The sequence below is a fragment of the Streptomyces sp. NBC_01012 genome (assembly GCF_045162755.1).
In the GTDB taxonomy this organism is placed as follows: Bacteria; Actinomycetota; Actinomycetes; order Streptomycetales; family Streptomycetaceae; genus Streptomyces.
Window position 1 is genome coordinate 974,129 of record NZ_CP108688.1, and the last position, 57,671, is coordinate 1,031,799.

The 57,671-nt window shown below is 73.7% G+C and carries 17 protein-coding genes and 1 pseudogene (2 of these 18 running past the window's edge); 6 read left to right on the forward strand and 12 right to left on the reverse strand.

The window, feature by feature from the left end:
• A protein-coding gene (locus tag OG623_RS04335) for a LacI family DNA-binding transcriptional regulator (protein ID WP_406144426.1) crosses the window boundary here: on the forward strand, positions 1-421 show its final stretch. 635 nt of this gene lie to the left of the window's left edge; only the last 421 of its 1,056 coding nucleotides appear in the window; the start codon falls outside the window, past its left edge; it ends in the stop codon at positions 419-421.
• Between the two features lie 11 nt (positions 422-432).
• Here the strand turns inward: OG623_RS04335 and OG623_RS04340 are convergent, their stop codons facing one another.
• The gene (locus tag OG623_RS04340; RefSeq protein ID WP_406144428.1) at positions 433-2,751 is read right to left on the reverse strand and encodes an alkaline phosphatase family protein; all 2,319 of its coding nucleotides are present in this window, start codon (positions 2,749-2,751) and stop codon (positions 433-435) included.
• 239 nt (positions 2,752-2,990) lie between these two features.
• On the opposite strand from OG623_RS04340, the gene OG623_RS04345 reads away from it, so the two are divergent.
• Both OG623_RS04345 and OG623_RS04350 read left to right on the forward strand, forming a co-directional pair.
• Entirely contained in the window at positions 2,991-3,767 is a 777-nt protein-coding gene (locus tag OG623_RS04345; protein WP_406144429.1) for an MBL fold metallo-hydrolase, read from the forward strand.
• Positions 3,764-4,384, forward strand: a complete 621-nt coding sequence (locus OG623_RS04350; RefSeq protein ID WP_406144431.1) for a DedA family protein — start codon at positions 3,764-3,766, stop codon at positions 4,382-4,384. Before OG623_RS04345 ends, OG623_RS04350 begins: the two co-directional genes overlap by 4 nt.
• 35 nt (positions 4,385-4,419) lie before the next feature.
• Here the strand turns inward: OG623_RS04350 and OG623_RS04355 are convergent, their stop codons facing one another.
• The 4 genes from OG623_RS04355 to OG623_RS04370 all read right to left on the reverse strand — a co-directional run bounded on the left by OG623_RS04355 (position 4,420) and on the right by OG623_RS04370 (position 8,491).
• On the reverse strand, positions 4,420-5,445 hold the full coding sequence (locus tag OG623_RS04355) for an MBL fold metallo-hydrolase (protein WP_406144432.1): 1,026 nt from the start codon (positions 5,443-5,445) through the stop codon (positions 4,420-4,422).
• 39 nt (positions 5,446-5,484) lie between these two features.
• Positions 5,485-6,723 carry an aminotransferase class I/II-fold pyridoxal phosphate-dependent enzyme gene (locus OG623_RS04360; RefSeq protein WP_406144434.1) on the reverse strand — a complete coding sequence of 413 codons (1,239 nt, stop codon included), beginning with the start codon at positions 6,721-6,723 and terminating at the stop codon, positions 5,485-5,487.
• 149 nt (positions 6,724-6,872) lie between these two features.
• The gene (locus OG623_RS04365; protein WP_406144436.1) at positions 6,873-7,721 is read right to left on the reverse strand and encodes an SMP-30/gluconolactonase/LRE family protein; all 849 of its coding nucleotides are present in this window, start codon (positions 7,719-7,721) and stop codon (positions 6,873-6,875) included.
• On the reverse strand, positions 7,718-8,491 hold the full coding sequence (locus OG623_RS04370; protein ID WP_406144438.1) for an IclR family transcriptional regulator: 774 nt from the start codon (positions 8,489-8,491) through the stop codon (positions 7,718-7,720). Before OG623_RS04370 ends, OG623_RS04365 begins: the two co-directional genes overlap by 4 nt.
• 224 nt (positions 8,492-8,715) lie before the next feature.
• Here OG623_RS04370 and OG623_RS04375 point away from each other — a divergent pair, with 224 nt between their 5' ends.
• From OG623_RS04375 to OG623_RS04385, 3 genes are all read left to right on the forward strand, one after another.
• Complete coding sequence (locus OG623_RS04375) at positions 8,716-10,212, forward strand: bifunctional phosphatase PAP2/diacylglycerol kinase family protein (protein WP_406144439.1); 1,497 nt, start codon at positions 8,716-8,718, stop codon at positions 10,210-10,212.
• A gap of 99 nt (positions 10,213-10,311) precedes the next feature.
• Positions 10,312-11,121 carry a class I SAM-dependent methyltransferase gene (locus tag OG623_RS04380; protein WP_406144441.1) on the forward strand — a complete coding sequence of 270 codons (810 nt, stop codon included), beginning with the start codon at positions 10,312-10,314 and terminating at the stop codon, positions 11,119-11,121.
• A 76-nt stretch (positions 11,122-11,197) separates the two neighbouring features.
• On the forward strand, positions 11,198-11,551 hold the full coding sequence (locus tag OG623_RS04385; RefSeq protein WP_406144443.1) for a VOC family protein: 354 nt from the start codon (positions 11,198-11,200) through the stop codon (positions 11,549-11,551).
• Positions 11,552-11,563: 12 nt separating this feature from the next.
• Here OG623_RS04385 and OG623_RS04390 read toward each other — a convergent pair whose 3' ends face one another.
• The 7 genes and pseudogenes from OG623_RS04390 to OG623_RS04420 all read right to left on the reverse strand — a co-directional run.
• On the reverse strand, positions 11,564-12,454 hold the full coding sequence (locus tag OG623_RS04390) for an arginase family protein (RefSeq protein ID WP_406144444.1): 891 nt from the start codon (positions 12,452-12,454) through the stop codon (positions 11,564-11,566).
• A 124-nt stretch (positions 12,455-12,578) separates the two neighbouring features.
• Positions 12,579-13,667, reverse strand: a complete 1,089-nt coding sequence (locus OG623_RS04395) for an arylcarboxylate reductase (protein ID WP_406144445.1) — start codon at positions 13,665-13,667, stop codon at positions 12,579-12,581.
• A complete protein-coding gene (locus OG623_RS04400) occupies positions 13,661-14,623 on the reverse strand; it encodes an ACP S-malonyltransferase (RefSeq protein WP_406144446.1) in 963 nt (320 codons plus the stop codon). The genes OG623_RS04395 and OG623_RS04400 overlap by 7 nt, the downstream gene beginning before the upstream one ends.
• A 137-nt stretch (positions 14,624-14,760) precedes the next feature.
• Positions 14,761-20,625 (reverse strand): annotated as a pseudogene (locus OG623_RS04405) (type I polyketide synthase); the annotation flags it as partial.
• 132 nt (positions 20,626-20,757) lie between these two features.
• Positions 20,758-41,391, reverse strand: a complete 20,634-nt coding sequence (locus OG623_RS04410) for an SDR family NAD(P)-dependent oxidoreductase (protein ID WP_406144447.1) — start codon at positions 41,389-41,391, stop codon at positions 20,758-20,760.
• 26 nt (positions 41,392-41,417) lie between these two features.
• Positions 41,418-55,694 (reverse strand): type I polyketide synthase, encoded by a 14,277-nt coding sequence (locus OG623_RS04415; RefSeq protein WP_406144448.1) that lies wholly within the window; start codon positions 55,692-55,694, stop codon positions 41,418-41,420.
• Positions 55,695-55,710: 16 nt separating this feature from the next.
• On the reverse strand, positions 55,711-57,671 hold the 3' portion of the coding sequence (locus tag OG623_RS04420) for an SDR family NAD(P)-dependent oxidoreductase (protein ID WP_406144450.1). It continues 14,173 nt past the right edge of the window; only the last 1,961 of its 16,134 coding nucleotides appear in the window; the start codon falls outside the window, past its right edge; it ends in the stop codon at positions 55,711-55,713.

Sequence of the window (57,671 nt, forward strand, 5' to 3'; positions counted from 1 at the left end):
GGCGGGCCAGGTGCGTCTGACCGGTTTCCTGGACGCGCTGGAACAGCACGGCGTCAGGGACGTGGTGACCGCAGAGGCGGACTTCACCCAGTCCGGCGGTGCCTCGGCGATGCGGCAGCTGCTGCGGGAACGGCCGGATCTGGACGCCGTGTTCTTCGCATCCGACCTGATGGCGCTGGGCGCCCTGCCGGTGCTGCTGCGGGCGGGCAAGGACGTGCCGGGGGACGTGGCGGTGGTGGGTTTCGACGACAGCCACGCGGCGGTGGCCTGCGATCCGCCGCTGACGACCGTACGCCAGCCGGTGGAGGAGATGGCCTCCGAGATGGCCAGGCTCGTCCTGAAGCAGATCAGCACACCGGGCGCAGGCCCCGCACCTTCGGTGGTCTTCCATCCGACGCTGATACGACGCGAGTCCGCCTGACGCCGGAGGCTTCAGCCGCGCGGGCCGGACACCGCGTCGCCGGAGTCCTGGGCGTCGGCGCGGCGGACGGGGGCCTCTGTGTCGGCGCGGCGAACAGGGACCTCGGCGTCGGCCCGGCGAGCGGGAGCCTCGGCCCGGCCGACGGGGACACCGGTATCGGCCGGTCCGCCGGGGAAGGGTACGTCCGCCCGCATCGCCCCGGTGAAGCCCTCCTGCCGCAGCGGCACCTGCGGCCCGGACAGCTCCCGCAGCCAGCGGGCCAGCACCCCGTGCACGGCCTCCGCACCCACAAGACCCGGCGGTCGGATGCCGGCCGGCGCCTCGCGCGGGGTCTCCGCCGCCAGAGCGTCCAGGGGGTCCGTGAGCGTACGGGGCCACAGCAGGAACGGCCGCGACTGTTCGCCGCCGAGGCCACCGTGCGATCCGATCTGCTCCTCGAAGGCGTGTACGCCGCCGGTCCCGGGGTCGTACATCGAATTGACCATGACGTCCGCGACGTGCGGGAAGCCGTCGGTCCGTCGCACGGCGTCCGCCGCGCCGGGCCCGAAGACCGCCAGCGGTCCTTCCCCGTCCGTCAGCTCCGCCACCGGGATCTCCGCGCCGCCCCGATCGAGTACCACCGACCCGTGCCGCCGGCTCCGCACGAGCAGGAAGCCGATCCCCGGGTGGGCGGCGAGCGTACCGAGCAGCGCGGGGTAACGGTGGTCGATCTGTTCGCGCGTCGCCCGTCCCTCGATGTCGGGGAAGGACAGCAGGCCGAGGTTCCCGGAGGCGAGCACCACCGGATCGGACGGCTCGGCCTCCGGGTGCTCGGCCTCCTGCTCCCCGGCGACGGGCCGGTGCAGTGCGATGCGCACGGCGTCGCGGGCCTCCGACGCGCTGCGGGTGCGCTGCGCACGACGGGGCACGGGCAGCCCGCAGCCGGCCCGTACGAGGTCCTTGAGGGTGAGGCCGTACTGCCCGGCGAAGGTCTCCCCCGGGCTCTGGCCGTGGTCGGACAGCAGGACGATCCGGTAGTCGCGGGGTGTGTGGTCGGCGATCTTCAGGATGAGGCCGAGCGAGCGGTCGAGCCGTGTCAGGACCTTCTCCGCGTCCCTGCTGTGCGGCCCCGAGTGGTGGGCGACCTCGTCGTAGGCGACGAGGTCGGCGTAGACCGCGGTGCGTCCCGCGAACATGTCGCCGATCACCGCGGCGACCACCACATCGCGTTCGACGACGGTCGCGAAGGCCCTGATGAAGGGGTAGAGCCCACCGCGCTTGACCCGGGGCGACTCCTTGCGCACCCGTGCCCGGACGGACTGGCAGATCTCGCGGCCGACCTCGGCGACGAAGGAGAGGGCGGTGCGGACCGCGTTGGCCGGGTCGGAGAAGTAGGCGAAGTAGCCGGCGCGTGAGCGGCGTCCCTTGCCGCGCCTCGCGGCCATCGACAGGACCAGGGCGAGCTGGTCGGCGCCGCCGCTGAAGAGGTTGCCGCGGCTCGCTCCGTCGACGGTGAGCAGGCCGCCGTCATGGGTGCGGGCGATGGCCCTGCGTTGCAGTTCGAGGGCGCTCGCCGGTCTGCTGGAGACCATGACGGTGCCGGTCTCCTTCTCGAACCAGCGGAAGGCCGGCACGTCGAAGTTGCTGCCGTGCAGGATGCCGAGCTGGCTGGCGCCGGTCTGGCTCGACCAGTCCGTGGTCCACGGGGTGAGCCGGTGGCCGGCGCCGTCGGCGAGCAGGCCGGCGACGGTCGGCATGAGGCCGTCGGCCGCCGCCTGTTCCAGTACGTCGTGGCCCACACCGTCGAGCTGGACGAACACGATTCCGGGCGGTCCGCCACGGCCGCCGTCCGCGCTCCGCGGCGTGCCGCTGCGCCTGCGGCGACGGTCGGCGAGGCGGGAGAGTCTTCGCCGGTAGGCGTCGTCGTCACGGACGGCGAGGGCGGTGGAGGCCGCGGAGGCGACGGCCGACATGACGGCCGCGACGACGACGGCGGTCTCCGGGTTGGCGTCCCCGCGTCCGTCGGGGATGAGCCGCAGGGCGATCAGCAGCAGTGAGCCGTTGAGGAAGAAGACGAGGGCGCCCAGCACCAGGGCGGGCACGATGAGCAGTGCTCTGACGAGCACGGGCCACACCAGGGCGGACAGCAGACCGAAGGCGCCCGCGCCCCAGGCCGCGGTGAAGGCGGTCCTCGTGATGGTGTCGCCGTCCTCGGCCTGGAGCCTGAAGTCGGGCAGGATCCCCGCCAGCGCCAGCATGGTGAGCGTGGAGACGGCCCATACCGCGATCACGCGTAGGACGGCTCCTCCCGCTCTACGCCACCGCTCGTCATTCACGCCGTTCCACCTCATGTCCGGACCCGCCGTTCGTCATGGGCCCGCGTCAAGCCTGTCACAGCCCTCTCGGCCTCGGATGCCGACCACACCCCTGAGGGCTGTCCCACGGTAGCCATCCGTAACCGCGCACGGCCACGCGCACGGACGTGTGAAGGAGCACTCCGGCGTGGGAGGGGCGCGGACCGCATACCCTCGTACGAGTACGGGCGCGGGTGCGGCTGCGGGTTCGGATACGGGCAGGAGGAGGCAGGTCGGTGGAGGTCACCTGGTGGGGTCATGCCACCTGCACGATCGAGGACTCCGGCGTCCGGGTACTGACCGATCCACTGTTCGCACGGCGCTTCGCGCATCTGCGCCGGCGCCGGGGCGAGGTACCGCCGCCGGAGGCCGCGGTCGCCGACGCCGTCCTCATCTCCCACCTGCACTCCGACCATCTGCATCTCCCCTCCCTGACCCGTCTCGCCCCCGGCAGCCTGCTGATCGTGCCCCGCGGCGCCGTCGGGGCCGTGCCCGGCCTCAGGCTGCTGCGCCGGGTGCGCGGGCTGCGGATCTCCGAGGTCGCCCCCGGGGACGTGGTGCGGGTGGGCGAGGTCCTGGTCCGCGCGGTTCCGGCGCTGCACGACGGGCGCAGGCTGCCGGTCGGCCCGCGCCGGGTGCCCGCTCTCGGATACGTCGTCGAGGGCGAGGCCCGTACGTATTTCGCCGGGGACACCGGGCTCTTCGACGGCATGGCCGGTGCCGTGGGGCCGGTGGACGTGGCGCTGCTGCCGGTCGGCGGCTGGGGGCCCAATCTGGGCGACCACCATCTGGACGCGGCCCGCGCAGCACGGGCGCTGACCCTGCTGGAGCCGAGGTCCGCGGTGCCGGTGCACTACGGCACGTACTGGCCGATCGGGATGGACGGGGTCAAGCCGCACGAGTTCCACGCGCCGGGCGACGAATTCGTGCGGGAGGCGGCGCGGGTGGCACCGGAAGTGACGGTGCACCGGCTCGGGCACGGCGAGCATGTGAGGCCGGAGGCCCGTAGGTGATAGAGGAAGTGCTGGGGCAGCTGCCGACGGAGTCGACGCAGCAGGCCGTCGGCTATCCGTCGTTGTTCCTGCTCGTGGCGCTTGGGTCGTTGGTGCCTGTGGTGCCGACGGGGGCGCTGGTGAGTACGGCGGCCGTGGTGACGTTGCACCAGACGTCACCGTTCGCCCTGCTCTTCGTGTTCGCCGTGGCGTCGGGCGCGGCGTTCCTGGGAGACATATGCCTGTACTGGCTGGGGCAGCGGGGGGTGCGGTCCCGCAACGGTTCGAAGTGGCTGGAGGCCATCACCAGCAGGGCCGCTCCGGAGCGGCTCGCGCAGGCGCAGCAGAAGCTGGACGACCACGGCACCGTGGTGCTGGTCCTGTCCCGGCTGGTGCCGGCCGGGCGGATACCGGTGATGCTGGCCTGTCTGCTCGGCCGGCTGCCGCTGCGGCAGTTCGCCCGGGGCGATGTGCCCGCGTGTCTGGCCTGGGCGGCGACGTACCAGCTGATCGGGATCCTGGGCGGTTCGCTGTTCGACGAGCCGTGGGAGGGCGTGCTCGCCGCGGTGGTGCTGACGCTGCTGATCAGCGGGACGCCGGCGCTGTGGCGGCGGCTGCGGGCCCGTATGGCCGACTGAGGAGCCCGGAAGGCGGGTGCGGCGGCCGGACACGGTCAGGCTTCCAGTACGTGTGAGGCGCCGACCGGCAGATCCCAGAGGTCGGCGCGCGGGTGTCCGGCGCGCTGCCAGGCCGTACGGAGCCGGGTCAGCGGTTCGAGGACGGGTTCGGCGGAGAGCAGGAATGTCGCCCAGTGCATGGGGGCCATCGCGCGGGCCCCGAGGTCCTCGTACGCCTGCACGGCCTCTTCGGGGTCGGTGTGCACGTCCGAGAGCCACCAGCGCGGTTCGTACGCCCCGATCGGCAGCATCGCGAGGTCCAGGCCCGGATAGCGGCGGCCGATCTCCCCGAACCAGTGGCCGTAACCGGTGTCCCCCGCGAAGTAGAGCCGTCGGCCCTGTGTGTCGCCGAGCACCCAGCCGCCCCACAGTGACCGGCAGGTGTCCAGGAGGGTGCGCTTGGACCAGTGGTGGGAGGGCACGAAGTCGAAGCGGACGCCGCCCAGTTCCACCGCCTCCCACCAGTCGAGCTCGGTGACATGGGTGAAGCGGCGGCGCCTGAACCAGCGGCCGAGACCGGCGGGGACGAGGAAGGGGGTGTTCCTCGGGAGCCTGCGGAGGGTGGGGGCGTCCAGGTGGTCGTAGTGGTTGTGGCTGATCAGGACGGCGTCGACGGGCGGCAGCGCCTCCCAGGGGACTCCGACGGGGGTGATCCGCGCGGGGGTGCCCAGGATGCGCCGGGACCAGACGGGGTCGGTGAGGACGGTGAGTCCGCCGATGCTGATGATCCAACTGGCGTGCCCGGCCCAGGTCACGGCCACCGTGTCCCGGCCCGTGACGGGCAGCGGCTGGGGGGCGTACGGCAGCCGGTGCACGCCCCGGAGTCCCTCGGCGTTGGGCCGCATGGCGCGCTCTCTGGCCAGGCGGGTCATGCCCCTGACACCCGGAAGCGGCGCGGTGAGCCGGTCGGCGAAACTGCGGGGCCAGGTCCGCAGCTCGCCGAGGCGGCGCGGAGCTGCGACGGCAGGGCCTGCCGGCGCGTGGCCGGCTCCGGCGGACGGACGCTCGGTCTGTTCCGTCATCGAGAGGCTCCTGTCATCGGAGTTCGTCGTCGGAGTTCGTCATCGGAGTTCATCGAGGGCTGCTGCGAAAATGCTCAGGGCTCGGGCGACATGCGGCAATTTCAAGGGCTCCACCGCAGTGAGGGACTCCGTCTGCTCCTCCGGGGTTGAGCCGAGCAGCGGTCCGGTGCTCAGGCGCACCCGTAGCGCCCCGAGCTCGTCCCCGAACCGGTGCCCGCCGGGGGCGGGGGCGCCGAGACGTCGTGTCAGGTATTCCTCCAGCTCCATGGAGTCCGTGACGCCGCGGGCCGCGAGCCGGGCCCGCAGCGGTCCGAGATCCGCGTAGAGATGGCGGCCCGCCTGGGGCGGCCTGGCCAGCGCGCCGACGGTGAGCACGGCACGGTGGGCGGCGGAGGCGACATGGCCCTGGAGGTGCGCCGCCTGCCGGATCCTGGCCGTGACGGCTTCGGGCTCGCCCAGTGCGTGGGCGGCCGCCCTGGCGACCGGCTCGGCGACGAGGGCGCCCAGCGCGGTGAGGATGTCGAGGACACGGGCGCGGCGCGCGCCGGCGCGCGCGGTGGCGGGGAAGCGTGCGACGGCGACCGGCCAGGCGGACGGGGTGAGGGCGCCGGCCAGGTCGGACAGGACGGTGACATCGTCGGGACACATCTCGGCCGGGCTGAGCAGAACGGTGTCCTGGGGGCGGTGCAGGGTGTCGCGCCAGGTCTCGTCGCTGACGATGTGCAGCCCTTCGGAGACCGCCGCCTCGCAGGCCTCACGGACGAGCTCGGGCGGGGCGAGGGTCGCGGTGGGGTCGTCGGCCACGGAGATCAGGAGCAGCCGGGGCCTGCCGCCCTCGGTGCGGACCCTGCGCACGGTCTCCAGCAGGGCGTACGGGTCGGGGATGCCGCCGCACTCGGCGGGCGTCGGTACGTGGTAGGCGGGCCGGCCCAGCAGTCGCGCCTGCGGCATCCAGGTGGCGGGGCAGGGCCGGGGCATGAGCACATCGCCGCCGTACGCGGCGATCAGTGCGAGCAGGAGGGGCTGCACGCCGGGGGCCGCCGCGATGCCCTCGGGCCCGCCGTGCAGGCCGCGCCGCTCCCAGTAGGCGGCGGCCGCCTCGCGGAGGATCGTTCCGCCACCGGGCGGTTCCGGTCGGGTCCGCGCTGCCGACGCGGCCAGTACGCCGGCCAGCTCGGGCAGCACGGGAAGGCCCGGGTCGGGTGCCGGCGGCCCGTAACGGACCTGGCCGTGGTCCTCCCCGGGAGTGCGGGGCCGCTCCCGCTCGCTCCACTGCATCCCGGGGCCTCCCTCCTGCGTCGCACCCGGGCCCCTTCATACGTTTATACGGAGGTTCCCCGGGCTCCGCCCGCGCACCGCATCCGGAAGGTGCCGGGGACACTCCCCCCGGCACCCGCGCCACACGCCCCCGCCCGCGCCCCGCCCGTTCAGCCGGCGAACGGTGTCCCGGGAAGGCCCTGTCCCGCGTCCGGCAGCACGAGCAGGGAGCCCGACAGCGGATGCGGGGAGTCCAGGCCCGTCCGGGCTGTGGACACGTACAGGTCGCGGAGGCCGGGACCACCGAACGCGCAGGCGGTGGGACGCCGCACCGGCAGGTCCACGACCCGGTCCACCCGGCCGTCGGGGGTGTGGCGCCGGATCGCCGCGCCGTCCCAGAAGGCGACCCACACACAGCCGTCGGCGTCGACCGTCAGCCCGTCGGGCCACCCTGCCCCCTCCTCGACGGCTGCGAAGGGGCGCCGGTTCAGGACCCGCTCGCCCTCCACGTCGAAGACGTCGATCCGCCGCGTGGGGGTGTCGATGTAGTACATGAGCCGGCCGTCCGGGCTCCATCCGGTGCCGTTGCTGACCGTCACCGCGTCCAGGACCGGGCTCACCGTGCCGTCCGGGGCGACCCTGGACAGGGTGCCGCCCCCGGTCGCCTCGTCGTAGCGCATGGTGCCCGCCCAGAGAGCGCCGTCCGGTGCCACCGCCGCGTCGTTGCCCCGGCGTCCGGTCACGGGGTCGTGGACCAGCCAGGAGAAGGCGCCTTCGGCGTCGTACAGCCCCACTCCGTCCCGCAGGACGGTCACGAGGCCGCCGCCTGCCCGGGGCTTCGCCGCACCGACGTGCTGGCCGGTGGCCATGACCGTACGGCGGCCGGTCGACGGGTCGTAGGTGTGGACGCGGGCCGAGAGGATGTCGACCCAGATGAGCCGCCCCGTAGCCGGGTCCCAGGTGGGGCCCTCACCCAGCTCGGCCCGCTCACGCACCGCCACTTCGGGAGTGCGCCTCATATCTGGGGCCTGTGGTGTCCGAGACGGCCGGACAGCGCATCGGCGCCGCCCGCCGCGAGCTGCGCGAGTTCCGCCTCGCGCTCCTCGCTCCAGCGGATCATCGGCGCCGAGATGGAGAGCGCGGCGACGACTCGTCCCGACCGGTCCCTGACAGGCGCGGCGACACAGCTCACATCCGGGTTCGACTCGCGGTGCTCCACCGCGATGCCCCGCTTGCGGACGACGGCGAGCGCCTCGCGCAGCTCCGTGGCGTCGGTGAGGCTGTTGTCGGTCATGGCAACGAGCTCGCGTCCGTCGAGCCTGGCGTCGAGCTCCGCCTCCGGGAGCGCGGCCAGCAGCAGCTTGCCCACGGAGGTGCAGTGGGCGGGCAGCTTGCGGCCGGCGGCGGAGACCATGCGGACGGCATGGGTGGAGTCCACCTTGGCGATGTAGATGACCTCGGCGCCCTCCAGGATCGCCACATGGACCGTCTCACCGCAGTTCTCGGCCACCTCGCGGGCGACCTGCTGGCCCTCGGCCGCGAGGTCCAGCTGCTCGGCGTAGCGGCTGCCGAGCTGGTAGGTGCGTACGCCGAGCCGGTAGCGGCCGGGCTGTTCCGGGACCGTGACCAGGTAGGACCGTGCGGCGAGCGTGGTGAGCAGTTCGTGCACCGTGGTCCGCGGCAGTTGGAGCTTGCGGGTGATCTCGGGGGCGGAGAGGGTCCCCTCGCCCTGGAGGAAGAGTTCGAGAACATCCAGCGCCCTGGTCACCGCAGGGACGAGTCGTCCCATGATCGTCCGCCAATCCCGTTCGACACTCCGGTCAATGACCGGAATCACGAACGCAGGCTAGCGGCCCGGAACTTGTCGGGGCAACGCCTTCGGCTTGACGGAGTGGGCAGGAGCAGGCGAATTCCCCGCATACCACCCGATTCATCAAGGGCCGCCGGGGTTGGACGGGTCTCACCGTGCGCGCCTCCTGGTTCACGGCCCGGTCGCAGGGTATTCGCTGTCCCATGTCGACAACGAGCAGTACTCCCTCTCCCGGCCGCTGGCGGGCCTGGCTCCACCAGCGCGACCTTGCCGCGTTCCAGCGCGTGGCCGAAAGACACTGGCCCGGCGCCGAGCCCGTACTGCCACGGCTGAGCCGCAGCGCCAACCACGGACTGCTGTGGTTCGGGGCCGCGGCGGGCATGGCGGCGCTGGGCTCCAGCGCCCGCTCCCGCAGAGCGGCGCTGCGCGGGATCGCCTCGCTGGCGGTCGCCTCGGCCGCGATCAACACCGTGGGCAAGGGCGCGGTGCGCAGGGAGCGCCCGATAGTGGATCTGGTGCCGGTCATACGGAGGCTGAAGCGGCAGCCCTTCACCACCTCCTTCCCCTCCGGACACGCGGCGTCCGCGGCGGCCTTCGCGACCGGCGTCGCCCTGGAGTCCAAGGGCTGGGGTGCGGTCGTCGCCCCGGTGGCGCTGGCGGTGGCCGCGTCCCGTGTCTACACCGGGGTCCACTATCCGAGCGATGTGGCGGCCGGTGCGGTGCTCGGCGTCGGGGCGGCGTTCGCGCTGCGCGGCGTCGTACCCACCCGTGGGCAGCTGCCCGCCCCTGGACGGCCGCCGGCCGATGCTCCCGCACTGCCCGCGGGCAAGGATCTGGTGGTGGTCGTCAACCGGGAGTCCGGCTCGGCGACCGCGACCGCGGGCGTGATCCGCGAGGCCCTGCCGCTCGCCGAGACCGTGGAGTGCGCGCCCGCCGATCTTCAGGGATGCCTGGAGAAGGCGGCACAGCAGGGCAAGGCACTGGGCGTCTGCGGGGGCGACGGCACGGTCAACATGGCGGCGGCCGTCGCAGCGGTCCACAGCCTGCCGCTCGCCGTGTTCCCCGGCGGCACCCTCAACCACTTCGCGTACGACCTCGGCATCGAGACCGTGCAGGACACGGCTGCGGCTCTCACCGCCGGCGACGCGGTCCGGGTCGACCTGGGGCGCTTCCGTCCTGGGCCGCAGGGGCCGGACGGGGCCCACGGCTACTTCCTCAACGCCTTCAGCCTGGGCGTGTATCCGGAGCTCGTACAGACCAGGGAACGCTGGGCGCCCCGGATCGGCGGCTGGCCCGCCGGGGTGCTCGCGGCCTTCGAGGCGCTGCGCGGATCCCGCCCCCTGACGGCCGAACTCCAGGGGAAGCGGCGGCCGTTGTGGCTGCTCTTCGTGGGCAACGGACTGTTCCAGCGGGTGGGCCCGACTCCGGGCCGCCGCCACAATCTCGCGGACGGACTGCTGGACGTACGTGTGGTGCACGGTGGCCGCACGCCGGGGCTCCGGCTGCTCGCCGCCGCGGTCGCCGGACCGCTGAGCCGGTCACCCGTCCATGCGGCGGTACGCCGCCGCAGGGTGCGGATCGCCGGGCTCACCCCGGGGACGCCGTACGCCTTCGACGGCGAAGTGGCCCACTCGGGGACGGAGTTGACGATCGACAAGCTGCCCGAAGCGCTGACGGCGTACTGCCCGATGCCGGTATGAGGTAAGACCGCATGGTGAGACACCTATCTCAGGATCCGACATTGCGGCGTACCGTCGTTCCATCGCCTGCGACTGAGGTCCGAGAGAGGACGTACGGCCATGCCGAAGGAATCCGCTGTCTACACCCACGGCCACCACGAGTCGGTGCTGCGCTCGCACCAGTGGCGGACGGCCGCCAATTCCGCGGCCTATCTGATCAGTGAACTCCGCCCCGGCCAGGCGGTCCTGGACGTGGGCTGCGGGCCGGGCACCATCACCGCGGACCTCGCCGCGCTGGTGGCGCCCGGCCGGGTGACCGCGGTCGACTCGAGCAGCGGCATCCTGGAGCGTGCGGCCCGAAACGCCGCCGAACGCGGCGTGGACAACGTGGAGTTCGCCACCGCGGATGTCCACTCCCTGGACTTCCCCGACGACTCCTTCGACGTGGTCCACGCCCATCAGGTGCTCCAGCACGTCAGCGATCCGGTGCAGGCCCTGCGCGAGATGCGGCGGGTCTGCCGGCCGGGCGGCATCGTCGCGGCCCGTGACAGCGACTACGGGGCGATGGCCTGGTATCCGGAGGTGCCCGGGCTGCCGGAGTGGCTGGAGCTGTACCACCGGGTGGCCCGAGCGAACGGCGGCGAACCCGACGCCGGGCGCAGGCTGCTGTCCTGGGCGCGGCAGGCGGGCTTCAGCGACATCACCCCGACCGCGGCGGCCTGGTGCTTCGCCACCCCGGAGAACCGCGCCTGGTGGAGCGGCCTGTGGGCGGAGCGTACGACCGCCTCGGTGTACGCGGAGCTGGCGGTGGACGGCGGGCACGCGAGCGCGGGGCAGCTGACGGCGGTCGCGGACGCCTGGCGGGCGTGGGGCGAGGAGCCCGACGCATGGTTCATGGTCCCGCACGGCGAGGTGCTCTGCCGGGCGTGATCCGGCAGTTTGACGACAGACCCCGGGGCGGGGGAACCGATCACATCCGGCGGAGTCGGCAACTACCCTCGTGGGCATGGAGATCCTGGGAACCACGCTGCGTATCTGTGTCGACGACCTGGAGGCCGCGGTGGCCTTCTACGAGGGCCTGACCGGCACTCCGGCGCAGCGCTTCGAGCGCGGCGGGGTCTCGGTCGCGGCGATCGGCTGCTTTCTGCTGATGAGCGGTCCCGAGTCGCAGCTCGAGGTGTTGCGCAAGGTGTCGGCGACCATAGCGGTCAAGGACGTCGACGAGGCATACACGGCGCTGACACGGGTGGGCGCGAGGGTCATCGCGGGCCCGGTGCCCTCCCCGGCCGGCCGCAATCTGATCGCGCTCCACCCGGACGGCTCGGTCTTCGAATATGTGGACCGGAACGTGTCCTCCTGATCCGGGCACCCCTCAGGCGAAGGCGCCGACGACCAGGTCGGTGAGCAGTGCGCCGGCCGTGCCGTCGGGGTCGAGGTCCGGGTCGTAGATCGTCACGTTGAGCCCCACGCAGCCGCGTGAGCCGATGAGCAGGCGCAGCAGCGTGGCGAGTTCGTCGGGGAAGAGTCCGCCGTCGTCGGGGCTGTCGACGGCGGGCATCACGCTCGGGTCGAGCACGTCGGCGTCGAGGTGGACCCAGAAGCCGTCGAGCACGGGGACCTCCAGGGACTGCACCACGGCGCGGGCGACGTCGTCCGGCCCACGGTCCCTGATCTCCCCCACCGTCGCGTGGGAGATCTTCAGCGCGGTCATCTCGGCGCGGTCCGTGTCGTCGTCCCGCATGCCGAAGAGCCGGATGTCCTCGTCCCTGAGATACGGTCCGAGCCCTTCCAGGTCGGTGAGACCGGACTGTCCGCGCCCGGTGGAGAGCGCCAGTTCCTCGCCGCCGGCGGCGCCGATCCGGTCGCTGTTGCCGGGGTGGCGGAAGTCCGCCGATCCGTCGAGCGCGGCGAGACCGTACCGGCCGATGCGGCGCAGGGCGAGGGTGGCTCCGAGCTGGATGGAGCAGTCGCCGCCGAGGACTACAGGGAATTCGCCCGCCCTGACGTGCCCCTCGATACGGTCGGCGAGCGTGCGGGTGTAGCGGGCGATGGCGTCGGCGTTGAAGACCCCGTCGCCCTCCTGCCAGTCGCCGAGGTCGTAGCGCGGCGGGACCACGACGCCGCCCTCGAACGCCCCGAGCCGCTGGACGATGCGGTGCTCGCGCAGTGCGCCGGCCAGCTTGTAGCAGCCGGGTACGGTGCCGGGCGCGGGAGGGCGCAGCCCGAGGTTCGAAGGGGCGTCGAGGACCACTCGTGTGCGCATACGGCCCATCCTGGCCGCCCGGGCGGGCCCGCGTCCACGCCCTTTGAGTACACGCTCGGGCCAGGCCCTGCCGGTGGATGCGGCATGCTGTCGCCCGCATGGGTACGTAACGGGCGACAGCGGTTCAGTACAGTCCCTCGATCGCGGTGCTGGCCGTCTCCAGCGGACGCACGTTGGCAACGCCGTCGGTGGGGAAGCCGTCGCCGGTGTCGTACCGCACCGCCTCGTCCCGCTCCAGCACGTTGGGCAGGAACAGGTCGTCGTGGAGCACGGTCAGCCGGACGCGTCCCACCGAGTCGTAAGGCACGGTGGTCATCGGGTCCGTCTTGTCGACGACCGCCATCGTCACCTGCGGGAAGTTGGGCAGGTACGGCATGAGTTCGCCGTCCTGCTCCACCGGCAGTCCGGCCGCGTTGCCGAAGGTGTTGCCGTAGCTCAGGCCGCAGATGCCGCCGTCCAGCGCCTTGACGATCTGCCGGTGGACCGAGGGCACCAGGTGGGTGCCGCTCAGCCGGACGCCGCGCAACTTCGCGACCTGCTCGGGGGCCCGCCGGATCAGTGCCACCATCAGCGCCGGAGTGGTGTTGACGTAGTCCACCTCCCGGGTCTCCAGCACATCGAGCATCTGGTCGAGCAGGTGCTCGGTGTAATCCCGCGCGACGGGCATGCGCGTGGTGCGCAGCAGCCGCTTCACCCAGCGCGGGTCCATGTCGATGGCGTAGACGACCCCCTGGTGCAGGTCGCCCGCCTCCCAGACCCCGTTGCCGATCAGGTGGGGTCCGGTGGGCGTGGCCTGGAGCCAGGTGCGGTGCGGCTCGAAGCCCTCGGTCGTGAACGACCAGCGGCGCCACACGCCCCGCTGGACGATCATCTCCGGGGTGTAGAAGACGCGGCACGGCTTGCCCGTGGTGCCGCCCGAGTCCCACACCCGTCCGGTGAGCGGCCGGTCCACGGCCAGCGGGACGAAGTCACGCGGGTCTCGCGTGCGCAGCAGGTCCAGGTCGAACGGGCCGAACTCGGTCAGCTCCGCGTGGCGCGTGATGTCGCGCGGGTCGAAGGACAGCTCCTTCGCCCGCTCCAGCCAGTACGGGCTGCCGGTCTCGGGGTCGAAATGGCGCCGGACCACCCGTCGGGTCCACTCGTCCGGGTCGGTGCTCAGCCAGCCGTCGACGAGCTTGTCGCAGTCGGCCGGGGACAGGCCCGTGCTCAGCACGGCGCGAGTCCCGTCTCGGGGTACTCGATACCCAGCTCGAAGACGCTGGTGACGACCTTCTCGATGTGCTCCGGCTGCTCGACATGGACCACGGGGAAGGGAATGCGCAGCAGTCCGGCCGGGATCGCCGGGCCGACCACCACACCGAGCTGGACATCGAGTTCGTGCATGCCCTCGTAGACGTACGGCAGGCTGATCGGGGTGGTGGGATTGCGCTTGAACATGTCCCGCACGTCGTCGCCCGAGGCCAGCTGCTTGCGGTCCAGGCAGGACAGCACCGGCAGTTGGGGCGTGCCGAACGGGATGGCGTCGATGTACGGCTCGACGAACGTCCGGTACGAGGCGCGCAGCGGGGTGTGCTGGGCTATGCCCCGGCCCGGCATCAGGGTGACCAGGCCCTCGGGCAGCGAGCCGGCCAGCGCGGCCATGGGCTCCCGCAGGCCGCTCAGCATGTAGATGCGCAGGGCGCCGTCAGCGGTGTCGCCCATGTCGCCGGCGACGTGCACGTTCTCGAAGCCGCCGACGAACGTCTCGACGCTCTGCCCGGCCGGGACGGCCGCGATGGCGAGGGCGTGCGCCGGGTCCGAGGGGTCGGGGTCGGGACAGAGGCGCGTGCTGCGCAGCAGCCCGAACAGCTCCTGGCGGGTGAGGGCGCCGGCCAGGCAGCTGCTGGTCATGGAGCCCAGGCTCAGACCGCCGAGGACGGAGGGGTGCACATCCTGCTCGGCGAGGATGTCGTGCACGGACAAGGCGAGCGCGGTCTCCCGGATGGAGCCGACGCTCTGCCGCTCCTCCTGGGCCTCCGGCAGGTCCTCCTCCAGGATCTGGCCGACGGTCAGGCCGGTCCAGTCGGCTATCTGCTCGTACAGCCGCTGCATCACGGGGTACGCGCGGTGCAGCTCGATACCGTGCGGCTCGGTGCCGACGCCTCCGCCGAGCAAGTAACCAAGCGCCATGGGAACCTCCATATGTGATAGGCCGGACATGGCAGTCCGACCATGCGAAATCAGGGGCAACGAAGCCTCGGCGCCACGGCGGCGCCGAGGGTGGAGCGTGGTGAGCGGGGGTCCGGCCGGCCGGACCCCCACGGATGTCAGAGGGTTGCCAGCCAGTCCTTGATGACCTGCGTGGTCGTCTCCAGGTGGTCCTCCATGACGGTGAAGTGGTCACCGGGCACGTCCAGCACCTTGGTGGCGGGCCACACGGCGCGCCACTCCTCGCTCGCCGGATCGTCCGTCATGCCCTCCAGGGGGACGGTGGCCCGCAGCAGCAGCGTGGGCGTGTCCACCGCCTGCGGCTCCCAGAACTCGTACATCCCGCAGTACCAGCCCATCGCGGTGAGGCGGGTGCCGTCCAGGCTGACGAAGCGCTCCTCGCGCTCGAACATGCCCTTGAGCAGCTGGTCCTGGACCCGGTTGATGTGCGGGCTGGTCATCGGATAGCCGTCGATGACCACCACACCGGCCGGGGCGACACCGCGCCGGCTCATCCGCTCGCCGGTCGCGTGCGCGAGCACGCCTCCGGAGGAGGAGCCCAGCAGGACGAACGGGTCGTCACCGACCAGTTCACTGATCATGTCACAGTACACATCGGCCAGTTCATCCGCGTCCGCGGCCAGCGGCTCGTCGTTCTGGAAGCCGGGCACGTCGAGCGCCGCGACGTCGTACTCCTCGCCGAAGAACGAGGCGAACCTGACGAACTGATGGGCACCGCCCAGGGCGACGAAGGCGGAGAGGCAGATGATCCTCGGCCGCTTGCTGCCGGTGGTCAGCCGCAGCGGGCGGGGTATGCCCTCGCGGCCCTCATCCGCCGTGAACATGGTCCGCAACTGGGCGGCCTGGTGCAGCATCTTCACACCGGTCTTGAGCTGGCCCCGCTCCGCGGCGTACCGGAACAGCTCGCCGGCGGCGTCCAACGGGCCGGCGCGGCGGGCGGAGACCGGCGGTGCCGAGGGCTCGGCCGCGGGCGCGGCGAGCAACTCCGCGCGCAGGAACCGCGCCAGCTCCCGGGGGGTGGTGCAGTCGAAGGCGACGGTGGGACGCAGCCGCAGTCCGGTGACCGAGGTCAGCCGGTTGCGCAACTCGACGGCGGTGAGCGAGTCGAGGCCCAGGGCGAGGAAGGCGGCACTGTCGTCGATGTCGTCGGCCGAGGCGTGGCCGAGGACGGTGGCGAGGTGGCCGCGCACGATTCCGCCGAGCAGGACGTCACCGGCTTCCTCGTCCAGACCGGCGAGGCTGGCGCGCAGCTCCTCGGCGCCGCGCCGCTCGGGCGCCGCGCCGGAGCGCCGGGCCGGAGGCCGCACGAGGTCCCTGAGCAGGGCCGGGGCGTCCTCGGGTGCGGCTTCAAGGGTGGTGGCCGCAAGGGTCGCCGGGATGAGTGCGGGCGCGTCCGTGCCGCGCGCCAGGTCCATGATCTCAAGGCCCTGCTCGGTGTCGAACGGCACCACTCCCCCGCGCGAGATCCGCGCCACGTCGGCCTCGTCCAGGTTCTGGGTGAGGCCGCTGCTGTGCTCCCACAGGCCCCAGGCGAGGGACTTGGCGGGCAGGCCCTGGGCGCGCCGGTGGTGCGCCAGAGCGTCGAGGAAGGCGTTGGCCGCCGCGTAGTTGCCCTGTCCCGGGGCGCCGAGGACGCCGGCGATGGAGGAGAACAGGACGAACTCGCGCAGTCCGAGGTCGCGCGTCAGCTCGTGCAGGTTGAGCGCCGCGTCGACCTTGGGCCGCAGCGCGGTATCGACCTGCTCGGGGGTGAGCGAGGCCAGGACGCCGTCGGAGAGCACGGCCGCGGTGTGCACGACCGCGGTCAGCGGCGCCTGTTCCGGTACAGAGGCAAGCAGCCGGGCCAGGGCGTCCCGGTCGGCCATGTCGCAGGCGGCGCCGACGATCTCGGCGCCGAGGTCCGCGCCGAGACGCTGGATCTCCTCGGCCGCCGGGCCGCGCCGGCTGGCCAGGACGATCCGGCGGACGCCGTGCTCGGTGGCGAGGTGGCGCACCACAAGGCCGGCCAGGCCGTCGGCGCTGCCGGTGACGAGGACGGTGCCGTCCCGGTCGAGCTCCTGCTCGGTGTTCTCGTGGGCGGAGCGGTGCAGCCGTGGCACGCGCAGCTCACCGCCGCGCAGCGCCAGCTGGGGTTCGTCGCAGGAGAGCGCGGCGTCCAGCAGGTGCTCGCTCTCCTCGTCGGTGTCGACGACGACGAAGGCGCCGGGGTTCTCCGACTGGGCGGACCTGAGCAGCCCCCACACCGGGGCGCCGGCCAGGTCGGTGACGTCCTCGTCGGGCGCGGTGGCGACGGCGCCGCGGGTGACGACGACCAGGCGGGCGCCGTCGGGGTGGTCGGCGGCGAGCCACTCCTGGAGGCGTGCGAGCGTACGGCGGGTGGTCTCGCGGGCCGCGGCCGCGGTCGGCTCGTCCGGCTCGACGCGGACCACGGTGTCGGTGCGCTCCACGGCCCGCGGCAGCGGGCGGGTCACCCAGGCCACCTGGTACAGCGAGTCGTGCCGGGCCAGGCCGGTGAGGCGGCGCAGGGCGAGCGAGTCCACCGTGAGCACGGGCCGGCCGTCGCGGTCGGCGGCGCGCACGGAGACCTCGTTCGCGCCGCTCACCGTGGTCTCGACCCGCAAGTCGCCGCTGGACTCGCCGTGCAGGGCGACACCGCCGAAGGAGAAGGGCAGGACGGGCCCGCCCTCGTCCCCGTCGCGGGTCAGGCCGACGGTCTGCAGCGCCGCGTCGAGGAGCGCCGGGTGGATGCCGAAGCGCCGCAGTCCGGAACGCTGTTGTTCGGGCAGGGCCACCTCGGCGTAGATCCGGCCGTCCAGGCGCCAGGCGGCGGTCAGCCCCTGGAAGGCGGGGCCGTACTCGATGCCGCCCTCGGCGAAGGTGCCGTAGAGGTCGTCGATGTCCACCGGTTCGGCGCCGGCCGGCGGCCACGGGGTGTCGGCCGGCTGCGCGGCCGTCTCCCCGGCGGGCGCGAGCCAGCCGGTGGCGTGCCGGGTCCAGGCTCCGTCGTCGGAGGCGGAGTGGACGGCGAACGGGCGCCGCCCCGCCGTGTCGGGGGCCTCCACGGAGAGCTGGACGGTGAGCGGCGCGGCCGGGTCGAGCGTGAGCGGGGTCTCGACCGTCAGCTCTTCGAGATGGCCGCAGCCGAGGTCGCGGCCCGCGTGCAGCACGGTCTCGACCAGGGCCGCGCCGGGCAGCACCACGGTGCCGCCGACGGCGTGGTCGGCCAGCCACGGGTGGGTGCGCAGCGAGAGGCGGCCGGTGTACAGCAGGGTTCCGCTGTCGGCGACGGGCTGCGCACGGCCGATCAGCGGGTGGCCGTCGGCCGCGCCGCCCAGGTGCTCGATGGCTGGGTCCAGCCAGTACCGCTTGTGCTGGAAGGCATAGGTGGGCAGCTCGATCCGCCGGGCCGCGGGCAGGACCGCGCTCCAGTCGACGGGCACACCCGCCACGTGGAGTCCGGCCAGGGAGAGCAGGAACCGGTCCCGGCCGCCGGCGTCGCGCCGCAGCGTGCCGGTCACGGTCCCGGTGGCCGTGTCCTCGATCGCCGAGGTCAGCACCGGGTGCGGGCTGACCTCGACGAACACGCCGTGCCCCGCGGCATTCAGCGCGCGCACGACGGTATCCAGCCGCACGGTCTGCCGCAGGTTGCGGTACCAGTACTCGGCGTCCAGGCCCGCGGTGTCCAGCAGGCCGCCGGTCACCGTGGAATGGAAGGGGACTTGGCCGCTGCGAGGCGACACCGCCGCGAGGACGCTCAGCAGCTCCTGGTGGATCTCCTCCACGTGGGCCGAGTGCGAGGCGTAGTCCACCGGTATCCGCCTGGCTCGCTCGACGGAGGCCAGGACGGTCTCCAGACCGGCCGGGTCGCCGGCCACCACGACCGAGGAGGGGCCGTTCACGGCGGCCACGGACACACCGTCCGGCAGCAGCGACCGCACCTCGTCCACCGGCAGCGGCACCGACACCATCCCGCCACGGCCCGCCAATCGTGTGATGGCCTTGCTGCGCAGGGCGACGACCCGCGCGCCGTCCTCCAGCGAGAGCGCGCCCGCGACCACCGCAGCAGCGATCTCACCCTGCGAGTGACCCACGACCGCGTCCGGACGCACCCCCGCGGACTCCCACAGCGCGGCCAGCGACACCATGACCGCCCACAGCACCGGCTGTACGACGTCCACCCGGTCGTAGGCACCGGACCGTACGACGTCCGTCAGCGACCAGTCCACCAACGGTGTCAGGGCGCGCTCACACTCTTCGAAGCGCGCCGCGAACACCGGCGACGACTCCAGAAGTTCCACCGCCATACCGGCCCACTGCGAACCCTGGCCGGGGAAGACGAAGACCTTCTTCGCGGGCGGTGCGGTGGTGCCACAGACGGTGCCGTCGGAGAACTCGCCGCGGGCCAGCAGTTCCAGCTCGCGGCCGAGGGCGTCGCGGTCAGCGCCGACGAGGACCGCGCGATGCGGCAGCGCGGCCTTGCCGGTCGCGGTCGAGAACGCGATGTCGGCCGGCGCGAGACCGGGCCGTGCCGCCAGGTGCGTCCGCAGCCGCTCGGCCTGGTCGCGCAGGGCGTCGGCCGTGCGCGCGGAGATCAGCCAGGGAACCGCCGTGCCGGGCGCGGGCGCCGCCGCGGCGGGCTCCGCGTCGGTTCCGGGGTCCCGTTCGGGGGCCTGTTCGAGGACGAGGTGGGCGTTGGTACCGCTCACCCCGAAGGAGGAGACACCGGCGCGCCGGGGGTGCCCGTACTCGGGCCAGTCGACCGCCTCGGTGAGCAACCGGACGTCGCCCTCCGTCCAGTCGATGTGCGACGACGGCCGGGTGATGTGCAGGGTGCTGGGCAGCACGCCGTGCCGCATCGCCTGCACCATCTTGATGACACCGGCCACACCGGCCGCCGCCTGCGTGTGACCGATGTTGGACTTCAACGAGCCCAGCCACAACGGACGTCCAGCATCACGCTCCTGGCCATAGGTGGCCAGCAGCGCCTGCGCCTCGATCGGGTCACCCAGGGACGTACCCGTACCGTGCGCCTCCACCACGTCCACCTCGGACGCCTTCAGACCCGAATTGGCCAGCGCCTGCCGAATGACCCGCTGCTGCGAAGGACCGTTGGGCGCGGACAGACCATTGGAAGCACCGTCCTGGTTCACCGCACTGCCACGAATCACCGCCAGAACCGGATGACCGTTGCGACGGGCATCCGACAGACGCTCCAGCAGGACGACACCCACACCCTCACCGAAACCGGCACCGTCGGCGCCCTCGGAGAAGGACTTGCAGCGGCCGTCGGCGGCGACGCCGCCCTGCTGGCTGAGTCCCACGAACAGGCCGGGGCCCGCCAGGACGGTCGCACCGCCGGCCAGGGCCAGCGTGCTCTCCCCGGCGCGCAGGGACTGCGCGGCGAGGTGGATCGCCACCAGGGAGGAGGAGCAGGCGGTGTCGACGGTGACGGACGGCCCCTCCAGGCCGAAGGCGTAGGAGATCCGGCCGGAGCCCACGCTGGACTGGGTGCCCATGCCGAGGAACGCCTCGACACCGTCCGGGACATGGTGCAGCGGGCCGCCGTAGTCGGTGCCCATGAGGCCGACGAAGACACCGGTCGTACTGCCGCGCAGGGTGGCCGGGTCGATGCCCGCCCTTTCGAAGGTCTCCCAGGTGGTCTCCAGGAGCAGCCGCTGCTGCGGGTCCATCGCCAGGGCCTCGCGCGGCGAGATCCCGAAGAATCCCGGGTCGAAGGCGCCGGCGTCGGTGAGGAAGCCGCCCTCGCGGGTGCGGGACGTCAGCGAACCGGGTCCCTCGTCCTCGCCGAAGAGCCCGCCGGTGTCCCAGCCGCGGTCCTCGGGGAACGGTGAGATGGCGTCCCCCGCCTCGCTGACCAAGGTCCACAGGTCGTCGGGCGAGGCGATCCCGCCGGGGTAGCGGCAGCCCATGGCCACCACGGCGACCGGCTCGTCGGAGACCGGCGCTTCGGCCTGCTTGGACAGGCGCTTGTTGGCCTCCCTGAGGCGTTCATTGTCCACCAGTGCGCTGCGCAGGGCAGCGATCACCTGGTCCTGAGGGGCAGTCATCATGAGCTCCACACACGTCGATCCGGGTCAGGATTCGTCATTACCGAGGGCACTGGCCAGCCGCACAAGGTCGTCCACGTCCATGCTCTGGATGTGGTCGATCCGGTCGGCCGTCGTCTGCTGCCGCCCCTGCTCGGCCAGCCGCAGGATCACGTCGAGCACTCCCGCCGCGCGCAGCTGCTCCACGGAGACGGCCGCCATGGCCTCGCGCACCTCGGACTCGTCCGCGTTCACGCCGATGTCCGCGTTCCCGGCCGGCTCCGGAGCCGCGGCGGCCTCCGCCGGGGCGAGGCCCAGCTTGTCGTGGAGGTAGTCGGCCAGGCCAGAGGCGGTCGGGTAGTCGAACACCAGGGTCGGCGTCAGCCGGGTGCCGACGGCGGCGGACAGCCGGTTGCGCAGTTCGACGGCCATCAGCGAGTCGAAGCCGAGGCTCACGAACGTCACCTCCGGATCCACGGCGGCGGGCCCGTCGTAGGCGACGACCGCGGCCACGGTCGACCGCACCAGGTCCAGCAGGCTCTCCCGCCGTCCGTCCTCCGACAGCCCCTCCAGGCGCTGCCGGAACGTCGTCGCGTCCGCCGGTCCATCGGCCGCGGCCGGAGTCCGGCGCACGGCTGGCCGCACCAGGTGCCGCAGCAGCGGCGGTACCTGCCCGCCGCGCGGCGACAGGTCCAGGTGGATCGGGACCAGCACCGCGTCGTCCATGGCGGACGCCGCGTCGAACAGCGCGAGACCGTCGGCCGAGCCGATGGGCCGTACGCCGCCGCTGGCCAGCCTGGCCACCTCACGGTCGCCGAGCCCGCCGGTCATGGCGCTGCGCTGCTCCCAGAAACCCCAGCCGAGGGACTGGGCCGGCAGTCCATCGGCGCGCCTGCGCTCGGCCAGCGCGTCGAGGAAGGCGTTGGCCGCGGCGTAGTTGGCCTGGCCGGCCGCGCCGAAGGTCGCAGACGCGGAGGAGAACAGCACGAACGCGGAGAGCCGCAGACCGCGCGTCAGCTCGTCGAGCAGCAGCGCCGCGTCGGCCTTGGGCCGCAGGACGCGGTCCAACTGCTCCGGCGTCAGCGCCGTGACCGGGGCGTCGTCGAGCACACCGGCCGCGTGCACGATGCCGGTCAGCGGCCGGTCGGCCGGGACAGCGGCGATCAGCTCGGCCATCGCCGTCCGGTCGGCCGCGTCGCAGCGGGCGGCCACCACGCGGGCGCCCGCCGCCGTCAGCTCCGCGACCAGCTCCGGGTCGGGGCCGGAGCGGCCGACCAGGACGAGGTCGCGCACGCCGTGCCGGTCCACCAGATGCCGCGCGATCAGCCCGCCGAGGACACCGCCGGCGCCGGTGACGAGCACCGTGCCGTTCGGGTCCCACTTGGGCTCCTCGCCGGTCGGCGCGGCCCGCACAAGACGGGCTGCGAGCACCGCGCCGTCCCGGACCGCGATCTGCGGTTCGCCACTGGCGACGACGGCCGGCAGCCACTGGGTGACGTCGTCGTCCTGTCCGAGGTCCACCAGGACGAACTGGTCGGGGTGCTCGCTCTGCGCCGCCCTGACCAGACCCCACACCGACGCGTGCACCGCGTCACGGGTACCGGGTCCGGCCGCGCCGCGCGTGACGAACACCAGCCGCCGGTCGTCCTCGTGCTCCACAGCCAGCCACTCCTGGACCCGGGCGAGCGCCCGGTGCGCCACGGCGTGCACGTCGTCCCCGGAGCCGGTGAAGTCCGCCACCTCGTACGGCAGTACGGCTGTGCCGTCGGCGGTCACCGGGTGCCAGTCGACCCGGTACAGGGACCGCACCCGGGTGGCCTCCAGCTGTCCCGCCGCGAGCGGGCGCATCACCAGCGACTCGACCGCGGCGACCGGGGATCCGGCGGCGTCGGCGACGGTGATCGCGACCTCGTCGGTGCCCGTCGTCGTCAGCCGCACCCGCAGGGTCGTCGCGCCCGAGGCGTACAGGCTCGTCCCGCCCCAGCTGAACGGCAGCCGGACACCGCCGGCCTCGTCCGCGGACGGACCGCTGCCGACGGCCGCCAGCCACAGCGCGTGCAGCGCCGCGTCCAGGAGCGCCGGGTGCAGACCGAACCGCCGGGCGCGGTCACGCTGGGACTCGGGGAGTGCGACCTCGGCGTACACCTCGTCACCGCGGTGCCAGGCCGCCCTGAGCCCCTGGAAGCCGGGCCCGTACTGGTATCCCTGCTCGGCGAAGCGGGTGTACAGGTCGGTGGTGTCCAGGGGTTCGGCCCCGGCCGGGGGCCACACTCCGGTCAGGGCGTCCGCCGTGGCGACGCCGGTGGCCAGCGCGCCGGTGGCGTGCCGGGTCCACTCCTGCTCCGCGAACGCGTCGTTCTCCCGCGTGTACAGGTTGAGCGGGCGCCGCCCGGACGCGTCGGGCGCGCCCACCGACAACTGGAGGGTCAGTCCGCCGCGGTCGGGCAGGACCATCGGCGCTTCCAGGGTCAGTTCCTCGACCGTGGCACAGCCGAGCTGCTCACCCGCGTACTGCGCCAACTCAAGGAACGCCGTACCCGGCAGCAACACCGTCCCGTTCACCGCATGATCCGCCAGCCACGGATGCGAACGCAGCGACAACCGACCCGTGAACAGGTAACCCTCCGCGTCCGCCAACGGCAGCGCGGCACCCAACAACGGATGCTCCGCACTGCGCAGACCCGCAGCACTCACATCACCACTCGCCGCCGACGCCTCCAGCCAGTAACGCTGCCGCTGGAAGGCATACGTCGGCAGATCACGGTAAGCAGCAGCACCTCCGAGGAACGGAGCGAAGTCCACCGCCACACCACGGACGAACAACTCACCCGCCGACCGCAGGAACCGGCGCAGACCGCCCTCGTCCCGCCGCAGCGTCCCCGACACCACGGCCTCGTCGCCGACGGCCTCGTCGATCCCCACCGTGAGGACAGGGTGCGCGCTGACCTCCACGAAGGTACCGAAGCCCGCCGCGTCCAGTCCCTGTACTGCGGCCTCGAACTCCACCGTCTGACGCAGGTTGCGGTACCAGTACGCGGCATCAAGACCCGTACCATCCGCCCACTCCACATCCACCGTGGAGAAGAACGGCACCGTCACCTCACGCGGCGACACACCTTCCAGTACGTGCAGGATCTCCTCGCGGATCTCCTCCACCTGCACCGAGTGCGACGAATAGTCCACCGGCACCCGCCTGGCCCGCTCGACCTGGCCCAGGATCTGCTCCAGACCCGCCGGGTCACCCGACACCACCACGGAGGACGGCCCGTTCACCGCCGCTATGGACACACCGTCCGGCAGCAGCTCACGCACCTCATCCACCGGCAGCGGCACCGACACCATCCCGCCACCACCCGCCAACACGGTGATCGCCTTACTGCGCAGGGCCACCACACGTGCGCCGTCCTCCAGCGACAGCGCACCCGACACCACGGCGGCGGCGATCTCGCCCTGCGAGTGACCCACGACCGCGTCCGGACGGACGCCCGCGGACTCCCACAACGCCGCGAGCGACACCATGACCGCCCACAGCACCGGCTGCACCACGTCCACCCGGTCGAAATCACCGGACCGGACCACGTCCGTCAGCGACCAGTCCACCAAAGGTGTCAGCGCACGCTCACACTCCTCGAACCGCGCCCCGAACACCGGCGACGACTCCAGAAGTTCCACCGCCATACCAGCCCACTGCGAACCCTGACCCGGGAAGACGAACACCGTCCTGCCCGCAGGGGACGCGGTGCCGGAGACGACGCCGGCCAGCGGGTCGCCTTCCGCGACCGCCTTCAGAGCCGCCGCGAACTCCTCGGCCGACTCCCCCGCAACCACCGCGCGATGCTCGAACACCGAACGGCCCGCCAACGCGGCACCCACCGCAGCACGATCCTCATCCACGAGGGACACCAGACCCGCCGCCTGCCCACGCAGCGCCCCCACCGAACGGCCCGACAACACCCACGGCACCACAGCGGGAGCCACAGGCACGACCGCCTGCTCCCCAGCAACCGGCTCCTCGGCCGGAGCCTCCTCCAGGATCAGGTGCGCGTTCGTACCACTCAGGCCGAACGAGGAGACACCGGCACGGCGCGGGCCGTCCCAGGGCTTTTCCTCGGTCAGCAGGCTGACCTTGCCCGCCGTCCAGTCGACGTGCGGCGACGGCGCGTCCACGTGCAGGGTCCTGGGCAGGACGCCGTGCCGCATCGCCTGGACCATCTTGATGACACCGGCCACACCGGAGGCAAGCTGCGTGTGACCGATGTTGGACTTCACGGAGCCCAGCCAGAGCGGTTCCTCGCGGTCCTGGCCGTAGGTGGCCAGCAGGGCCTGCGCCTCGATCGGGTCGCCGAGCGTCGTGCCCGTGCCGTGCGCCTCGACGGCGTACACGTCGGACGGGTCGAGCCGGGCGTTGGCCAGCGCCTGGCGGATGACCCGCTGTTGCGCGAGACCGTTGGGCGCGGACAGACCGTTGGAGGCACCGTCCTGGTTGGTGGCGCTGCCGCGGATCACGGCGAGCACCGGGTGGCCGTTGCGACGGGCATCGGACAGCCGCTCGAGCACCACCATGCCGACGCCCTCGGACATGCCCATGCCGTCGGCCGCGGCGGCGAACGCCTTGCAGCGGCCGTCCTCGGCGAGGCCGCGCTGCCGGCTGAAGCCGATGAAGCCCTCCGGGTTGGCCATCACGGTGACACCGCCGGCGAGGGCGAGCGAGCACTCGCCCGAGCGCAGCGCCTGGCTCGCCAGGTGCATCGCCACCAGCGACGACGAGCACGCCGTGTCGACGCTGACCGCGGGCCCTTCGAGACCCAAGGTGTACGCGATGCGGCCGGACGTCACGCTGGCGGAGCCACCCGTGACCATCTGGCCCTGGAGCGCCTCCGGGACCTCGGCGTTGGCGCCGTAGCCCTGGTAGCCGGTGCCGACGAAGACACCGGCGCGCTCGCCGCGCTGGCTCTCCGGGTCGATGCCGGCCCGCTCGAACGCCTCCCAGCTGGTCTCCAGGAGCAGCCGCTGCTGGGGGTCCATGGTGAGCGCCTCGCGCGGGCTGATCCCGAAGAAGACGGGGTCGAAGTCGCCCGCCGCGGCGAGGAAGCCGCCGTGCCGGGTGTACGACGTGCCGGGCTTGTCGGGGTCCGGGTCGTAGAGCCCGTCCAGGTCCCAGCCGCGGTCGGCCGGGAAGTCGGAGATGACGTCACCGCCCGTGCGCAGCAGCTCCCACAGCTCCTCCGGGCTGCTGACGCCGCCCGGGAACCGGCAGGCCATGCCGACCAGGGCGATCGGCTCGTCCTCGGCCGCGACCACGAGCGTGGCCGGGGCGGCCGGGGCCGCGGTGTCCTCGTGCAGCTGCGCGCGCACGTGGCGGGCGACGGCGTGGACGTTGGGGTGGTCGAAGACGACCGTGGTGGGCAGCCGCAGGCCGGTCGCGGAGTTGAGCCGGTTACGCAGTTCCACCGCGGTGAGCGAGTCGAACCCGATGTCGCGGAAGGCCCGCTTGGGGTCGACCGCGTCGGCGCCGGAGTGGCCCAGGACCGAGGCGACCTGTTCGCGGACGAGCGTGACGAGCTCGGCCTCGGTGAGCCGGGCCGAGACCGGCGTGGCGGCGGGGGTCTCCTCCTGGGCCTGGGCCGCCACCTCCGGTATCTCGTCGAGCAGGGGGCGGGGCCTGGCGGAGGTGAAGACCGGCGCGAAGCGCGACCAGTCCACCTCGGCGACGGCGAGGACCGTCTCGTCGTCGTCCATGGCCCGCTGGAGGGCCCCGACGGCCAGCTCCGGGTCGATGAACGGCAGCCCCTGGCGGCGCACCCGGTCCATGTCGAGGCCGCCGGGCATGGCGGCGGACTCCACCAGGTTCGGGGTGTTCCAGATGCCCCAGGCGATGGAGGTGGCCGGGGTGCCGCGGCCGCGCAGGTGCTCGGCGAGGGCGTCGAGGAAGGCGTTGGCCGCGGCGTAGGCGCCGTGGTCGCCGCTTCCCCAGACGCCGGCGATCGAGGAGAAGAGGACGAACGCGTCGAGGTCGGGCAGCAGTTCGGCCAGGTGGACCGCGCCCGCGACCTTGGCGTGCACGACGTCCTCGAACTCGGTCAGCGAGGTGTCGGCGAGCGAGGCGATCTGGATGAGGGCCGCGGCGTGGACGACCGCGCGCACGGGGGTGCCCGCCGCGTCGAGCCGCGCCGTCAGCTCCGCCACGGCCGTACGGTCGGTGACGTCGCACACGGTGTGTTCGAGGCGTGTTCCCGACTCGGCCAGTTCCGCGACGAGTTCGGCGGCTCCGGGCACGTCGCCGCCGCGCCGGCCGGCCAGCACCAGGTGCTCGGCTCCGGCGGCGGCCAGCCAGCGGGCGATGTACGGTCCGACCGCGCCCGTGGCGCCGGTGAGCAGGACGGTGCCACGGGGGCGCCAGGCCCGCTTGGCGGGCCGTCCGTCCGGCAGGGCGCGGGTGAGGCGGCGGACCAGGGCGGCAGCGCCGCGGACCGCCCACTGGTCCTCGTCGCCGCCACCCGCGAGCACGTCGCAGAGGGTGGCGGCGGAGCGCTCGTCGTGGTCGGCGGGCAGGTCGACCAGGCCGCCCCAGAACTCCGGGTGCTCCAGGCCGATGACGCGGCCGAGCCCCCACACCGCCGCCTGCGCGGGGTGCGTCAGCTCCCCCTCGCCGGCCGCGGAGGTGGCGCCCTGGGTCAGGCACCACAGCGGCGCGCTCCACCGCACGTCGTGCAGTGCCTGGGTGAGCACGGTGGTGAGCGCCAGGCCCGAGGTCAGGCCCGGGTGCGCCGGGTCGGGCCGCTCGGCCAGGGCCAGCAGCGACAGCACGCCCTCGGGCTGTGCCCGGTCGGCCAGGGCCGCGGCCAGTTCCTCCCGGCCGGTGCCGGCGGGAACGACGTACTCCTCGACCCGGGCGCCGCGCTCGGTGAGGGCACGGAGCGCGCCGGCCACCCAGGCGTCCTCACGGTGTCCCTCCGGGACGACCGCCAGCCAGGTGCCGGGCAGCGGACGCGCCTCGGGCGCGGCCGGGCGCCAGGTGACGCGGTAGCGCCAGGAGTCGGTGGAGACCTCCGGAGACGGCGGCGCCAGCCAGTACTTCTCGCGCTGGAACGGGTAGGTGGGCAGGGTCACTTGACGGCCGCCGCGGTACAGCGCGGTCGCGTCCACGTCCACGCCGTGCGCCCAGGCGGTGCCGAGCGAGGTCATGAAGCGGCGCAGGCCGCCGTCGTCGCGGCGCAGGGTGCCGACCGCCAGGACCGCGGTGTCGACGTCGACGTCCTCGGCGGTCTCCTCGATGGGCATGGTGAGGACGGGGTGAGCGCTGACCTCGACGAAGGCGCCGAAGCCGGCGCCGGCCAGGCTGCGTACTGCGGCCTCGAACTCCACGGTCTGGCGCAGGTTGCGATACCAGTACGCGGCATCAAGACCCGTACCATCCGCCCACTCCACATCCACCGTGGAGAAGAACGGCACCGTCACCTCACGCGGCGACACCTCTGCCAGGACACGGAGGATCTCGTCGCGGATCTCCTCCACCTGCACCGAGTGCGACGAATAGTCCACCGGCACCCGCTTCGCCCGCTCCACGGACGCGAGCACCGACTCCAGACCCGCCGGGTCACCCGAAATCACCACCGACGACGGACCGTTCACCGCCGCCACGGACACACCCTCCGGCAGCAGCGACCGCACCTCATCCACCGGCAGCGGCACCGACACCATCCCGCCACCACCCGCCAACACCGTGATCGCCTTACTGCGCAGAGCCACCACACGCGCGCCGTCCTCCAACGACAACGCACCCGACACGACCGCAGCAGCGATCTCACCCTGCGAATGACCCACCACCGCATCGGGACGCACCCCCGCGGACTCCCACAACGCCGCCAGCGACACCATCACGGCCCACAGCACCGGCTGTACGACGTCCACCCGGTCATAGGCACCGGACCGTACGACGTCCGTCAACGACCAGTCCACCAACGGCGCCAGCGCACGCTCACACTCCTCAAACCGCGCCGCGAACACCGGCGACGACTCCAGAAGTTCCACCGCCATACCAGCCCACTGCGAACCCTGACCCGGAAAGACGAACACCGTCCTGCCCACGCCGGCGGCGACCGGGCGGTCGAGGGCGGCCAGTCCGGCCGTCCAGTCCTCGGCGTCCCGGCCGACGACGACCGAGCGGTACTCGAACGCGGTGCGGGTCGCCAGAGTGTGGCCGATGTCCACGGGGTTCTCGCCGGTCAGCGGCCGCAGCCGGTCGGCCAGGGCCCGCACGGCCTCCGGCGTCCGGCCCGACAGCAGCCACGGTACGACCGTGGCGGGCGGGGCGGCGGGCACGGCGGCCGGGGGCACCGACTCGATGATCGCGTGCGCGTTGGTGCCGCTGATGCCGAACGAGGACACCCCGGCCCGGCGCGGACCGTTCCCGTCGGGCCACTCACGGGCCTCGGTCAGCAGCCGCACATTGCCCGCGGTCCAGTCGATGTGCGGCGACGGCTCGTCGGCGTGCAGCGTCCTGGGGAGCGTGCCGTGCCGCATGGCCAGCACCATCTTCATGATGCCGGCGACGCCCGCGGCGGCCTGGGTGTGGCCGATGTTGGACTTCACCGAGCCGAGCCACAGCGGACGCTCGGCGTCACGCTCCTGTCCGTAGGTGGCCAGCAGGGCCTGCGCCTCGATCGGGTCACCGAGGGACGTACCCGTGCCGTGCGCCTCCACCACGTCCACCTCGGACGCCTTGAGTCCGGCGTTGGCGAGCGCCTGCCGGATGACCCGCTGCTGCGAGGGACCGTTGGGGGCGGTGAGCCCGTTGGAGGCACCGTCCTGGTTGACGGCGGTGCCGCGCACCACGGCCAGCACCGGGTGGCCGTTGCGCCGTGCGTCCGACAGACGTTCCAGGAGCAGGATGCCGACGCCCTCCGCCATGCCGAACCCGTCGGCGTCCGCGCCGAAGGACTTGCAGCGGCCGTCGGCGGCCAGGCCGCGCTGGCGGCTGAACTCCACGAACCCGCCCGGCGTGGCCATCACCATGACGCCGCCGGCGAGCGCGAGGGTGCACTCGCCCGAGCGCAGCGCCTGGCTCGCCAGGTGCAGGGCGACCAGCGAGGAGGAGCAGGCCGTGTCGACGGTGACCGCGGGCCCTTCGAGACCGAAGGTGTACGAGAGCCGCCCGGAGACGACGCTCGCCGAGTTGCCGGTGGCGATGTAGCCCTCACCGGCGTCCGGGGAGCCGGCCAGCAGCGTGATGTAGTCCTGGCTGTTGGTGCCCATGAAGACGCCGCCGGGCGTGCCCTTGAGCGAGGCCGGGTCGATGCCGGCCCGCTCGAACGTCTCCCAGCTCGTCTCCAGCAGCAGCCGCTGCTGCGGGTCCATGGCCAGCGCCTCGCGCGGGCTGATGCCGAAGAAGCCCGCGTCGAACTCGCCCACCGCGTCGAGGAAGCCTCCCTCGCGCACGTAGGAGGTACCAGCGCGGTCGGGGTCGGCGTCGTAGAGGCGGCTGACGTTCCAGCCGCGGTCGGTGGGCAGCCCGGAGATCGCGTCACCGCCGGCGGCCAGCAGCTCCCACAGCGCCTCGGGGGTGCTGACGCCGCCGGGGAAGCGGCAGCCCATGGCGACGATGGCGATCGGCTCGTCGGAGGCCGCGGCCACCGGGGCGGTGGCGGCGGTACGGGTGCCCGCCAGCTCGGCGAGGAGGTGGGCGCCCAGGACGGCGGGGGTCGGGTAGTCGAAGACCAGGGTGGCCGTCAGCTTCAGGCCGGTGGCCTTCGTCAGCCGGTTGCGCAGCTCCACCGCGGTGAGCGAGTCGAAGCCCAGCTCGCGGAAGGCCTTGTCGGCCTCCACCAGGTCCGGGGAGGCGTGGCCGAGGACCACGGCCGCGGCGCCGCGTACCAGGTCGAGGACGTACCGCTGCCGCTCCTGCTCGGGCATGGCCGCGAGCCGGTCCCCGAGGGAGGACCCGGCGCCCGCTCCGGTGGCCGCCCGCCGCGCGGGCGCGCGCACCAGGCCGCGCAGCACGGGGGGCAGGGTCTCCTGGCGGCGCAGCGCGTCGTGGTCGACGCGGACCATGACGGGGGCCGCGAGGTCGGTCGCCAGGGCGGCGTCGAAGAGGGCGAGGCCCTGCTCCGAGGAGAGCGGCGTCATGCCGGAGCGTGCCATCCGGGCGACGTCGCCGTCGTCGAGCCGCGCGGTCAGGCCGCTGCGCTGGGTCCACATGCCCCAGGCCATGGACCGGGCGGGCAGACCCGCCGCCCGCCGGTGCTGGGCGAGGCCGTCCAGGTAGGCGTTGGCCGCGGCGTAGTTGCCCTGGCCGGGGGCGCCGAAGCTGCCCGCCGCCGAGGAGAACAGCACGAAGGCGGCCAGGTCCTGGTCCTGCGTCAGCTCGTGCAGATGGCGGGCGGCGTCGGCCTTGGCGCCGAAGACCTGCTCCAGGCGTTCGGGCGTGAGGTCGGCCAGGACGCCGTCGTCGAGGACGCCCGCGGTGTGCACGACCGCCGTCAGCGGCCGGTCCAGCGAGCCCAGCACTTCGGCCAGCGCGTCCCGGTCGGAGACGTCGCAGGTGAGGGCGCGCACGTCGGCACCGGCGATCTCCGGGGCGGCGCCGCTGCGGCTGAGCATGACCAGGTGGCGGATGCCGTGCTCGGCCACCAGGTGTTCGGCGACGAGCCCGGCCAGGACGCCGCTGCCGCCTGTGATCAGGACGGCGCGCTCGGGGTCGAGACGGCGCGGCGGGGTGAGGACGAGCTTGCCGACGTGCTTGGCCTGGCTGAGGTGGCGCATCGCCTCGGGGGCGCGGCGCAGGTCCCAGCAGCGGGTGGGCAGCGGGGTCAGGACGCCCTGCTCGAAGAGGCCGAGGATCTCGGTCAGCATCGCGTGGATCCGGTCGGGGCCGGCGTCCATCAGCTCGAAGTCCTGGTAGCGCACGCCCTCGTGGGCGGCCGCGATCTGCTCGGGGTCGCGGAGGTCGGTCTTGCCCATCTCGACGAAGCGTCCGCCGCGGGGCAGCAGGCGCAGCGAGGCGTCGATCAGCTCGCCGGTGAGGGAGTTGAGGACGACGTCCACTCCCCGGCCGCCGGTGGCGGCGAGGAAGGCGCTCTCGAAGTCGGCCGTACGGGAGGAGGCCAGGTGGTCGGTGGCGAGTCCGGTCGCCTCCCACTTGCCGGTGCTGGCCGTGCCGTAGACCTCGGCGCCGAGGTGGCGGGCGAGCTGGACGGCGGCCATGCCGACGCCGCCCGCGGCGGCGTGCACGAGGACGGTCTCGCCGGCGCTCAGGCCGGCCAGGTCGACCAGTCCGCGGTAGGCGGTGAGGAAGACCACGGGCACGCCCGCGGCCTGCTCGAAGGTCCAGCCGTCGGGTATCCGGGCTAGCAGCCGCCGGTCGGCGACCGCGACCGGCCCGTAGCAGCCGGCGAAGACACCGCAGACCCGGTCCCCGACCACGAGGCCGGTGACGCCGGGACCGGTGGCTGTGACGACGCCGGCGCCCTCGATGCCCATCGGGCCCGGCTCGCCGGGCAGCAGGCCGAGGGCGTTGAGCGCGTCGCGGAAGTTCATGCCGGCGGCGCGGACCTCGATGCGCACCTCGTTGTCGGCCAGGGGGGCCAGCAGCTCGGGCGCGGGCAGCAGGGCCAGGTTCTCCAGCGTGCCGCGCTCCGTGGTGCCCAGCAGCCACGCGGACGTGCCGTCGGCGGGCGGCAGGAGGGTGTCACCGGTGCCGGCGCGGGCCAGCCGGGGCTGGTGGGCGACGCCGTCGCGGAGCGCGAGCTGCGGTTCGCCGCTCGCCGCGGCGGCGGCCACCAGGTGGCCGGACGCCTCGTCGGAGTCGACCAGTACGAAGCGGTCGGGGTGCTCGGCCTGGGCGGAGCGGACCAGGCCCCACACCGCGGCGTGCGCGGGGTCCACGTCCGCTTCCGGCTCGGTGGCCACGGCCGCCCTGGTACGGACGACCAGGGTGCCGTCATCGGTGAGGGCGGCCTGCAGCCGGGCGAGCACCTGAGCGGTCACCTCGTGCGCCGTGCCGGCGCCGACGGCGAACACTTCGGGCTCCGGGTGCGCGCTCTCGGTGTCCAGCGCCAGGACCGGCCACCGGAACTGGTACGGGAGTTCGCGGGAAGCGCGGAAGAGGGCCGGGTTGAGCGGGCGTACCACCAGCGAGCCGATGGTCACGACGGGCTCGCCGGACTCGTCGACGGCGGCGATGGCGATCGAGTCGGGCCCGTCCGGGCGGACCCGGACGCGCAGCACGTCGGCGCCGGACGCCAGCAGGGAGACGCCGCGCCAGGCGAACGGCAGCCGCGCCTCGTCGCCGGAGAAGAACGCGCCGAGGCTCGCGGCCTGGAGCGCCGCGTCGAGGAGCGCGGGGTGCAGACCGTAGGTGCCTGCGTCGTCGGCCTGCTCCTCGGGGAGCGCCACCTCGGCGAACAGGGAGTCGCCCTGGCGCCAGGCGGCACGCAGCCCCTGGAAAGCCGGGCCGTAGACGAAGCCGTTGTCGGCCATGCGGTCGTAGAAGCCGTCGAGGTCCAGCGCCTCGGCACCGGCCGGGGGCCAGGTGCGGGCGGCGAAGCCCCCGGGGGCGGCCGCACGCGTGAGCGTGCCGCTCGCGTAGCGGGTCCAGTCCTGGTCGGCGGGCGCGTCCTGGGCCTTGCCGTGGACCGTCAGCCGCCGGCTGCCGTCCGTGTCGGGCGCGCCGACGACGACCTGGATCGCGAGTCCGCCGCGGTCGGGCAGGACCATCGGCGCTTCCAGGGTCAGTTCCTCGACCGTGGCACAGCCGAGCTGCTCACCCGCGTACTGCGCCAACTCAAGGAACGCCGTACCCGGCAGCAACACCGTCCCGTTCACCGCATGATCCGCCAGCCACGGATGCGAACGCAGCGACAGCCGACCCGTGAACAGGTAACCCTCCGCGTCCGCCAACGGCAGCGCGGCACCCAACAACGGATGCTCCGCACTGCGCAGACCCGCAGCACTCACATCACCACTCGCCGCCGACGCCTCCAGCCAGTAACGCTGCCGCTGGAAGGCATACGTCGGCAGATCACGGTAAGCAGCAGCGCCTCCGAGGAACGGAGCGAAGTCCACCGCCACACCACGGACGAACAACTCCCCCACGGAGAGCAGGAAGCGGCGCAGGCCGCCCTCGTCCCGCCGCAGCGTCCCCGACACCACGGCGTCGTCGCCGACGGCCTCGTCGATCCCCACCGTGAGGACAGGGTGCGCGCTGATCTCTACGAAGGTGCCGAAGCCCGCCGCGTCCAGTCCCTGTACTGCGGCCTCGAACTCCACGGTCTGGCGCAGGTTGCGATACCAGTACGCGGCATCAAGACCCGTACCATCCGCCCACTCCACATCCACCGTGGAGAAGAACGGCACCGTCACCTCACGCGGCGACACCTCCGCCAGGACACGGAGGATCTCGTCGCGGATCTCCTCCACCTGCACCGAGTGCGACGAGTAATCCACCGGCACCCGCTTGGCCCGCTCCACGGACGCGAGCACCGACTCCAGCCCCGCCGGGTCACCCGAAATCACCACCGACGACGGACCGTTCACCGCCGCCACGGACACACCCTCCGGCAGCAGCGACCGCACCTCATCCACCGGCAACGGCACCGACACCATCCCGCCACCACCCGCCAACACCGTGATCGCCTTACTGCGCAGAGCCACCACACGCGCGCCGTCCTCCAACGACAACGCACCCGACACCACCGCAGCAGCGATCTCACCCTGCGAGTGACCCACGACCGCGTCCGGACGCACTCCCGCGGACTCCCACAGCGCCGCGAGCGACACCATCACCGCCCACAGCACCGGCTGTACGACGTCCACCCGGTCGTAGGCACCGGACCGTACGACGTCCGTCAGCGACCAGTCCACCAACGGTGTCAGCGCACGCTCACACTCCTCGAACCGCGCCGCGAACACCGGCGACGACTCCAGAAGTTCCACCGCCATACCAGCCCACTGCGAACCCTGACCCGGAAAGACGAACACCGTCTTACCCGTGGCCGACGTAGTGCCGGAGACGACACCGGCCAGCGGCTCGTCGTCTGAGAGCGCCTTCAGGGCCGCCGTGAGCTCCCCGGCGGAACCGCCGACGACCACCGCGCGGTGTTCGAACACCGAACGGCCCGCCAACGCGGCACCCACCGCGGCACGGTCCTCGTCCACCAACGGCACCAGACCGGCCGCCTGCCCACGCAGCGCCTCCGCCGAACGGCCCGACAACACCCACGGCACCACAGCGGGAGCCACAGGCACGACCGCCTGCTCCCCGGCCACCGGCTCCTCGGCCGGAGCCTCCTCCAGGATCAGGTGCGCGTTCGTACCGCTCAGGCCGAACGAGGAGACACCGGCACGGCGCGGGCCGTCCTGGTCGTGCCAGTCGCGGGACTCGGTGAGCAGCTCGACCTGGCCGGCGGTCCAGTCGACGTGGGTCGAGGGCGCGTCCACGTGCAGGGTCCTGGGCAGCACGCCGTGCCGCATCGCCTGGACCATCTTGATGACACCGGCCACACCGGCCGCCGCCTGCGTGTGACCGATGTTGGACTTCAACGAGCCCAGCCACAACGGACGCCCGGCATCACGCTCCTGACCGTAGGTGGCCAGCAGCGCCTGCGCCTCGATCGGGTCACCCAGGGACGTACCCGTGCCATGCGCCTCCACCACATCCACCTCGGACGCCTTGACACCCGAATTGGCCAACGCCTGCCGGATGACCCGCTGCTGCGAAGGACCGTTGGGCGCGGACAGACCGTTGGACGCACCGTCCTGATTGACAGCACTGCCACGGATCACCGCCAGAACCGGATGACCGTTACGACGCGCGTCCGACAGACGCTCCAGAAGCACCATGCCAACACCCTCACCAAAGCCGGCGCCATCGGCGGCGTCCGCGAACGCCTTGCAGCGGCCGTCGGAGGCCAGGCCGCGCTGTCGGCTGAACTCGGTGAACAGGGCGGGCGTGGACATGATGGTGACACCGCCGGCGAGGGCGAGCGAGCACTCGCCCGAGCGCAGCGCCTGGCTCGCCAGGTGCATCGCCACCAGCGACGACGAGCACGCCGTGTCGACGCTGACCGCGGGCCCTTCGAGACCGAAGGTGTACGCGATGCGGCCGGTGAGCACGCTGGGCGAGGTGCCGGTGCCGAGGAAACCCTCGATCTCCTCCGGCACCTCGGTGATGCGCGACGCGTAGTCCTGGTACATGACACCGGCGAAGACACCGGTGGCGCTGCCCTTGAGGTCCTGCGGGCGGATGCCCGCGCGCTCGAACGCCTCCCAGCTGGTCTCCAGCAGGAGCCGCTGCTGCGGGTCCATGGCCAGCGCCTCGCGCGGGCTGATGCCGAAGAAGCCGGGGTCGAAGTCGGCGGCCTCGGCGAGGAAACCGCCCTCGCGGGCGTAGGAGCTGCCGCGGCGGGCGCCCTCGGGGTCGTACAGGCCGTCCAGGTCCCAGCCGCGGTCGCCGGGGAAGGCGGCGATGGCGTCGCTGCCGGAGGCGACCAGGTTCCACAGGTCATCGGGGGTGCGGACGTCCCCGGGGAAGCGGCAGCCGATGGAGACGATGGCGACCGGCTCGTCCACGGCGACGGCCTGGACGGCGGTGGTGGCCGTGTCCTGTCCCTCGCCCAGTTCGGCGAGGAGGTGCTCGGCGAGCGCGATCGGGGTCGGATAGTCGAAGACCAGCGTCGCGGGAAGCTTCAGGCCGGTGACGGCCCCGAGGCGGTTGCGGAGCTGGACCGAGGCGAGCGAGTCGAAGCCGAGGTCGCGGAAGGCCCTGCTGCCGTCGATGACGTCGGCGGAGGCGTGGCCGAGGACGGTGGCGACGCGGGTGCGGACGAGGTCGACGACGGCGCCGAGCCGGTCGGCGGCGGGCAGGGCGGCGAGCTGCCCGGCCAGCGAGGTGGTCTCCTCGGCGGTGTCCCGCGCGGCGACGGCCCGGCGGGCCGGGGTGCGGACCAGGCCGCGCAGCAGCGGCGGGACCGGATCGGCGGAGGCGCGCAGCACCGGGAGGTCCAGGCGCATCAGGACGAGCAGCGGGTCCGGGGCGGACAGCGCCCGGTCGAACAGCTCAAGGCCCTGCTCGACGGTGAGGGGCGGCATGCCGGAGCGGGCGATGCGGCGCAGGTCGGCCTCGTCGAGGTGGCCGGTCATCGCGCTGGCCTGCTCCCACAGGGACCAGGCGAGGGACTGGGCGGGCAGTCCGGCGGCGCGGCGGTGCTGGGCCAGCGCGTCGAGGTAGGCGTTGGCGGCGGCGTAGTTGGCCTGGCCGGGGCCGCCGAAGACGCCGGACGCGGAGGAGAACAGGACGAACGCGGCCAGGTCGAGGTCGCGCGTCAGCTCGTGCAGGTTGACCGCGGCGTCGACCTTGGGCCGCAGGACGGTCTCGATGCGCTCCGGGGTCTGGGCGGTGACGACGCCGTCGTCGAGTGCGCCGGCGGCGTGGATCACGGCGCTCAGCGGCGTGCGCAGGCCGTCGATCACCGCGGCCAGGGCGGTGCGGTCGGCGGCGTCGCAGGCGACGATGTCGGTCTCGGCGCCGAGCCCGGTCAGCTCCGCGTGCAGCTCCGGGGCGTGCCCGGTGCGGCTGAGCAGGACGAGGTGGCGTACGCCGTGGCGGGTGACGAGGTGCCGGGCGAGGTGGGAGCCGAGCAGGCCGGTGCCGCCGGTGATCAGCACGGTCCCGTCGAGGGCGGCCGGGGCGCCGTCGGAGCGGGCGCGCTCCAGGCGGGGGGCGAGGAGGCGGGCGCCGCGCACGGCGAGCTGGTCCTCGCCGGTGACGAGCGGGGCCTCGGTGCTGGGGGTGTCGGTGTCCACGAGCACGAAGCGGCCGGGGTGCTCGGACTGGGCGGACCTGACCAGGCCCCAGACGGCGGCGCCCGCCAGGTCGGTGACGTCCTCCTCCGGGGCGGCGGAGATCGCTCCGGTGGTGAGGAACGCGAGCTGTCCCGGCTCGTCGTCGGCGAGCCGGCGCTGGATCTCGGCGAGGGCGTGGTGGAGCGCGACGCGGACGTCACCGCCGGGCTCGACGCGGACGGTGGCGGCCGGTCCCGCGGTGCCGGGCGCGGTGGTCACCGGCGTCCAGGCGGGGCGGAAGACGGCGTCGGCGCCGGGGGCGCGGACGGCGTCGTCGGCGGGCGGGCGCAGGGCGAGGGACTCCACGGAGGCGACGGGCCGCCCCGCGGGGTCGGCGACGTGCACGGAGACGGCGTCCTGCCCGGCGGGGGCGATCCGGACGCGCAGCGCGGTGGCGTCCCGGGCGTGCAGGGACATGCCGTTCCAGGAGAACGGCAGCCGGGCCTCGGCGGCGTCGGCGAGTCCGGTGACGTGCAGGGCCGCGTCGAGCAGCGCGGGGTGCAGGCCGAAGAGACGTGCCGCGTCCTGCTGGTCGTCGGGGAGGGCGACCTCGGCGAAGAGTTCGTCGCCGCGGCGCCAGGCCGTGCGCAGGCCTTGGAAGGCGGGTCCGTAGCCGAAGCCGGCCGCAGCGTAGCGGTCGTACATGTCGGCGGCGTCGAGCGGGGTGGCGTCGCGCGGCGGCCAGACGGTGAGGTCGGCGGCGGGGACGACGGGGGCGGCGGACAGGGTGCCGCCGGCGTGGCGGGTCCACTCGTCGGTGCCGTCGGGGGCCGCGTGCAGGGTGACGGTGCGACGGCCGTTCGCGTCGGGGGCGCCGACGGCGAGCTGGATGGCGACGGCTCCGTGCTCCGGCAGCACGAGCGGGGCCTCCAGCAGGAGTTCCTCGACCCGTTCGCAGCCGACCTGGTCGCCCGCGCGGGCGGCCAGTTCCAGGAACGCCGTGCCGGGCAGCAGGATCGCGCCGCGCACCGTGTGGTCGGCGAGCCAGGGGTGGGTGCGCACGGAGAGACGCCCGGTGAGCAGGGCGCCCTCGGCGTCGGCGAGCGCGACGACGGCGCCGAGCAGCGGGTGGTCGGCCGAGCCGAGGCCGGCCGCGGTCACGTCGCCCTGCTGGGCGGAGTGGTCCTCCAGCCAGTACGGCTCCCGCTGGAAGGGGTACGTGGGCAGGTCGACGCGGGAGCCGCCGGGCAGCAGCGCAGTGAGGTCGGCGGGGACACCGGCCACGTGGAGCTCGGCCAGGGAGAGCAGGAAGCTGTCCCAGCCGCCCGTCTGGCGCCGCAGGGTGCCCACGAAGGTGCCGGTGACGGTCTCCTCGATCGCCGCGGTCAGCACCGGGTGCGGGCTCACCTCGACGAACACGTCGTGGCCCGCGGCGCCCAGCGCGCGCACGGTGGTCTCCAGCTCGACGGTCTGGCGCAGGTTGCGGTACCAGTACTCGGCGTCGAGGGCCGCGGTGTCCAGCAGGCCGCCGGTCACCGTGGACCAGAAGGGGATCTCGGCGCTGCGCGGGGACAGGCCCGCGAGGGTGGTGAGCAACTCCTCGCGGATCTCCTCCACATGGGCGGAGTGCGAGGCGTAGTCGACCGGGACGCGGCGGACGCGTACGTCGTCCCAGGTGTCGAGGGCGGCGAGGGCTGCGGTGTCACCGGCGACCACGACGGACGAGGGACCGTTGACGGCGGCGACGGACAGGCCGGGGCCGATGCGGCGCCTGGCCTCTTCCGCGGAGAGGGCGACGGAGGTCATGCCGCCGCGGCCGGCGAGGGCGTTGATGGCCTTGCTGCGCAGGGCGACGACGCGCGCGCCGTCCTCCAGCGAGAGCGCGCCCGCCACCACGGCGGCGGCGATCTCGCCCTGGGAGTGGCCGACGACGGCGTCCGGCCGGACCCCGGCGGCCTGCCACAGGGCGGCGAGGGAGACCATCACGGCGAACAGCACCGGCTGGACGACGTCCACCCGGTCGAAGTCGCCGGAGCGCAGCACGTCCTCCAGGGACCAGTCGACGTGCGGGGCGAGCGCCTCGGCACACTGGGCGATCCGGGCGGCGAAGAGGGGCGAGGCGTCGAGGAGCTCGACGGCCATGCCGGTCCACTGGGCGCCCTGGCCGGGGAAGACGAAGACCAGGTCGCGGGTGGGGCGGGCGGTGCCGCACACCAGGAGGGGGTGTTCCCCGTCCTCGGCCAGGGCGGCGAGCGCGGCGTCGGTGTCGCTGCCGCCGCCGAGCACGACGGCGCGGTGTTCGAGCGCGGACCGGGTGGTGGCCAGGGAGTGGCCGACGTCGAGCGGGTCGGCACCGGTGAGGGCGCGCAGCTGGGTCGCCCGGGCGCGCAGCGCCTGCGGGCTGCGGGCGGAGAACGTCCAGGGCACGAGGGCGGGGGCGGTCACCGCGGTGGGCGCGGTCTCGGCCTCGGTGCCGGTGTCGGCCTCAGGGGCGGTCGCGGTCTCCGCCGGCTCCTCGGGCTCCGGTGCCTGCTCCAGGACGATGTGGCTGTTGGTGCCGCTGACGCCGAAGGAGGAGACGGCGGCACGGCGGACCCGGTCCGCCTCGGGCCAGGGCTGGAGTTCGGTGGCCAGCCGGACAGTGCCCGACGCCCAGTCGACCTGGGGAGTGGGCCGGTCGGCGTGCAGCGTGGGCGGCACCTGGCCGTGCCGCATGGCCTGCACCATCTTGATGATGCCGCCGACGCCGGCGGCGGCCTGGGTGTGGCCGATGTTCGACTTCAGCGAGCCCAGGAGCAGCGGCTGCTCGGTGCTGTGCGCGCGGCCGTAGGTGGCGAGGAGCGCCTGTGCCTCGATGGGGTCGCCGAGCGGGGTACCGGTGCCGTGCGCCTCGACGACGTCCACGTCGGCCGGGGTCAGCCTGGCGTTGGTCAGCGCCTTGCGGATGACGCGCTGCTGGGCGGGGCCGTTGGGTGCGGTGAGCCGGGAGCTGGCGCCGTCCTGGTTGACGGCGGTGCCGCGGACCAGGGCGAGCACGGGGTGGCCGTTGCGGCGGGCGTCGGAGAGCCGCTCCAGCAGGAGCATGCCGACGCCTTCGCCCCAGCCGGTGCCGTCGGCGCCCTCGGAGAAGGACTTGCAGCGGCCGTCGGCGGCCAGGCCGCGCTGCCGGCTCATCTCGGTGAACGCGACGGGGGTCGACATCACCATGGCGCCGCCGGCCACGGCGAGCGTGCACTCCTCGGCGCGCAGGGCCTGGGCCGCCAGGTGCAGGGCGACCAGCGACGAGGAGCAGGCGGTGTCGACGCTGACCGCGGGGCCCTCGAAGCCGAAGGTGTAGGAGATGCGGCCGGAGGCGACGCTGTCGGAGTTGCCCCCGGCGAGGAAGCCTTCGACCTCTTCGGGGACCTGGCGCAGCCGGGATCCGTAGTCCTGGTACTGCACCCCGGCGAAGACGCCGACCTGAGCGCCGCGCTGGGCCTGCGGGTCGATGCCCGCCCGCTCGAACGCCTCCCAGGTGGTCTCCAGGAGCAACCGCTGCTGCGGGTCCATGGCGAGCGCCTCGTTCGGCGAGATGCCGAAGAACTGCGGCTCGAAGCCGGAGATCTCGTCGAGGAAGCCGCCCTCACGGGCGTAGCTGCTGTCCGGCCGGTCGCCCGACGGGTCGTACAGCCGCTCCAGGTCCCAGCCGCGGTCGTCCGGGAACGGGGTGACGGCGTCCGTGCCGGCGGCGACCATGCGCCACAGGTCCTCGGGGCTGTTCACGCCGCCCGGGTAGCGGCAGGCCATGCCCACGATGGCGATGGGCTCGGTGTCCTTCGCCTCCAGCTTGGTCAGCCGCTGACGCGTGTGGTGCAGATCGGTCGTGACCCGCTTGAGGTAGGTACGGAGCTTGTCGTCGTTCACTGCTGTCCCTCTACCTTGTTGGGCGGTCACGACATGCCCAGTTCGTTGTCGATGAAGTCGAAGATCTCGTCGTCGTCGGCCGCGTCGAGGCGTTCCCCGACGGAGTCGTCGCCGGCGGCGGCGCGCGCCTTGGCCAGCAGGTCGTGCAGCCTGCCGGTCAGCTCCTCGCGGTAGCGCTCGTCGTCCAGGAGGGCGGTGAGCCGCTCCAACTCGGCGAGACCGGGCTGCTCTCCGGCGGCCGTCGGTTCGGGCACCAGCTCGGCGGCGAGGTAGCCGGCGATGGCGCGGCACGACGGGTAGTCGAAGAGCAGGGTGGCAGGCAGCCTGAGGCCGCTGGCCGTGCCCAGCCGGTTGCGCAGCTCGACCGCGGTCAGCGAGTCGAAGCCGACTTCCAGCAGGCCCCGGTCGACGTCGACGGAGCCGGCGTCGGCGAAGCCCAGCACGGTGGCCGTGTGGTCACGGACCAGGTCGAGCAGAGCCCGGTCGCGCTGGGTGTCGGTCATCCCGGAGAGGCGCTGGTCCAGGCTCGCCGCCTCGGCGGCGGCGGTGGCGCTGTCGGCGGCGCCGCGCCGTACGGTGGCGCGCACCAGGCCCCGCAGGACCGCGGGCACCTCGCCCTGTGCCTGGACCGCCTTGGTGTCCAGGCGCAGCGGCAGCAGGACCGGGTGGTCCTCGGCGAGCGCGGTGTCGAACAGCTCCAGTCCCTCGGCGGGCGGGAAGGCGATGATGCCGCCGCGCGCGATGCGCTTGAAGTCGTTCTCGTCGAGGTGGCCGCTCATGCCCGCGTCGTTGGCCCACAGGCCCCAGGCCAGCGAGGCGGCCGGCAGGCCCTGGGCGCGGCGGCGGTGGGACAGGGCGTCCAGGAAGGCGTTGGCCGCCGCGTAGTTGGCCTGTCCCATGCCGCCGAAGATGCCTGCGACGGAGGAGAAGACCACGAAGGCCGACAGGTCCAGGTCGGCGGTGAGTTCCTGGAGGTTGAGGACCGCGTCGACCTTGGGCCGCAGGACGAAGTCCAACTGCTCGTCGGTGATCGAGGCCACGATGCCGTCCTGGACCACACCGGCGGTGTGGACGACGGCGGTGACCGGGTGCTCGGACGGGACCGCGGCGAGCAGGGCGGCGAGCGCGTCGCGGTCGGCGACGTCGCAGGACGCCACCTCGACCTCGGCGCCCAGCGCGGTCAGCTCCTCGTGCAGCCGTGCGGCGTTCTGGCCCGCCATACCGCTGCGGCTGGTGAGCAGCAGTCGCTTGACGCCGTGCTCGGTGACCAGATGGCGGGAGACGTGGGCGCCGATGGCGCCGGTGCCGCCGGTCACCAGGACCGTGCCGCCGCGCTCCCACTGAGGCGCGGCGTCCGCGGCGCCGACCGGGACGCGTGCGATGCGGTAGGCGTACGCCCGTCCCTCGCGCACCGCGAGCTGCGGTTCGCCGCCGGCCACGGCGCGGGCTGCCGCGATGTCGGCGCCTGTCTGGTCGTCGTGGTCGTGGTCGACGAGGACGAACCGGTCGGGGTGCTCGGTCTGCGCGGAGCGGACCAGGCCCCAGACGGCGGCGCCGGCCAGGTCGGGCACGTCGTCGGCGGGGACCAGCGGCACCGCGCCACGGGTGCGGAACACCAGCTTCGCCCCGGCCCGGTCCGTGCCGAGCCACTCGCGGATGGCGGCCAGCGTCCGCCGGGTGGCGCGGCGCACCGCCTCGGCGTCCTGCCCGGGCTCGTGGTCACGCACCTCGAACGCGGGCACCGAGTCGGCGGTGGGCAGCGGTACTTCGGTGAACTCGGGGCGGAACAGGGTGCGGTGGGTCCGTCCGCCGCCCGTGGCGGACCGGGCGGGCGCCGCGGGCCGCAGGGCGAGGGACTCGGCCGTGGCGACCGGTGTCCCGGTGCCGTCGGCGAGGGCGACCGACATCGAGCTGTCCCCGGTGGGCGCCATCCGCAGCCGGACGGCGGCCGCGCCGCCCGCGTGCAGGGTGACGCCGCTCCAGGCGAACGGCAGCCAGGCCTGGCCGCTGCCGCTGAGCACGCCGAAGGCGAGGGAGTGCAGCACGCTGTCGAGGAGGGCCGGGTGGAGTCCGTACCGGCCGGCCTCGGAGCGCTGGGAGGCGGGCAGGGCGGCCTCGGCGAAGACCTCGTCGCCGCGGCGCCACACCGCCGTCAGCCCCTGGAAGACGGGGCCGTAGGCGAAGCCGCTGTCGGCGAACCGGTCGTACAGGCCGGTCACGTCGATCGGCTCGGCGCCCGGCGGCGGCCACTCGGTGAGCGCCTCCGCGGCGGCCGCGACGGGCGTGGCGCCCGGCGACAGCACACCGTCGGCGTGCCGGGTCCACGGCTCGTCGGCGGGGGCGTCCTGCGGCCGGGAGAACACCTCCAGGGTGCGGGTGCCGTCGGCGCTCTGCGGGCCGACGCGCATCTGCAGCACGGCGGCGCCGTCCTTGGGCAGCGCCAGCGGTGCCGCCAGGGACAGTTCGTCGACCCGGGCGCAGCCGACCTCGTCGGCCGCCCTGACCGCCAGCTCCAGGAAGGCGGTGGCCGGGAACAGTGCCTCTTCGAAGACCCCGTGGTCGGCCAGCCAGGGTGTGCTGTGCAGGGAGAGCCTGCTGGTGAAGACGTAGGTGTCGGCGTCGGCGAGTTCGACGGCGGCGCCGATCAGCGGGTGGCCGGTGGCGACCAGGCCCGCCGAGGTCACGTCTCCGCTGCCCGAGGTGTCGTCGAGCCAGTAGCGCTCGCGCTGGAACGCGTAGGTGGGCAGGTCGACGCGGTGCACGTCGCGGCCCTCGAAGACCCGCTCCCAGTCGGGGGCGGCCACCTGGGCGTGGAAGCGGCCCAGGGCGGCGGTGACCGACTCGGCCTCGTCGCGGTCGCGGTGCAGCAGCGGGATCAGCTCGGCACGGCCCTCCAGGCAGTCCTGGGCGAGCGCGGTGAGGGAGCTGTCGGGGCCGATCTCGACGAACGCGGTGACGCCGGCCCGCTCCAGGGCGCGTACGCCGTCGAGGAAGCGGACCGCGCCGCGGACGTGGCGCACCCAGTAGTCGGGGGTGCGCAGTTCGTCGGCGCCCGCGAGGTCGCCGGTGACGTTGGAGACGACGGGGATGCGCGGCGGGTGGTACGCCAGCCGGGCCGCGACCTGGCGGAACTCCTCCAGCATCCCGTCCATGTGCGGGGAGTGGAAGGCGTGGCTGACGCGCAGCCGCTTGGTCTTGCGGCCGTCGGCGGCGAGCTTGGCGGCGACCTCCAGGACGGCACCCTCGTCACCGGCGATGACGGTGGCCACCGTGCTGTTGACAGCGGCGACGGTGACCCGGTCGCCGTACTCGGCGAGGTGGGGCAGCACCGTCTCCTCGGGCGCCAGCACGGAGACCATGGCGCCGTCGGCGCGCATGGCCTGCATCAGCCGGGCGCGCTCCGCCACCAGCAGAGCGGCGTCCGGCAGGGACAGCACCCCGGCGACGTGGGCGGCCGCGAGCTCGCCGACCGAGTGGCCGATGAGGTGGTCGGGGTGCAGGCCCCAGTGCTCGGTGAGCCGGAACAGGGCCACCTCGACGGCGAACAGGGCCGGCTGGGTGTAGGCCGTACGGTCGAGCAACTCGGCGTCGGCGGAGTCGGCGGCGGCGCCGATCACCTCGTGCAGCGGCCGTTCGAGCAGCGGGTCGAGGACGGCGCACACGGCGTCGAAAGCCTCGGCGAAGACCGGGAACTCGCGGTGCAGCCGCAGCCCCATGCCCAGGCGCTGGCTGCCCTGTCCTGAGAAGAGGAACGCCACGCGCGGCTCGGCGGGCGGCACGGTGCCGGTCACCGACCGCAGGGCGGCGCGGACCGCGTCGCGGTCGCCGGCCGGCACGACGGCCCGGTGCTCCAGGTGGGCGCGGGTGGTGGCCAGGGTGTAGCCGATGTCGGCGGGCCGTACGTCCGGGTGCTCGGCCAGATGCCGGTCGAGCTGGTCGGCCTGCTCGCGCAGCGCCTGTGCGGAGCGGGCGGAGAGCACCAGCGGCACCGGCAGCGGCTCCAGCGCGCCGGAGGCCGTGGCCGGCTCGTCGTCGGGGGCCTGCTCCAGGATGGTGTGGGCGTTGGTGCCGCTGACGCCGAAGGAGGAGACGGCGGCACGGCGCGGGTGACCGGTGACCGGCCACGGGGTGTTCTCGGTGACCACCTCGACGCTGCCTGCGCTCCAGTCGATGAACGGCGAGGGCTCGTCCACGTGGAGGGTGCCGGGGACCGTGCCGTGCTCCATGGCGAGCACCATCTTGATGACGCCCGCGATGCCGGCGGCGGCCTGGGAGTGGCCGATGTTGGACTTGACCGAGCCCAGCAGCAGCGGCTGCGCGCGGTCCTGGCCGTAGGTGGCAAGCAGTGCCTGCGCCTCGATGGGGTCACCGAGCTTGGTGCCGGTGCCGTGCGCCTCGACCACGTCGAGCTCGGCGGGCGCCAGGCGGGCACTGGCCAGGGCATCGCGGATGACGCGCTGCTGCGAGGGGCCGTTGGGGGCGGTCAGGCCGTTGGAGGCGCCGTCCTGGTTGACGGCGGAGCCGCGCACCAGGGCGAGCACCGGGTGGCCGTTGCGGCGGGCGTCGGAGAGCCGCTCCAGCAGGATGAGGCCCACGCCCTCCGCCCAGGCGGTGCCGTCGGCGGCGGCCGCGAAGGGCTTGCAGCGGCCGTTCTCGGCGAGGCCGCGCTGCCGGCTGAACTCGACGAACGACGTCGGGGTGGCCATCGCGGCGGCGCCGCCGGCCAGGGCCATCGTGCACTCGCCCGAGCGCAGGGACTGCGCGGCGAGGTGGATGGCGACCAGCGAGGACGAGCACGCGGTGTCCACACTGACGGCCGGGCCCTCCAGGCCGAAGGTGTAGGAGATGCGGCCGGAGGCGACGCTGCCCGCGCTGCCGATGCCGAGGTAGCCCTCCACCTCCTCGGGGGCGTTGCGCACCCGCAGGCCGTAGTCGTGGTAGCTGGAGCCGACGAACACGCCGGCCCGGCTGCCCTTCACCGACTGCGGGTCGATTCCGGCCCGCTCGAACGCCTCCCAGGTGGTCTCCAGGAGCAGCCGCTGCTGCGGGTCGATGGTGGTCGCCTCGCGCGGGGAGATACCGAAGAAGGCGGGGTCGAAGTCGGCCAGGTCGTGCAGGAAGCCGCCTTCGCGGGCGTACGTGGTGCCGTGGTGGTCGGGGTCCGGGTCGTAGAGGGCGTCCAGGTCCCAGCCGCGGTCGGTGGGGAACGGCGTGATGGCGTCGCCGCCCTCGCTGATGAGGCGCCAGAAGTCCTCCGGGGTGCGTATCCCGCCGGGGAAGCGGCAGGCGAGCGCCACGATGGCGATGGCGTCGTCGGTGACGGCGGCGCCGGCCGCGGGCACCACGGCGGTCTCCGTACGGACTTCCGGCTCGCCCAGCTCCGCGACCAGGTGGTCGACGACGGCGGTCGGGGTCGGACAGTCGAAGACCAGGGTGACCGGGAGACGCAGGCCGGTCGCGGCGGAGAGCTTGTTGCGCAGCTCCACCGCGGTCAGCGAGTCGCAGCCGAGGTCCTTGAAGACCCGGTCGCGGCCGATCGCGTCGGCGTTCTCGTAGCCGAGTGCCTCGGCGGCGGCCGTGCGCACCAGCTCAAGGAGTGCGGCCCGGTCCAGGGCGGCCGGGCGCTCGGGCGCGGCCGCCCGCTCGGTGAGCGCGGCCACCTCCGGCAGGTCGGCGATGAGCGGGCTGGGCCGCAGTGCGGTGAAGGCCGCGACGAAGCGGTCCCACGCGAAGTCGGAGACGATCACGTGGGGTTCGCCCGAGCCGACGGCGTGCCGCAGGGCGGCGACGGCGCGCTCGGGGTCCATGGCGGGCATGCCGTCGCGGACCAGCCGGGCGGCCACCGCTTCGTCGGTCAGGCTCTTGCCCGCCCACAGCCCCCACGAGACGGAGGTGGCGGGCAGGCCGAGGTCGCGGCGGTGCAGGGCCAGGGCGTCGAGGTAGGCGTTGGCCGCGGCGTAGCTGCCCTGTCCGGTGCCGGCGACGGTGGAGGCCAGCGAGGAGAACAGGACGAACGCGGAGAGGTCCATGCCGCGGGTCAGCTCGTGCAGCACGAGTGCGGCGTCGGCCTTGGGCCGGGCCACGCCGGCCGCGCGCTCGGCGGTGATGGAGTCGACCACGCCGTCGTCGAGGACACCCGCCGCGTGCACGACGGCGGTCAGCGGGGTCTCGGCCGGGATGCCGGCCAACAGCTCCGCGACGGCGTCCCGGTCGGCCATGTCGCAGGCGGCGACGGTGACGCGGGCGCCCAGGGCGCGGAGTTCGGCGGTGAGCGCGTCGGCGCCGGGGGTGGCCGCGCCGCGCCGTCCGGTCAGCAGCAGGTGCTCGGCACCGGCCGTGGCCAGCCAGCGGGCCACGTGTCCGCCGAGGGCGCCGAGACCGCCGGTGACCAGGACGGTGCCGCCGGGCTGCCAGGGACGCGCGGCGAAGCCGGAACCGCGGGCGTGGGCGAGGCGGCGGCCGTGGACGCCGGAGGGGCGGATCGCCACCTGGTCCTCGCCGGACTCGCCGGTGAGGACCGCCAGCAGGCGCTGCGCGGCCCGGTCGTCGAAGTCGGCGGGCAGGTCGACCAGTCCGGCCCAGCGTCCCGGGTACTCCACTCCGGCCACGCCGCCCAGGCCCCAGAGGGTGGCCTGCGCGGGTCCGGCCAGCGGGTCGGCGGGGCCGATGGAGACGGCGCCGCTGGTGGCGGCCCACAGCGGGGCGTCGATACCCGCGTCGCCCAAAGCCCCGATGAGGGTCACGGTCAGCGGCAGCCCGGCGGGCAGCACCGTACCGTCCGACCAGGGCCGGTCGGCAAGGCCGAGCAGGGAGAGCACACCGGCGGGCGTGTGTCCCTCGGCCGCCGCGCGCAGGCGTGCCGCGCCGGTGGCGCGGTCGTCGGCCGTCTCCCACGGCACCACGAGGGTGGTGAGGCCCTGGCGGCGCAGGGCGTCGAGGTGTCCGTCGACGTCTGTGCCCTCGGGGGTGACGACGAGCCACTCCCCGGTGGCCGGGCGGGCCGGCAGGTCGTGCACGACGCGCCAGTCGACGCGGTACTGCCAGGCGTCGCCGTCCTCGGACGCGGGCGGGGCAGCCGGTTCGAGCGGGAGCGGCACGAGCCAGTAGTGCTGCCGCTGGAACGGGTAGGTGGGCAGGTCGACCCGCCGGCCGCCGCGGTGCACGGCGGTCCAGTCGACCGTGCCGCCGCGGGCGTGCAGTTCGCCCAGCGAGGTCAGGAAACGGTCCAGGCCTCCGGACTCGCGGTGCAGGGTGCCGACGACGGCTCCGCCGTCGGCGGCCTCCAGTGCCTGCTGCACCCAGATCGCCAGCACCGGGTTGGGGCTGACCTCGACGAAGGTGTCGTAACCGGCGGCGATGAGCTGGTTGACGGCCTGGTCGAACTCGACGGTCTGGCGCAGGTTGCGGTACCAGTACGCGGTGTCCAGGGCGGAGCCGTCCAGCCAGGCGCTGTCGGCGCTCGACCAGAACGCGACCGTGGTGGAGCGCGGGGTCACCCCGTCCAGCAGGCGCATGAGTTCGTCGTGGATGCGCTCCACCTGGGCGGAGTGGGCGGCGAAGTCGGCGCCGGGAATGGGCCAGCGCATGACGCCCTCCTGCGACAGGGCGGCGCCCAGCTCCTCGAGCGCCTCGGGGTCGCCGGAGACCGTGACGGAGGTGGGGCCGTTGACCGCGGCCACGCCGATCCGGCCGTCCCAGGCGGCGACGCGCTCGCGCAGCGGCTCGGCGGCCATCGCGACGAACATCATGGCGCCCTGTCCGGCGAGCGCGGTCAGGGCCTTGCTGCGCAGCGCGACGATCATCGCCGCGTCCTCCAGGGAGAGCGCGCCCGCCACGCAGGCGGCGGCGATCTCGCCCTGGCTGTGGCCGACCACGGCGTCGGGCTCGACGCCGCAGGAGCGCCAGAGCGCGGCCAGCGAGACCATCACGGAGAACAGCACCGGCTGGATGCGGTCGACCTGCTCGTACTCGCCGCTGCGCAGCACCTCAGTCAGTGACCAGTCGATGTGCGGGGCCAGGGCGCGCTCGCACTCGGCGAAGCGCTCGGCGAAGACCGGGGCGCTGTCCAGCAGCTCCAGGGCCATACCGGTCCACTGGGTGCCCTGGCCGGGGAAGACGAACACGGTGCGGCGGCCGGCGTCGGCGGTGTGCACGGGTGCCTGGCCGTCGCGCAGCGCCCGCAGCCCGGCGGTCAGGTGCTCCCGGTCGGTGCCGACGACGACGGCGCGGCGCTCGAAGGCGGTCCTGGTGGCCGCCAGCGAGTGGGCCACGTCGAGGGGGTCGGCGGCGAGCCGGTCGAGCAGGGCGTGCGCCTGATCGCGCACGGCCTGCTCGGTGCGGCCCGACAGCGTCCAGGCCACGGCGGCGGGGGCGGCGGCGCCGTCGAGGGCGTCGTCCGCCGTCTCCTCGACCGGGTCGACCTGCTCGATGATGACGTGCGCGTTGGTGCCGCTCATGCCGAACGAGGACACGCCGGCCCGTCGCGGTCCCTCCCAGGGCCGCGCCTCGGTCAGCAGCTCGATGTTGCCCTCGGACCAGTCGATGAACGGCGAGGGCACGTCCGCGTGCAGCGTGCGGGGCAGTACGCCGTGCTCCATGGCCTGGAGCATCTTGATGATGCCGCCGACACCGGAGGCGGCCTGGGTGTGGCCGACGTTCGACTTCAGCGATCCCAGCCGCAGCGGTGCGGTGCGGTCCTGGCCGTAGGTGGCAAGGAGGGCCTGCGCCTCGATGGGGTCACCCAGCTTGGTGCCGGTGCCGTGCGCCTCGACCACCCGCACGTCGGCGGGCCGCAGGCCGGAGTTGGCGAGGGCCTGCTGGATGACGCGCTGCTGCGAGAGCCCGTTCGGCGCGGTCAGGCCGTTGGAGGCGCCGTCCTGGTTGACGGCCGAGCCGCGCACGGTGGCCAGTACGGGGTGTCCGTTGCGCCGGGCGTCGGAGAGCCGCTCCAGTACGAGCATGCCGACGCCCTCGGCTATGCCGAATCCGTCGGCTTCGGCGCCGAAGGGCTTGCAGCGGCCGTCGGCCGCCAGACCGCGCTGTCGGCTGAAGCCGGTGAAGGACAGCGTGGAGCCGAGGACGGTGGCACCGGCGGCCAGCGCGAGCGAGCACTCGCCGGACCGCAGGGCCTGCGCCGCGAGGTGCACGGCGACGAGCGAGGACGAACAGGCGGTGTCGATGGTCAGCGCCGGCCCTTCCAGGCCGAGCGAGTACGAGATGCGGCCGGAGAGCACGCTGCTGGAGATGCCGGCGATGAGGTGGCCCTCGGCCTCCTCGGGCACCCGCTCGCCGTCACCGCCGTAGCCCTGGTAACTGGCGCCGACGAAGACGCCGGTCTGGGTGCCGCGCAGCGAGGTCGGGGCGATACCGCCCCGCTCCAGGGCCTCCCAGGACGTCTCCAGAAGCAGCCGCTGCTGCGGGTCCATGGCCAGCGCCTCGCGCGGGCTGATGCCGAAGAACTCCGGGTCGAACAGGCCGGCGTCGTAGACGAAGCCGCCCGCCCGGGAGTAGGTGGTGCCGGGCCGGTCGGGGTCGGTGTCGTAGACCTCGCCCAGGTCCCAGCCGCGGTCGCCGGGCAGCTCGGATATGGCGTCGCGCCCGTCGGCGAGCAGTTGCCACAGGTCCTCGGGGCTGCGGACGCCGCCCGGGTAGCGGCAGCTCGCGGCGACGATGACGACAGGGTCGTCCTCCGTGGGCACGGTGACCGCGACGGGGGCGGCCGGTGCTGCCCCGGTGCCGAGGAGTTCGTCGCGCAGGTGGTCGGCGAGCGCGGTGGCCGAGGAGTAGTCGAAGACGACGGTGACCGGCAGCCTGAGGCCCGTCGCGGCGTTCAGCCGGCCACGCAGGTCGACGGCGGTCAGCGAGTCGAAGCCCAGCTCGCGGAAGGCGCGGCCCGGCTCGATCTCGGTGGCGGACTCGTGGCCGAGGACGGCCGCCGCCTGGGCGCGCACCAGCTCGGCCAGCAGTTCACGCTGCTCGGCGGCGGGCAGCGCGCGCAGCCGGTCCAGCAGGGGCGAGCCCGTCTCGTCCTGCGCGGCGTCGTCCGTGTCCTGGCCGACGAGCGCGGCGCGGACGTCGGGCAGCTCCGAGATGAGCGCGCTGGGCCGGGTCGAGGTGAACACCGGGGCGAAGCGGTCCCAGTCGACGGCGGCCACCACGATGACCGTCTCGTCCCGGTCGAGGACCTGCTGGAAGCCCTCGATGGCGAGCGCGGGACGCATGAAGGGGATGCCGCGTCCGCGCAGCTGCCGCTCGGCGAGGTTGGCGGCCATGCCCTTGCCGTCCTGCGGAGCCCAGATACCCCAGACCACGGAGGTGGCGCCGAGCCCACGGGCGCGCCGGTTCTCGGCGAGGCCGTCGAGGTAGGCGTTGGCGGCGGCGTAGGCGCCGTGGTCGGCGCTGCCCCAGACCGCGGAGATGGACGAGAACAGGACGAACGCGTCCACCTCGCCGATCAGTTCGTCCAGGTGGGCGGCGCCGAGCACCTTGGCGTGCAGGGTGTCGCCGAACTCGGCGAGGTCGGTGTCGGGCAGCGGGACGAGGCTGCCCGCGCCCGCGGTGTGCATCACGGAGCGGATCTGTTCGCCCCGCGCCTCCAGATCGGCGACGAGGGCGGCCAGCTGCTCGCGGTCGGTCACGTCACAGGCGGCGGTGGTGACGCGGGCGCCCAGGGACTCCAGTTCGGCGGTGAGTTCCGCGGCGCCGGGGGCGTCGCCGCCCCGGCGGCTGAGGAGCACCAGGTGCTCGGCCCCGTTGCCGGCCAGCCAGACGGCGATCTGTCCGCCGACGGCACCGGTGCCGCCGGTGATGAGGACGGTGCCGCGGGGCCGCCAGGGCTCGGGGGCGGGGCCGTCGGGCAGCGGGGCGCGTTCGAGCCTGCGCCCGTACGCGGTGCCGGGGCGCAGTGCGATCTGGTCCTCGTCGCCGTCGCCGGCCAGCGCGGCCGTCAGGGCGGCGGGGTCGAAGCCGGCGGCCAGGTCGAGGAGTCCGCCCCAGCGGCGCGGGTACTCCAGTGCGGCGACGCGGCCCAGGCCCCACACCAGGTTCTGGGCGACGGCGGTCACCGGGTCGTCGTCACCGGTGGAGACCGCGCCACTGGTCAGGCACCACAGGGGGGCGTCGACGCCGGCGTCCTCCAGCGCCTGCACGAGGGCGAGGGTGAGGGCCGTGCCGACCGGTACGACGGAGTGGTCCGGGTGCGGCCGCTCGTCGAGGCCGACCAGCGAGACGACCCGGTCCAGGGGACGCGGTACGTCGGCAAGGCGCCGCGCGAGCGTCCGCCGGTCGCTGGCGGCGGCGGTCAGCTCCGTGCGCGTCACGGTGGCGCCCGCGGCCTCCAGGGCCCGGCAGACCTCGTCCACGAGGGGATGGCCGGTCTCCGGTACGAGCGCCAGGACGTGGCCGGACAGCTCGGTGGAGCCGGCGCCGGGTAGCGCCTTCCAGGTGACGCGGTAGCGCCAGGAGTCGACCGTGGTGCGGGTGTCGTGGCGGTTGCGCCAGTCGGACAGGGCGGGCAGCACCTCGCTGAGCGGGGTCTGCGGGTCGACGCCGAGCAGCTCGCTCAGGCCGCCGTCCTCGACCGTCTGCCAGAAGCGGTTCTGCTCCGCCTCGGCCATGCCGACGCTGTCCTCCAGCCAGTACCACTTGCGCTGGAAGGGGTACGTCGGCAGATCACGGTAGGCAGCAGTGCCTCCGAGGAACGGGGTGAAGTTCACCGCCACACCACGGACGAACAACTCGCCCACGGAGAGCAGGAACCGGCGCAGACCGCCCTCGTCCCGCCGCAGCGTCCCCGACACCACGGCGTCGTCGCCGACGGTCGCGGTGATACCCATCGTCAGCACGGGGTGCGCGCTGATCTCTACGAAGGTACCGAAGCCCGCCGCGTCCAGTCCCTGTACGGCGGCCTCGAACTCCACGGTCTGGCGCAGGTTGCGATACCAGTACGCGGCATCAAGACCCGTACCATCCGCCCACGCCACATCCACCGTGGAGAAGAACGGCACCGTCACCTCACGCGGCGACACCTCTGCCAGGACACGGAGGATCTCGTCGCGGATCTCCTCCACCTGCACCGAGTGCGACGAATAGTCCACCGGCACCCGCTTCGCCCGCTCGACCTGGCCCAGGATCTGCTCAAGACCCGCCGGGTCACCCGAGACCACCACGGAGGACGGACCGTTCACCGCCGCCACGGACACACCCTCCGGCAGCAGCGACCGCACCTCACCCACCGGCAGCGGCACCGACACCATCCCGCCACCACCCGCCAATCGTGTGATGGCCTTGCTGCGCAGGGCGACGACCCGCGCGCCGTCCTCCAGCGAGAGGGCGCCCGCGACCACCGCAGCAGCGATCTCACCCTGCGAATGACCCACCACCGCGTCCGGACGCACTCCCGCGGACTCCCACAGCGCCGCGAGCGACACCATCACCGCCCACAGCACCGGCTGCACCACATCCACCCGGTCATAGGCACCGGACCGGACCACATCCGTCAACGACCAGTCCACCAACGGTGTCAGCGCACGCTCACACTCCTCGAACCGCGCCGCGAACACCGGCGACGACTCCAGAAGTTCCACCGCCATACCAGCCCACTGCGAACCCTGACCCGGAAAGACGAACACCGTCTTACCCGTGCCGGACGCGACACCGGAGACGACACCGGCCAGCGGCTCACCTTCCGCCAGCGCCTTCAGAGCCGCCGCGAACTCCTCGGCCGACTCCCCCACCACCACCGCGCGATGCTCGAACACCGAACGGCCCGCCAACGCGGCACCCACCGCGGCACGGTCCTCGTCCACCAACGGCACCAGACCGGCCGCCTGCCCACGCAGCGCCTCCGCCGAACGGCCCGACAACACCCACGGCACCACAGCGGGAGCCACAGGCACGACCGCCTGCTCCCCGGCCACCGGCTCCTCGGCCGGAGCCTCCTCCAGGATGGTGTGGACGTTGGTTCCGCTGACGCCGAAGGCGGAGACACCGGCGCGGCGCGGGCCGTCCTCGTCACTCCACTCCCGGGCCTCGGTCAGCAGCTCGACCTGGCCCGCGGTCCAGTCGACGGCCCGGCTCGGGGTGTCGACGTGCAGCGTCTTCGGCAGCGTGCCGTTGCGCATGGCCATCACCATCTTGATGACGCCGCCGACGCCGGCCGCCGCCGAGGAGTGACCGATGTTGGACTTCAGCGAGCCAAGCCACAGCGGCCGCTCGCGGTGGCGGCCGTAGGCGGCGAGCAGGGCCTGCGCCTCGATGGGGTCGCCCAGCTTGGTGCCGGTGCCGTGGGCCTCCACCGCGTCGATGTCGCCCGGGGAGAGCTGCGCGTTGTCGAGCGCCTCCTTGATGACGCGCTGCTGCGAGGGGCCGTTGGGCGCGGACAGACCGTTGGAGGCACCGTCCTGGTTGATCGCGCTGCCGCGGATCACGCCGAGGACCTGGTGGCCGTTGCGCTGCGCGTCGGAGAGGCGCTCCAGGACCAGGACGCCGGCACCCTCGGACCAGCCGGTGCCGTCGGCCGCGTCGGCGAACGCCTTGCAGCGGCCGTCGGAGGACAGGCCGCGCTGGCGGCTGAAGGCGATGTACGCGTCCAGGGTGGCCATCACGGTGATGCCGCCGGCCAGCGCCATGGTGGTCTCGCCGGCGCGCAGCGCCTGGACGGCCAGGTGGATGGCGACCAGCGAGGAGGAGCAGGCGGTGTTGACGCTGACCGCCGGGCCTTCGAGGCCGAGTACGTAGGAGACGCGACCCGAGACCACGCTGTCGGCGGTGCCGGTGTCCAGCAGGCCCTGGAGTTCGGGGACGTCCTTCGAACGGTCGCCGTAGCCGTTGTCGATGGCGCCGATGTACACGCCGGTCTTGGTGCCGCGCAGCGCGTGCGGGTCGAGCCCGGCGCGTTCGACGGCGGTCCAGGCGGTCTCCAGGAGCAGCCGCTGCTGCGGGTCCATGGAGAGGGCCTCGCGCGGCGAGATACCGAAGAAGCCCGCGTCGAAGAGGCCGGCCTCGTGCAGGAAACCGCCGTTGCGGGTGTAGGAGGTGCCCGACCGCTCCGGGTCGGGGTCGTAGCGGCCCTCCAGGTCCCAGCCGCGGTTGACCGGCCACTCGGTGATGGCATCGGTGCCGTCGGCCACCAGCCGCCACAGGTCCTCGGGGGACTCGACGCCGCCGGGGTAGCGGCAATCCATCCCGACGATGGCGATCGGCTCGTGCGGGGCCTGGCGGGCCTCACGCAGCGCGGCCTTGGTCTGACCGAGCTCCGCCGTGGCACGCCTGAGGTAGTCCAGAAGCTTCTTGTCGTCCGTCATGGTGTAGCTGGTCTCCTCAGGCGCTGCCGAAGTTGTTGTCGAGAAGGTCGAACAGTTCATCGGCGCTTGCCGAACTGAGTTCACCGGGCTCGGCCGGTACGCTGCGCTCGTCCCAGCGGCGCAGCAGGGTGTGCAGTCGGGTGCTGATCTCGTCCGCGACCGGCAGCTGAGACAGGGCCCGCTCCAGACGGTCGAGTTCGGCCAGCATCGGGGCCACGGGGTCGGGCTCGGCGAGCAGTTCGCCGTGCAGGTGGTCGGCGAGGACGGCCGGGGTCGGGTGGTCGAAGACCACCGTCGGGGAGATGGCCAGTCCGGTGGCCGTGCACAGCCGGTTGCGGAACTGCACGGCGAGCAGCGAGTCGAAGCCCAGGTCGGTGAAGGGCGAGTCGGGCCGGACGGCGCCGGGCCCGGCATGGCCGAGTGCGACTTCGACCTGCTCGGTGACCAGGTCGAGCAGGGCCCGGCGCTGGTCGGCCTCCGACAGTGCGGAGAGCCGCTGGACGAGGTCGTCGCCGTACTCCTCCACCGCGGCCTCGGGCAGTTCCGAGATCAGGTTGAGCTGGCGCGGGGTGGAGACCGCCGAGACGATCAGGTCCCAGTCGACGTCGGCCACGATGAGTGCGGGCTCGTCGCGTTCGACGGCCCGGCGGACCGCCGCCATCACCGTGTCGGCGGGCACCGGCGTCTCGGCGGGTGCCTGGGGCTCCCAACCGCCGACCGCGACGGAGACGGCGCGGACGCCGCTCTCCCGCAGCCGGGCGGTGAGCGCGGCCAGGCCCATGTGGCGGGCGGTGCCCGCGGCCTGCCGTGCCGCACCCCAGACGCCGCTGAGCGGGTGGAGCAGGACGAAGGTGTCCATGTCGCCCTCGGGCTCGGCAGGCAGGGACAGTACGACCTCGGTGGCCGGGCCGGCCGGGGGTTCGGCGGGCGCGACCTGGATCACGGTGCGCTCGCCGGGCTCGGGCCGTGCGGCGGGGTCGGCGCTGACGCGGACACTCCCGGCGCCGTGCCGCTCCAGCCAGCCGGTGATGCCGGCGGCCAGGGGTTCGTCGGCGCCGCGGACGAGGACGCGTCCTGGTACCCAGCGCTCGGCGGGCGGCGCGGCCTGCGGAGTGCGGACCAGGCGCCGGGCCCAGGTGCCGTCGGCGCGCACCCGGACCTGGTTCTCGGTGCCGGCCAGCACGGTGCGCAGGCGGCGTACCACCGTGTCGTCGAGGTCGGCGGGCAGGTCGACGAGGCCGCCCCAGCGCTGCGGCTGCTCCAGGCCGATGACCTGGCCCAGACCCCACAGCGCGGCCTGCTCTGGGTCCCGTTCGGCTTCGCTGGTGACGCACCACAGGGGTGCCTGGACACCGGCGGAGTCCAGGGCGCGCACCAGGGCCGGGGTGTCGGCGGGTGTCAGCAGGGAGAGCACGCCGGCAACGGGTCCGGTGACGCCCTTGAGGTCGGCGTCGGTGGTGACGGGGCCGGGCAGGGCGGCGGCGAGCGGGTGCCCGCCGTCGGGCACGACGACGGCCCAGTCGTCCAGGGTCACGGTCAGGTCCTGTTCGGGCAGGGCTCGCCACTCGGTGCGGTACAGCACGTCGGGTGCCTGCTGCGGGGCGCCGGCGGCGGACCTGCCGGGCGTGGGCAGCCAGTAGCGCTCGCGCTGGAAGGGGTAGGTCGGCAGGTCGGTGCGGGGGCCGGGGCCGGTCAGGGCGGTCCGGTCGACGTCGGCGCCGACGACCCACGCCTCGGCGAGGGCGGTGAGCATGCGCTCCCGGCCACCCTGGCCACGCTGGAGGGTGCCGACGGTGGCGACCGGGAGTCCGGCCTGCGCGGCGGTGCCCTCGATGCCGGCGACGAGCACGGGGTGCGGACCCGCCTCGATGAACAGGGTGTGTCCGGTGTTCAGCAGCCGCTCGGTGGCCGCGTGGAGGGCGACCGGTTCGCGCAGGTTGCGATACCAGTACGCGGCGTCCATCGTGGTGCCGTCGA

Bases quoted from the DNA above. Each gene is read 5' to 3' on its own strand.
- OG623_RS04340 (WP_406144428.1), bottom strand. From the start codon at position 2,751: ATGAGGTGGAACGGCGTGAATGACGAGCGGTGGCGTAGAGCGGGAGGA.
- OG623_RS04355 (WP_406144432.1), bottom strand. From the start codon at position 5,445: ATGACGGAACAGACCGAGCGTCCGTCCGCCGGAGCCGGCCACGCGCCG.
- OG623_RS04360 (WP_406144434.1), bottom strand. From the start codon at position 6,723: ATGCAGTGGAGCGAGCGGGAGCGGCCCCGCACTCCCGGGGAGGACCAC.
- OG623_RS04365 (WP_406144436.1), bottom strand. From the start codon at position 7,721: ATGAGGCGCACTCCCGAAGTGGCGGTGCGTGAGCGGGCCGAGCTGGGT.
- OG623_RS04370 (WP_406144438.1), bottom strand. From the start codon at position 8,491: ATGGGACGACTCGTCCCTGCGGTGACCAGGGCGCTGGATGTTCTCGAA.
- OG623_RS04375 (WP_406144439.1), top strand. From the start codon at position 8,716: ATGTCGACAACGAGCAGTACTCCCTCTCCCGGCCGCTGGCGGGCCTGG.
- OG623_RS04380 (WP_406144441.1), top strand. From the start codon at position 10,312: ATGCCGAAGGAATCCGCTGTCTACACCCACGGCCACCACGAGTCGGTG.
- OG623_RS04385 (WP_406144443.1), top strand. From the start codon at position 11,198: ATGGAGATCCTGGGAACCACGCTGCGTATCTGTGTCGACGACCTGGAG.
- OG623_RS04390 (WP_406144444.1), bottom strand. From the start codon at position 12,454: ATGCGCACACGAGTGGTCCTCGACGCCCCTTCGAACCTCGGGCTGCGC.
- OG623_RS04400 (WP_406144446.1), bottom strand. From the start codon at position 14,623: ATGGCGCTTGGTTACTTGCTCGGCGGAGGCGTCGGCACCGAGCCGCAC.
- OG623_RS04415 (WP_406144448.1), bottom strand. From the start codon at position 55,694: ATGACGGACGACAAGAAGCTTCTGGACTACCTCAGGCGTGCCACGGCG.